The 43,256-nt window shown below is 67.3% G+C and carries 41 protein-coding genes, 1 tRNA gene, 1 pseudogene and 3 other annotated features (1 of these 46 only partly in view); of the genes and pseudogenes, 27 read left to right on the top strand and 16 right to left on the bottom strand.

Annotated features, from left to right (window positions below; all coding sequences use genetic code 11):
• Positions 1 to 40 precede the first annotated feature (40 nt).
• The 3 genes from FHD67_RS21170 to FHD67_RS07285 all read right to left on the bottom strand — a co-directional run bounded on the left by FHD67_RS21170 (position 41) and on the right by FHD67_RS07285 (position 3,617).
• Positions 41 to 898: a DUF429 domain-containing protein gene (locus FHD67_RS21170; RefSeq protein WP_139598317.1), complete on the bottom strand. Its 858-nt coding sequence runs from the start codon at positions 896 to 898 to the stop codon at positions 41 to 43.
• 719 nt (positions 899 to 1,617) lie between these two features.
• The gene (locus FHD67_RS07290) at positions 1,618 to 2,649 is read right to left on the bottom strand and encodes a polysaccharide pyruvyl transferase family protein (protein ID WP_052715231.1); all 1,032 of its coding nucleotides are present in this window, start codon (positions 2,647 to 2,649) and stop codon (positions 1,618 to 1,620) included.
• 59 nt (positions 2,650 to 2,708) lie between these two features.
• On the bottom strand, positions 2,709 to 3,617 hold the full coding sequence (locus FHD67_RS07285; RefSeq protein ID WP_176695075.1) for a glycosyltransferase family 8 protein: 909 nt from the start codon (positions 3,615 to 3,617) through the stop codon (positions 2,709 to 2,711).
• A 256-nt stretch (positions 3,618 to 3,873) separates the two neighbouring features.
• Positions 3,874 to 3,929 (bottom strand) — a sequence feature (sul1 is cis-regulatory element that is thought to sense ions involved in sulfur or methionine metabolism; They are found in Alphaproteobacteria).
• Between the two features lie 207 nt (positions 3,930 to 4,136).
• Here FHD67_RS07285 and FHD67_RS07280 point away from each other — a divergent pair.
• Positions 4,137 to 5,345 carry an MFS transporter gene (locus tag FHD67_RS07280; RefSeq protein WP_139598314.1) on the top strand — a complete coding sequence of 403 codons (1,209 nt, stop codon included), beginning with the start codon at positions 4,137 to 4,139 and terminating at the stop codon, positions 5,343 to 5,345.
• Positions 5,346 to 5,714: 369 nt separating this feature from the next.
• Here FHD67_RS07280 and FHD67_RS20880 read toward each other — a convergent pair.
• Positions 5,715 to 6,506: pseudogene (locus FHD67_RS20880) on the bottom strand (D-alanyl-D-alanine carboxypeptidase family protein); the annotation flags it as partial.
• A 284-nt stretch (positions 6,507 to 6,790) separates the two neighbouring features.
• Positions 6,791 to 6,849, top strand: a sequence feature (sul1 is cis-regulatory element that is thought to sense ions involved in sulfur or methionine metabolism; They are found in Alphaproteobacteria).
• Positions 6,850 to 6,921: 72 nt separating this feature from the next.
• Between FHD67_RS20880 and FHD67_RS07270 the strand changes: the two are divergent.
• The 5 genes from FHD67_RS07270 (at position 6,922) to FHD67_RS07250 (ending at position 10,719) form a co-directional block, all read left to right on the top strand.
• Positions 6,922 to 7,482 carry an NYN domain-containing protein gene (locus FHD67_RS07270; RefSeq protein WP_176695074.1) on the top strand — a complete coding sequence of 187 codons (561 nt, stop codon included), beginning with the start codon at positions 6,922 to 6,924 and terminating at the stop codon, positions 7,480 to 7,482.
• A gap of 51 nt (positions 7,483 to 7,533) precedes the next feature.
• Positions 7,534 to 7,589 (top strand) — a sequence feature (sul1 is cis-regulatory element that is thought to sense ions involved in sulfur or methionine metabolism; They are found in Alphaproteobacteria).
• 74 nt (positions 7,590 to 7,663) lie between these two features.
• A complete protein-coding gene (locus FHD67_RS07265; RefSeq protein WP_139598311.1) occupies positions 7,664 to 9,160 on the top strand; it encodes a SulP family inorganic anion transporter in 1,497 nt (498 codons plus the stop codon).
• 14 nt (positions 9,161 to 9,174) lie between these two features.
• Positions 9,175 to 10,029: a universal stress protein gene (locus FHD67_RS07260; RefSeq protein WP_139598310.1), complete on the top strand. Its 855-nt coding sequence runs from the start codon at positions 9,175 to 9,177 to the stop codon at positions 10,027 to 10,029.
• An 85-nt stretch (positions 10,030 to 10,114) separates the two neighbouring features.
• On the top strand, positions 10,115 to 10,453 hold the full coding sequence (locus tag FHD67_RS07255; RefSeq protein WP_139598309.1) for a TraR/DksA family transcriptional regulator: 339 nt from the start codon (positions 10,115 to 10,117) through the stop codon (positions 10,451 to 10,453).
• On the top strand, positions 10,450 to 10,719 hold the full coding sequence (locus tag FHD67_RS07250; protein ID WP_139598308.1) for a hypothetical protein: 270 nt from the start codon (positions 10,450 to 10,452) through the stop codon (positions 10,717 to 10,719). Before FHD67_RS07255 ends, FHD67_RS07250 begins: the two co-directional genes overlap by 4 nt.
• Before the next feature lie 356 nt (positions 10,720 to 11,075).
• Here the strand turns inward: FHD67_RS07250 and FHD67_RS07245 are convergent, their stop codons facing one another.
• The 4 genes from FHD67_RS07245 to leuB form a co-directional block, all read right to left on the bottom strand.
• Complete coding sequence (locus FHD67_RS07245) at positions 11,076 to 12,161, bottom strand: catalase family protein (protein WP_139598307.1); 1,086 nt, start codon at positions 12,159 to 12,161, stop codon at positions 11,076 to 11,078.
• A gap of 266 nt (positions 12,162 to 12,427) precedes the next feature.
• Positions 12,428 to 12,504: transfer RNA gene (locus FHD67_RS07240), tRNA-Pro, on the bottom strand.
• Positions 12,505 to 12,553: 49 nt separating this feature from the next.
• Positions 12,554 to 13,504: a DMT family transporter gene (locus FHD67_RS07235; RefSeq protein WP_084693835.1), complete on the bottom strand. Its 951-nt coding sequence runs from the start codon at positions 13,502 to 13,504 to the stop codon at positions 12,554 to 12,556.
• Positions 13,505 to 13,510: 6 nt separating this feature from the next.
• Positions 13,511 to 14,632, bottom strand: coding sequence for a 3-isopropylmalate dehydrogenase (leuB, locus tag FHD67_RS07230; RefSeq protein ID WP_139598306.1), 1,122 nt, complete (start codon positions 14,630 to 14,632; stop codon positions 13,511 to 13,513).
• Between the two features lie 172 nt (positions 14,633 to 14,804).
• Here leuB and FHD67_RS07225 point away from each other — a divergent pair, with 172 nt between their 5' ends.
• From FHD67_RS07225 to FHD67_RS07195, 7 genes are all read left to right on the top strand, one after another.
• Positions 14,805 to 15,308 carry a hypothetical protein gene (locus tag FHD67_RS07225; protein WP_139598305.1) on the top strand — a complete coding sequence of 168 codons (504 nt, stop codon included), beginning with the start codon at positions 14,805 to 14,807 and terminating at the stop codon, positions 15,306 to 15,308.
• Between the two features lie 88 nt (positions 15,309 to 15,396).
• The gene (locus FHD67_RS07220; protein WP_139598304.1) at positions 15,397 to 16,584 is read left to right on the top strand and encodes an MFS transporter; all 1,188 of its coding nucleotides are present in this window, start codon (positions 15,397 to 15,399) and stop codon (positions 16,582 to 16,584) included.
• Positions 16,577 to 17,605, top strand: coding sequence for a glycosyltransferase family 4 protein (locus tag FHD67_RS07215; RefSeq protein ID WP_139598303.1), 1,029 nt, complete (start codon positions 16,577 to 16,579; stop codon positions 17,603 to 17,605). The genes FHD67_RS07220 and FHD67_RS07215 overlap by 8 nt, the downstream gene beginning before the upstream one ends.
• The gene (locus tag FHD67_RS07210) at positions 17,602 to 18,219 is read left to right on the top strand and encodes a glycosyltransferase family 29 protein (RefSeq protein ID WP_139598302.1); all 618 of its coding nucleotides are present in this window, start codon (positions 17,602 to 17,604) and stop codon (positions 18,217 to 18,219) included. The genes FHD67_RS07215 and FHD67_RS07210 overlap by 4 nt, the downstream gene beginning before the upstream one ends.
• An 84-nt stretch (positions 18,220 to 18,303) precedes the next feature.
• Entirely contained in the window at positions 18,304 to 20,262 is a 1,959-nt protein-coding gene (locus tag FHD67_RS07205; protein WP_139598301.1) for a M28 family peptidase, read from the top strand.
• 189 nt (positions 20,263 to 20,451) lie between these two features.
• The gene (locus tag FHD67_RS07200; RefSeq protein WP_045981957.1) at positions 20,452 to 21,474 is read left to right on the top strand and encodes an aspartate-semialdehyde dehydrogenase; all 1,023 of its coding nucleotides are present in this window, start codon (positions 20,452 to 20,454) and stop codon (positions 21,472 to 21,474) included.
• Between the two features lie 3 nt (positions 21,475 to 21,477).
• Positions 21,478 to 22,077, top strand: a complete 600-nt coding sequence (locus tag FHD67_RS07195) for a DedA family protein (RefSeq protein WP_045981956.1) — start codon at positions 21,478 to 21,480, stop codon at positions 22,075 to 22,077.
• A gap of 22 nt (positions 22,078 to 22,099) precedes the next feature.
• On the opposite strand, the gene FHD67_RS07190 is transcribed toward FHD67_RS07195, so the two are convergent.
• On the bottom strand, positions 22,100 to 22,747 hold the full coding sequence (locus tag FHD67_RS07190) for a carbonic anhydrase (RefSeq protein WP_046000489.1): 648 nt from the start codon (positions 22,745 to 22,747) through the stop codon (positions 22,100 to 22,102).
• Between the two features lie 140 nt (positions 22,748 to 22,887).
• Between FHD67_RS07190 and FHD67_RS07185 the strand changes: the two genes are divergently transcribed.
• Genes FHD67_RS07185 through FHD67_RS07175 form a run of 3 tightly spaced genes read left to right on the top strand, consistent with a single transcriptional unit; the run spans position 22,888 to position 25,517 of the window.
• A complete protein-coding gene (locus FHD67_RS07185) occupies positions 22,888 to 23,265 on the top strand; it encodes a hypothetical protein (protein ID WP_139598300.1) in 378 nt (125 codons plus the stop codon).
• A gap of 57 nt (positions 23,266 to 23,322) precedes the next feature.
• A complete protein-coding gene (locus FHD67_RS07180) occupies positions 23,323 to 24,693 on the top strand; it encodes a leucyl aminopeptidase family protein (protein WP_046000490.1) in 1,371 nt (456 codons plus the stop codon).
• Positions 24,693 to 25,517, top strand: coding sequence for a C40 family peptidase (locus FHD67_RS07175; protein WP_046000491.1), 825 nt, complete (start codon positions 24,693 to 24,695; stop codon positions 25,515 to 25,517). Before FHD67_RS07180 ends, FHD67_RS07175 begins: the two co-directional genes overlap by 1 nt.
• On the opposite strand, the gene truB is transcribed toward FHD67_RS07175, so the two are convergent.
• The 3 genes from truB to rbfA are packed head-to-tail and all read right to left on the bottom strand — an operon-like array spanning position 25,507 to position 27,619.
• Positions 25,507 to 26,400: a tRNA pseudouridine(55) synthase TruB gene (gene truB / locus FHD67_RS07170; protein WP_046000492.1), complete on the bottom strand. Its 894-nt coding sequence runs from the start codon at positions 26,398 to 26,400 to the stop codon at positions 25,507 to 25,509. The genes FHD67_RS07175 and truB overlap by 11 nt on opposite strands.
• 60 nt (positions 26,401 to 26,460) lie before the next feature.
• Entirely contained in the window at positions 26,461 to 27,210 is a 750-nt protein-coding gene (locus tag FHD67_RS07165; RefSeq protein WP_045981950.1) for a phosphodiester glycosidase family protein, read from the bottom strand.
• A complete protein-coding gene (gene rbfA, locus FHD67_RS07160; RefSeq protein WP_139598299.1) occupies positions 27,200 to 27,619 on the bottom strand; it encodes a 30S ribosome-binding factor RbfA in 420 nt (139 codons plus the stop codon). Before rbfA ends, FHD67_RS07165 begins: the two co-directional genes overlap by 11 nt.
• 72 nt (positions 27,620 to 27,691) lie before the next feature.
• On the opposite strand from rbfA, the gene dapB reads away from it, so the two are divergent.
• Entirely contained in the window at positions 27,692 to 28,531 is an 840-nt protein-coding gene (gene dapB, locus FHD67_RS07155) for a 4-hydroxy-tetrahydrodipicolinate reductase (RefSeq protein WP_046000493.1), read from the top strand.
• Here dapB and FHD67_RS07150 read toward each other — a convergent pair.
• Positions 28,522 to 29,121, bottom strand: a complete 600-nt coding sequence (locus tag FHD67_RS07150; protein ID WP_046000494.1) for an SH3 domain-containing protein — start codon at positions 29,119 to 29,121, stop codon at positions 28,522 to 28,524. The two genes, dapB and FHD67_RS07150, sit on opposite strands and share 10 nt — an antisense overlap.
• Positions 29,122 to 29,220: 99 nt before the next feature.
• Here FHD67_RS07150 and tsaE point away from each other — a divergent pair, with 99 nt between their 5' ends.
• The 5 genes from tsaE to trxA all read left to right on the top strand — a co-directional run bounded on the left by tsaE (position 29,221) and on the right by trxA (position 37,957).
• A complete protein-coding gene (gene tsaE, locus FHD67_RS07145) occupies positions 29,221 to 30,597 on the top strand; it encodes a tRNA (adenosine(37)-N6)-threonylcarbamoyltransferase complex ATPase subunit type 1 TsaE (protein WP_046000495.1) in 1,377 nt (458 codons plus the stop codon).
• Positions 30,585 to 31,250: a nucleotidyltransferase family protein gene (locus tag FHD67_RS07140; protein WP_232303321.1), complete on the top strand. Its 666-nt coding sequence runs from the start codon at positions 30,585 to 30,587 to the stop codon at positions 31,248 to 31,250. Before tsaE ends, FHD67_RS07140 begins: the two co-directional genes overlap by 13 nt.
• Complete coding sequence (gene addB / locus FHD67_RS07135) at positions 31,243 to 34,191, top strand: double-strand break repair protein AddB (RefSeq protein WP_046000496.1); 2,949 nt, start codon at positions 31,243 to 31,245, stop codon at positions 34,189 to 34,191. The genes FHD67_RS07140 and addB overlap by 8 nt, the downstream gene beginning before the upstream one ends.
• Entirely contained in the window at positions 34,184 to 37,555 is a 3,372-nt protein-coding gene (gene addA, locus FHD67_RS07130; RefSeq protein WP_246071255.1) for a double-strand break repair helicase AddA, read from the top strand. The genes addB and addA overlap by 8 nt, the downstream gene beginning before the upstream one ends.
• Positions 37,556 to 37,636: 81 nt before the next feature.
• Entirely contained in the window at positions 37,637 to 37,957 is a 321-nt protein-coding gene (gene trxA, locus FHD67_RS07125; RefSeq protein ID WP_046000498.1) for a thioredoxin, read from the top strand.
• 33 nt (positions 37,958 to 37,990) lie between these two features.
• On the opposite strand, the gene FHD67_RS07120 is transcribed toward trxA, so the two are convergent.
• Positions 37,991 to 38,890 carry a hypothetical protein gene (locus tag FHD67_RS07120; RefSeq protein WP_139598297.1) on the bottom strand — a complete coding sequence of 300 codons (900 nt, stop codon included), beginning with the start codon at positions 38,888 to 38,890 and terminating at the stop codon, positions 37,991 to 37,993.
• Positions 38,891 to 38,989: 99 nt separating this feature from the next.
• Here FHD67_RS07120 and hslV point away from each other — a divergent pair, with 99 nt between their 5' ends.
• The 3 genes from hslV to FHD67_RS07105 all read left to right on the top strand — a co-directional run bounded on the left by hslV (position 38,990) and on the right by FHD67_RS07105 (position 41,157).
• Positions 38,990 to 39,544 (top strand): ATP-dependent protease subunit HslV, encoded by a 555-nt coding sequence (hslV, locus tag FHD67_RS07115; protein ID WP_046000500.1) that lies wholly within the window; start codon positions 38,990 to 38,992, stop codon positions 39,542 to 39,544.
• Between the two features lie 63 nt (positions 39,545 to 39,607).
• Positions 39,608 to 40,915, top strand: coding sequence for an ATP-dependent protease ATPase subunit HslU (hslU, locus tag FHD67_RS07110; protein ID WP_139598296.1), 1,308 nt, complete (start codon positions 39,608 to 39,610; stop codon positions 40,913 to 40,915).
• 62 nt (positions 40,916 to 40,977) lie between these two features.
• The gene (locus tag FHD67_RS07105; protein ID WP_045981940.1) at positions 40,978 to 41,157 is read left to right on the top strand and encodes a PLDc N-terminal domain-containing protein; all 180 of its coding nucleotides are present in this window, start codon (positions 40,978 to 40,980) and stop codon (positions 41,155 to 41,157) included.
• Between the two features lie 51 nt (positions 41,158 to 41,208).
• Here the strand turns inward: FHD67_RS07105 and FHD67_RS07100 are convergent, their stop codons facing one another.
• Positions 41,209 to 41,820 carry a Smr/MutS family protein gene (locus FHD67_RS07100; protein ID WP_046000501.1) on the bottom strand — a complete coding sequence of 204 codons (612 nt, stop codon included), beginning with the start codon at positions 41,818 to 41,820 and terminating at the stop codon, positions 41,209 to 41,211.
• Positions 41,820 to 42,482 carry a Tim44/TimA family putative adaptor protein gene (locus FHD67_RS07095; protein WP_046000502.1) on the bottom strand — a complete coding sequence of 221 codons (663 nt, stop codon included), beginning with the start codon at positions 42,480 to 42,482 and terminating at the stop codon, positions 41,820 to 41,822. Before FHD67_RS07095 ends, FHD67_RS07100 begins: the two co-directional genes overlap by 1 nt.
• Positions 42,483 to 42,593: 111 nt before the next feature.
• Here FHD67_RS07095 and FHD67_RS07090 point away from each other — a divergent pair, with 111 nt between their 5' ends.
• Both FHD67_RS07090 and secB read left to right on the top strand, forming a co-directional pair.
• Complete coding sequence (locus FHD67_RS07090) at positions 42,594 to 43,133, top strand: FxsA family protein (protein ID WP_139598295.1); 540 nt, start codon at positions 42,594 to 42,596, stop codon at positions 43,131 to 43,133.
• 57 nt (positions 43,134 to 43,190) lie between these two features.
• A protein-coding gene (gene secB / locus FHD67_RS07085; protein WP_045981936.1) for a protein-export chaperone SecB crosses the window boundary here: on the top strand, positions 43,191 to 43,256 show its start. Its footprint extends 450 nt past the window's final position; 66 of the gene's 516 nt are visible here — the first part of the coding sequence; the start codon lies at positions 43,191 to 43,193; the stop codon falls past the right edge of the window.

Genomic DNA, 43,256 nt, shown 5'->3' with positions numbered 1-43,256 from the left:
CATAACACCCGCACAGAAACTGAAAATGGCTGCGTGAGTTCTACGACCAAACCCCGTTAAAACGGGGAGGATTACCCGCAGGAGGACGATCGGAAATGTGCGGATCGGCGATCCATCCTTCCAATGGGTCTACGACATCCGGCGCGCCAAACCTCGCATCACGCTGCCGCCAAGCCCAAGCAGCCTGAACGGCGCAGAGGAGAGCGTCGAGATGGTCGGCGCCCGGATCGTCGCACAGGTTATCGGGGGCGATGACGTCGAAGCCGTATCGCGCTGGCGCCGCGTCACGAAGAGCATGAAGCAAACTATGGCGAGCCTGCCGCTGATCGGAATTTTGCTTGCTGCGCGTATCGTTCTTGTAGCTACGGCGACCGATAAATTGGCGGGCCAGAACGCCAGGATAGGCCTCAACGACGACACGCTGCGCATCACCGGCATGGAGGTGAGGGATGGTCACGCCTGAAGCAAGAAGACGGGGAGCACCCTCGAAGAACATCAGACCGACAGGCACGCCGTAAAGCTTCTGTGGACTGATCGAGCTCGCCTGCTTGTCGGTTGCACGACGATGCTCTTTATCGCCCGCAGCCCTGTTCTCTTTGTACGCTTCCAATGCTCCGCGAAAGCCGTCGCGGCCAAGCTGGCTCGCGTGTCGAACATATCCCTCCCAGGTCGATGGCCAGCCGGCAGTCTCGACAAAGCGGCGGGCCTGACCGAAAGGAAAATCAACTCCTGCAATCCACGGCCCGGGTTGCGCCAAAGCTGCGTTGAACGCGTCAAAGTCAGACCACTCCTCAAGGGACTGCGTGAGCAGATGATCTCCCTCTAGTGTGCACCGAAGACAAGTAATCGGCTTGCGCCGAGAGGGGCTGCTTGTGAAATCAATGCCGAGAATGTTCATGCAGAGACAGTAGCATGGACGTGTGCCAAAATCGAACTTCCTCTATCGGGCAGACGGTCAAAATCATCCTGTAACGCGAAAAACAGCCTGTGATCGTTCGGTTTGGAATACCCCACTCTGCGTAAAAGGCTAGTTTGAATAGAGCGATGCCTGCAGGTCTTGGAATGCGCCCCGCAAACGCATTCATACTTTAGGGACCACCAGAGGCGTTCGATGAAGATGTTGTCGATGCACCGGCCGTTGCCATCCATCAAGACCCGGGTGCCGACCTGCGGCCGGCCGGCGATCTGACACACGGGGCCGGAGCGGTGAAATTGGGAGGGACCCGCGCGCCCCGCGCGTGGGAGGAACCGGATTTCTCCGTGGAGGCTGACGCGCAGCGGCACCAGAGCCCGTGTTCGGATCGCCGGCCGGATGGCAGGCGGAAAAAAGAAATGAAAGATCGTCAGCGGTGCCAGAGCGAAGCGGAGGCGCGGCTGTCTCCTGGATCAGCGATCGCGGTGCCCGCGATCACCATATCTCTGAAAAGCAGCCTCTCGACTGCCAGGCAGCATCGACGCGAAGAGCCCATAGCTGTCGGTCATGACTGCCGCAGCGAATGCAGGTGCAGCACAGGTTGTCGACCGATAGTCGCCGTTCAGACAAAGCTGAGCAGAAACTACCGAGGCAAACCGGCTATAGTTCTTGATGAAGGGCCAACCTGCCAGACAAGTGACTTCTCACCTGACACTCCGCGCCCGTCTGCGCCGCTTCCACGCCTTGAACCGATTTCGCAGGGCGCGCACTCGCCCGACCTTCGGTATCAGGTCATCGCGCAGACCGGGATCGGGACGAGCCTCAAGCGCTGCAGCAAATTCATCGTCGAAGCCGTCCAATGACGCGATGGCCCTGTCGCGCACGAGCCGTGCGTCTGCCCGTCCAGTTTCCGACAGGCACCACTCGAGCGTCGATTGCAGTTCTGTATCGGTGACCTGATCCGGATCGAATACCGCGTGCCACCCCAGCTTATGCGCTTGGCTGGTCACCTTGTCGCCGGCGGAAACAGGATCGATCGCGATGGTCGGGATACCGTTTTTGAGGGCCAGCACCATGCCGTGCAGCCGTGTGGTCAGCATGACGTCCAGCCGACTGCAGATGGATTCGAACTGCGCCGCGTTCGACAGGCCGAACCGGTTCGTGGCAGCCGGAACGGACGTGTCCATCTCGATGACCGCCACGCCCGATTTCTCGATAAGTCGGCGGAGTTTTCCCTCGGCCAATGCGCCCCGGTGGCGATCGCCATACTCTCGCTGGAACCCGGTCAGGCACAGGCCGACAACGGCAACGCGAGCCGGCGCCTCGCGGAAACTCAGGTCGGCGCGGACGGTTCTGTCGCTGTCCCGCTCCAGCAGGACCTCGAACGGGTTGAAGGCCGATAATGGTTCGACCATCGTCAGGTTCACGCCAACATGCACGCAGTGCTTGAAGCGACCGAAGATGCTTTCGTGTTGCACGGCCATTGCCGGGGTAAACGGACCACATATGACGAAGAGGTGTGTGTAACGCGCGGGGTCAAGGGTAAAGCGGTTCAGCCAGGTGCTGTCGACCGACTGCCGAGCGTCAGTATAGGGCGTGACGTCATAGGCCATCCCCAATGCCTGCAACTGACGTTCCGTCTGTCGCAGGACCTCCACGTCGCCGACGGTCGAGAAATGTCCGACCAGAAGCGCGCGTTGGTTCGATTCGACCTTAGTCTGATGGTGCTCGGACATGTCACGAGAACTCCCGGAATAATCTGCTCCTGCAGGGTGGCGACCCATTCCAACAGTCATCAGTGTGGCTTCAGGTGGGGATACTGCCGCACGAAGCGTCGCATGGCACGCCGATAAAGCAGCGTTGCACGGCCGCGCGAGGACCAGACGTCCCATCGACGGTCGCGCCACGGTTTTTTCGGGCCATGATAATGCAGAATGACAGGGCGACCCGGGACCGCTCCTTCAATGGCCAATCCGGATCGGGTGATAAGATCCCGGTGCCGGCGGATGCGCCCCCAAGAGGCGTTCCACGCCGGATCGAGTTGCAGCAAATCGGTCGCGAACAGGGCATTCAGGTGATCCTGATCTCCATGCGTGCAGGCTGATGCCGCAATGACGTCTTCCATCCGTGCCAACAAAGCGGGATGCGCCCGCAGCGCATCGCAATTCAGGAGAAGGATGCCCGCATTGAAATAGTCCTCGACACGCGCCGGATCCATGAACTGCCGTATCTCCATCAGCCGTGCAGCCCGGTCCGCCGTCGTTTTCTCCGGCTCGGAAAGCCAATGCGTGATGTGATAATCACGAACCGCGCCAGCATAGGCGTCTTTCAGATCAACCTGGAACAAGGGGCCAACATCGCCCGTGACCAGCGTATCGCCGTCGATATAGAGGACATAGCCGTCGATCAGCCGCGGGATGAACAGGCGGCCCATCGTGGCCGCAGAGATGTAATCCGTCGGTCCGTGTGCACCTTCCAGGTATCCGTCGCCGATATCCTTGCAGACCAGAGTAAGACCCGTGTGTCCGGCAGTGACCGCCTCGACATTCGCCCAGTCTTCAGGCGTGAGGCCATCGCCCCAGAGGTGCAGTTCGGCAGGTCCCTGGAGGTGCTGCAGCAGGCTCCAGATGGACACGAGGGTTGGTTTCAGAAAGGTGCGGTCGGTGACGTAGACGATTTTGACCATGCGTGGCGTACCAGGCAAGCAAGGCTCCTTTTTGTTCATAGAATGTATGATGTATCTGCGGCAGCCGCCACGACGGGTGGGATCACTGCGCGTTTCAGATCGGTCTGCGGACGGCACCAGACCGCAAGTGGCCATAGCCGCCGGGGCATATCGCTACGGACCTTAAGAACCCGCCGGTTCTGGCACTCGGCTATTGAGATCATACGCGGTCCAATGCCCTGCACCGAAGGGTCTCGATAGAGACGGTCCGACTGTTATACAGGGTTTATCAGAGGATGATCCGGCGGATGAGCGGCCGGAAGAGCCACCCGGGATTGCACCGGGTCCTTGCGTCTGGCTCCTTCATAGACGGAAAAATGCCAGAAGATCAACTGTGCTGGATGACGGGCCGATAGGCTGCGGCATCATCCCGGACGTCCCTAACGGATCGACCCTGCCGCCAGTAAGGATCGCATGGCCAATTGCATTCGCAAGACAGGCCGTGACAGAGGCCATTCTTACAGGTCATGCAATTCCGACAAAGAAGGCAGAGGCAGAATGATCCAGTTTGTGCGCGACAATGCGCGGTGGTTGGCTGCGGGCTTTCTTCTGACCTTCACGTCGGCGTTCGGGCAGACGTGGTTCATCTCGCTGTTTGCAAACTTCATCAAGGATCGTCACGGTCTGACGGATGGCAGTTGGGGCGGCCTCTACACCGTTGCCACCTTGTCGGCGGCGGCGCTGATGTTCTGGCGCGGTTCACTGGCTGATACGGTGCCCCTGTCGCGGCTGGCCCCGGCCGTTACGCTGATGTTCGCCGGCGCCGCCGTCGCTCTTGCCTGGGCTCCATCGGTCGCGGTTCTGGTCGTCGCCCTCTTCCTGCTGCGGTTCTGCGGGCAGGGAATGTTCAGCCACATGGCGATGACGGCGATGGGGCGCTGGTTCGAGGCCCGCCGCGGCCAGGCCGTGTCCCTGACGAACCTGGGCCACCCTGCCGGAGAAATCTTCGTTCCCCTCCTGGTGGTGATGCTGATCGGCGGCATCGGCTGGCGCAGCACTTGGTTGGTCGTCGCCGGCGTCCTGTGCCTGATCGTGATCCCCTTGCTGCTTTTGCTGCTGACCGAGGGACGGAACCCAGTGGGACATCAGGCCCAGATTGCCCGACCCGGCCTCATGGGCCGCCAATGGCGCCGCCGGGATGCCGCGCGGCACTGGCTGCTTCCGGCTCTGCTGCCGGTGTTGCTGACACCCGGCTTCATTTCGACGGTCATCTTTTTCCACCAGGCGCATATCGCGGACGTTAAGGGGTGGACCCTGCCGGAAATGGCCCCAGGCTTTACCGCGTTCGGTGTAGCCACTGTCATCGCCGCGTTCACCTCGGGTTGGCTAGCAGACCGGTTCGGTCCTCTGCGCCTATTGCCGCTTTTGGTGGTGCCCATGGGGCTTGGCGTCGCCCTGATCGGGCCTGCCGATGAGGTGTGGGTCTGGTATGTGGCTCTTGGGGTGGTGGGCATCACCCAAGGCATGGCCAGTTCGCTCTGGGGGGTGCTGTTTCCGGTGCTCTATGGCACTGCGCATCTGGGCGCGATCCGGTCTATGGCCACCACGATCATGGTCATCTCGACTGCCATCGGGCCCGGCATCACAGGCGTCCTGATCGATGCGGGCATCGATTTTCCAACCCAAAGCCTGTTTTTGGGGCTTTGGTGCGGAGCCATCACGTTGCTCTGCCTGGGGATCAGCAGAAAACTCAAAGCGGATTTCTGACGATCCCTGCGATCAGCCGTCGCCGTCATTCGCCGATGCGAGGACCGCGCTCTGCGCCCGCGGGTTCGCACCCGGGCGGGACGATGCGACCAAGGCCAACGCCGAAGGTCGCCCCTTTGCCTGCATATTTGCAGCGGAGGTTGTATTCGCTGCGACCGTTCCGACATCTGCGCGGTTGTCAGGTCGCGGACTGCTGCCCAGGGTCAGCCACTCAGGGCGAGACTTCGCATCTTTTTCAGGCGCGCCTGCGAGACCGGCCGGACGGGCAATCGGCGCTCGGGATGCCTGAAGGACCATCCGGTGCGGCTCAGGCCGGGTCGCGGCAGAGCTGGCGGTCACCTGTGCGCGGCGTGAGACAGTCCGAACCAGGGGAGCTTGCGGAGGGGTTTCACGCACACGATCGGGAATGCGGGGAAAGTTGTCGTCCAGCAGCTTGGCAACAGTCTGATTGCGCTGCGCAGTGGAGGTTCCGCCGAAGACGGTCGCGATCAACCGCTTGTTTCCGCGTCTGGCCGAGGCGGTCAGATTGAAGCCAGCTGCGCGGGTGTATCCGGTCTTGATCCCGTCGGCCCCGTCATAGGCATCCAGGAAACGCCGATTGGTGGCCAAGACCCGCGCAATGCCTGCATCGGCAGAGCGGCGCGAGAACAGATTGTAGTATTGCGGAAAATCGTAGAACAGGTGTCGCCCCAGAATGCTCATGTCATGGGCGGTGGAGTAATGCCCCTCGCTGGTCAGGCCGTGTGCGTTGCGGAACTGGGTGTTGTTCATGCCGAGCGCGCGCGCCATCTGGGTCATCTGCCGGGTAAACGCCTCCTCCGACCCGGCCAGGTTCTCACCGATCGCTGTTGCGACGTCATTAGCCGATTTGACCGCTGCCGCGCGGATCAGATACCGCAACTCGATCTCCTGGCCGGGGCGCAGACCCAGCTTGGACGGCGGCTCGTTCGCGGCATTTCTGGAAATCTTGAACTTGCTGTCCAGCCGGACATCGCCGCGTTCGACGGCGCTGAACGTCATGTAGAGCGTCATCATCTTGGTCAAGGACGCGGGGTGCAGCCTGGTGTCTGCATTCTGCTGATAGATCGCCTCGCCTGTGCGCGCGTCCATCACATAGGCCGCGAACGGGGCCGCATTGGCCTGCGTGACCATCAGCGCCATGACGACTAGGGCCTGGCGCCACGGACGGAACGTGGATCCGAATTTCATCACTGTCATTGTCTTTCTGCTCGACGCGGACATGTCGTTTCTCGCATGCCCGTCGTTCTTCTTTTGACGCGAGCATACGGAAGCCTGTCGATAAATCGACCCAAAATTCTGGCAAGCGGGCGCAGGAAGGTCGGGACCGGGATCGCGTCAGGCACATCGAACAACCGGCGGCCCGGCCCTGTGTTGGCAAAACACGTGGTTGTGAAACCCGGTGCGATATGGCATTAGAAATGCGAATCGGATCCCGTCGACTGCGATGGGATGGCTTCTCCGGGCGCCTATCCCCCGGCAACCTGACCGAGCTACACGTCCTTCACTGCGCCAACCGCGACACGCGGGGCTTGCTCGGGCGAGTTACAAGAACCCCATGAACATAGACACGCCAGTTCTGGCGCGCACAACGCTGTTGATCGATGGCAGCCATGTCGATCGTCTGAAGACCAAGTTTGGTCGACTGATCGATTTCCAGAAGCTGGTCGGGCATTTCAGCGCGGACGGAACGACTGTCTCGGCGCATTACTATCGGGACAGCCGTGACAGCGCCGAACAGACCCGGACCGCCCGGTTTTTCGAATGGCTGGAGCGCCACGACATCGAACGTCACGGCACCGATGATTTTAACGAGCCGTGGTATGTCCGCGAACGCTACGGCTCCAACCTGGTGGCCCTGGCGTCCGATGCCCTGATGGCTGCGGAAAAAGGTAACAGTCTGGTGATGCTGGCGGGGGATGCAAAGTTGGTCCCGCTTCTGGAACGTCTGGCAGCGCTGGATGTGCCCGTAACGCTGATCTCCAGCCTTTCGGTCCCTGACAGCATCGCACCTCCGCCCCCGCTGGTGGCGCTGGCAGATAGATTCATCGACTTGGCTGATGATGACCGGTTCTTTCTGCCTGAGGACGGGCAGGAGGATACGCGCCACGAGCCATGAGGTCGGGGATGAGCCGATCGCATGATCGGCTCATCCTCACATCAGCAAGCGCAAGGACCCGGTGAGAGCCCGGGTGGCTCTTCCGGCCGCCAATCCGCCGGATAATCCTTTGATGAACCCTGCCGACGGTTTGGATCGCCCGACAGAAAAGGGCCCTCCATGACAGGATATTGGACCATTCATGATTTCTCTTTCCGAATACAAGAACCAGTGGTTCGGCAACATCCGCGGCGATGTGCTGGCGGGGGTGGTGGTGGCTTTGGCCCTGATCCCCGAAGCCATCGCCTTCTCCATCATCGCGGGCGTTGACCCCAAGGTGGGGCTCTATGCCAGCTTCTCGATCGCGGTGCTGATTGCCTTCGTTGGCGGCCGTCCCGGCATGATCTCTGCCGCGACCGCGGCCACGGCGGTCCTGATGATCACGCTGGTGCGCGATCATGGGCTGGAATACCTGCTTGCAGCAACCGTGCTGGCGGGCCTTCTGCAGATCGGCGCCGGCCTGCTGAAGCTGGGCCGCTTCATGCGCTATGTCTCGAAGTCGGTGATGACCGGGTTCGTGAACGCGCTGGCGATCCTGATCTTCATGGCGCAGCTTCCGGAACTGGACCTCGCCGTTCCCGGCATCACCTGGCTAACCTATGCGCTGGTCGCAGCCGGGTTGGCGATCATCTATCTGCTACCACGCATCACCACGGCGATCCCATCGCCGCTGGCGACCATCGTGGTTCTGACTGCGCTGGTCTGGCTCATGGGCTGGGACGTGCGCACCGTGGGCGACATGGGCGCACTGCCCGACACGCTGCCGGTGTTCCTGATCCCCAATATCCCGCTGAACCTTGAGACAGTGATGATCATCCTGCCCTATTCCATCGCGGTCGCCATCGTCGGCCTGTTGGAAAGCCTGATGACACAGAACATCGTCGATGATCTGACCGACACTCGCTCGAACCGCAATCAGGAATGCGTGGGACAGGGTATCGCCAATACCGCGACCGGCTTCATTGGCGGCATGGCTGGCTGTGCGATGATCGGTCAGTCGATTATAAACGTCAAATCCGGCGGGCGGGGACGGTTGTCGTCCTTTACCGCGGGGGTGGCCCTGCTGATCATGGTGGTGGGCCTCGGTGGCCTTGTCGCGATCATTCCGATGGCAGCCCTGGTCGCGATCATGATCATGGTCTCTATCGGCACGTTCAGCTGGTCATCGATCGGCAACCTCAAGACCTATCCACGCTCGTCTTCGGTGGTGATGATCGCCACCGTATTCACAGTGGTTTATACCCACAACCTGGCCATCGGCGTCCTGGTTGGCGTGATGCTGTCCGGCATCTTCTTTGCCGCCAAGATCGCCCAGTTGTTCCGGATCTCCAAGTCGCTGTCGACGGATGGCCGTGAGCGGACTTATATCGTCGAGGGTCAGCTGTTCTACGGCTCGTCCGAAGACTTTGCTGAGGCCTTCGACTTCAAGGAAGCGGTGGAAAAGGTCGTTATCGACGTCAGCCGCGCGCATATCTGGGACATCAGCTCGATCCAGGCCTTGGACATGGCGATCCTTAAGTTCCGCCGTGAAGGCGCAGATGTCGAGCTGATCGGCATGAACGAAGCGTCCGAGACACTGGTCGACAAGCTTGCCATCCATGACAAGCCCGGCGCGCTCGACAAGCTGATGGCCCATTGAGGGAGGAGATGACGATGACCAACAAGATACTCGCACTGCTGGACGGCTCGGCCTATTCGGAGAGCGTCTGCCATCATACCGCCTGGATCGCCGGACGGCTGAACGCCACTGTGGATGTCATGCACGTGATGGGCCGCCGCGAGAGCGGCAGTGCCCAGAACCTGTCCGGGGCGCTGACCCTTGGTGCGCGGTCTGCGCTGCTGGACGAACTGGCAGCCGCGGATGAAAGCCGTGCCCGGCTGGCACAGGCCAAGGGCCGGGCGATCCTGGAAGACGCACAGAAGATCTTCGAAGCCGACGGTGTGGGCCCGGTCGTTCCGCATCTGCGCAAGGGCGACCTGCTGGAGGCGGTGCAGGAGGTGGAACCCGACCTGCGCGCCATCGTCATCGGCAAGCGCGGCGAAGGTGCGGATTTTGCAGCCGGTCACCTGGGGTCGAACCTGGAGCGGATCGTGCGCGCTTCCAAGGTGCCGGTCTTTGTCGCCTCACGGGCGTTCAAGCCCATCGGCAAGGTGCTGGTCGCTTATGACGGCAGCCCGTCTGCCATGAAGGCCATCGATCGCATGTCGAAAAGTGCGGTCTTTGAAGGTCTGGAGATCACGCTCCTCCATGTCGACAATGGCAGCGGCCCGATCGGTGCGCGCATTGACGATGCCGTCCGCGCTCTGGGCGCGGCCGGCCTGACCGCGACGGCACGCACCGTCCAGGGCGAGCCGGACGAAGCGCTCCAAGCCATCGTGGCCTCGGAAGGTTTCGATCTTCTGGTGATGGGTGCCTACGGCCACAGCCGTATCCGCAACCTCATCATCGGCTCGACCACCACGGCCATGGTGCAGGCGGTCAAGATCCCCGTCCTGCTCTATCGCTGACACTACTTCCCTGAACAGCGCCTGCGTCCGGCTAGTCGGACGCAGGCACCCCGACGGATAAACCCCGAGTCATAAGGAGAGGCGATTGGGCCCCCAGGATGTTGCGGCCTATTTTGCGCCGCTTCTGAGATTGGAACTAGCAGAGTTGCAGCAGGCGTCGGCTGACACGGCGGCCAGCCGCAAGCCGGTCGAGCTGGACCAGCAGAGCGTAGGCCGCCTGTCGCGAATGGACGCGATGCAGAACCAGGCCATGGCGGCGGCGATCGAGACCCGGCGCCGTGGCCGTATTCGATCCCTCAACGCCGCCTTGGCCCGGATCGAAAGCGGCGAGTTCGGGTTCTGCGAAAGCTGTGGTGGGTCCGTCCCGTTCGAGCGCCTGGCACTCGATCCGACCTACAGCCGATGCGTCGGCTGCCGGGCATGACTGAACCGACGAAATTTTCCGAGTCCACCAGTTTTCATGAGAAAAGCATCATGATCATCAACATTGCTGTCGGCCCGATCAGCCGAAAGACCATGAACGATCTGCATGAATATATGCGCTCGTTCTCGCCCAAACCGCACATGGCCTTCTGGGCCGACGATCAGGCCTATCTGGAGCTGACCTCACTCGAAGCGCTCGAGCTTCTCAAGGCGCAATTTCCTGAAATCGAACTGCATATACTTGATCGACAATATTCGCCGTCTTAAACAAGTGGCTCCGAAGTTACGCCAGTCCTTTTGTCTCATACCAACATCGGATGGTATCCGCTCCGTTGGTCTTACAGTTTGGCTCTTCTACGAAGCCCCAATTGGCTCGTAACTTCAGCCAACCTACTCTGTTACGAGAGTCCGCTTTCATCCAGCCGAGCCTTTTCTTCAGGACCTAGGCTGCAGGTGCAGCGAACGGCAGCTTGGTCCGCAGAGCTGCCCCTCAACCGCTGCCGTCATCCGTCTGCTCTGCGGACGAAGCTGCCATTTGTTACGTGGCAGCAAGATATCCGAACCCGCAGTTCAAATGACTACTAGGGGGGCTGCGTTGGTGCCACTGCAGCAGACACATGGTGTCAGCCCGGCAGATCCAACGCTTGAGGTTCGTGGATCGGGCAGCCATTGAACTGACTGCGGAAGTCGCTCGACATCTTGTAAGTTTCGCGACGAACCCGATTGACTGATCCCAAGGGACGGTGCGCTTCCAGACCGGTCCACACGGAAAAGCGCAGATTTTCGTCCACAATCTGAGCGCGGGCCTCACTCCACCCGGACTGGGGATTGGCGTGCAGACGCGCCACGGTAAAGAAGGGGCTGTCTTCTTCGTCCCAAGGGACCGAAGGGTCCTCGACTGGCATTGCCTCCGCGTCGCGGCATAGCTGCACGCGCAACTCCCATTCACAGGCGCCAGCCTCCGCCGCGACTGCGACAGCCTCTCGCAGTGCATCACGGCGGCCCTTCGTATCGATGATTTCCTCAGTGTGACGGGTCAGCGTTTCCGACACCGGGACCAGCGAAAATTTTGCGACATGATGGCCATGACGGAATGCTGTCTGAGAGTAGTAGGTCTCACCCAACGGGTGGACATTCGGTGCTCCCCCCATGGTCTGCAGAGTGGCACTCCCTCCCCCAACGGCCTCTAGCGCCCTCTCAGCGCCGCGCAGCACCGCAGACAGCGCCTTCTTTGCCCATTCTGCGCGGTCGGTCGTCTTGGCCAAAAGCTTCAGACTTTTCAGAAAGGCTTTCGCATTCGGCGCGGTGAAGACGGGACCATTCACCATCACGAAGTCCTGTGAGTTCCCTTCAGCGCCACTTAGCCTCGCCCCCTCAACTCCCATCACTTTCAGTGCAAGCCCCCGTGGAACGGAGATGCTGTCCGACAAGATATCTCCCGGATTAGTCGAGATACGCAGCACTGCCTGATAGACCCCCGGCACCGCGAACATCCCCTGCGCAAATTCCGGCGGGAGATCAGGCAGGACCGTCAGTTCCGCCTTGAGGATCCCGTGGCTTTTGGCGTGAACCGAGCGCACCGCGTGTCCATAATGCTCAGAGGTGGTCTCCATGATGTCCAGGAGAGTGGCCTTCAGGCTTTGGATCGTATCGGCTTCATCATCGGGGATCGTCTCAAGGTCGGGCGAGTAATGGATCGGCGGCTTCATGACGTCCCTCGGCTGCGCAAACGTGGCTTCGGGCTAAACGGTGAACTGCAAACCGTGGTTCCTTGGCCCACTCCAGCTGCCCAGATCGAAAGTCCGGTTTGGGCTCCTTGCGCATATGCCCTGGCGCTGCCCTAGCGGCGGCTTTGGGCTCTTCGCGTCGATGCTGCTCCGACCGCTGACCGTCCGCTTTCGACAAGCTGGCAAGCCCAAAAGGCACACTGCCTAACAGAAAAGGCAGAACTATGTGCCACAGAACATCGGGGAAATGGTCGGAGCGAGAGGATTCGAACCTCCGACCCCCTGCTCCCGAAGCAGGTGCGCTACCAGGCTGCGCTACGCTCCGACCGTAGGACGGGCAGGTAGCGCGACGATCCGGAGAATGCAAGCCCCCATCAGCGACGGGGCGCCCACAATCTTTGCAGGATCGTCGATTTCGGCGCCGTCACCGTCTCTGCGCGCAGGCGGGCGCTGGTGGCGGGGCGATTGGCGCTGACGCCGCGGCCTTCGCGCCAGACGATGTAGATGCCCGAGGCGATGATTACTCCCGCGCCCAGCAGGGTGGCGGGGTCGACGCCCTCTCCGAACAGGAACCAGCCATAGCCGGTCGCCCACAGGATCTGCGAATACTGCATGGGCGCCACGATCGCGGCCTCTCCGGTGCGATAGGCCATGATGACTAGGAACCCGCCCATCAAGCCAAGCCCCGCGATGATGCCGGTCATCGCCAGATGCACCAGCTCCATCGGCTGATAGCTGACTGACAGCGCCGCGCCGGTCGCGAAGAAGTTGCCCAGCATCGGCCACATCATCAGCACCATCGGGCGTTCGGCCCGGCCAAGGCGGCGGATGATCACCGCGGCCAACGCGCTGGCCGTGGCGCCGGCCATCGCGGCGATGTGGCCCAGCTGGATCTCCTGCCCGCCCGGGCGCAGCACGATCAGCACGCCGGTCAGGCCGACGATGACGGCGGCCCAGCGGTGCCAGCCGACCCTCTCGCCCAGAAGCGGGATCGACAGGATGGTAATCAGCAGGGGCGTCGTGAACAGGATCGCATAGACCTGCGTCAGCGGCAGGGTCGAGAAGGCGAAGAACCCCGCCATCCCCGCCACCACCGCGCACAGCGTGCGCAGGATCACCCAGCCCGGATTGGCCGGGCGCAGCGTGCCGGGCTGGGGGTCGCGCATCAGCACGATGCTGACCAGCGGGAACGACAGCAGCGATGCGAAGAACAGGATCTGCATCGCCGGATAGATGGCACCCAGCGACTTGATCACCACGTCATGCGTGGCATAGAGGCCCATCGCCGCAAGCTGCAGCAATGCGCCCCTGACATTGGCGGTCAGGGCCAATCAGGCCTCCAGCGCGGCGACGATGGCATCGCCCATCTGCGCCGTGCTGATCGGGGTGCCGCCGTCGGGCCCCATCAGGTCGGCAGTGCGCAGGCCGTCGGCCAGCACACGCTCGACCGCGGCTTCCAGCGCGTCGGCCGCGGCACCCTCGCCGAAGGAATAGCGCAGGGCCATGGCGAAGGAGAGGATGCAGGCGATCGGGTTGGCCTTGCCCTGCCCCGCGATGTCGGGTGCCGATCCGTGGACCGGTTCGTACAGCGCCTTGGGTCGCCCGTTCGCCATGACCGCGCCCAGCGACGCGGAGGGCAGCATGCCCAGCGAGCCGGTCAGCATCGCCGCCGCATCCGACAGCAGGTCGCCGAACAGGTTGTCGGTCACGATCACGTCGAACTGGCGCGGCGCGCGCACCAGCTGCATCGCGCCGTTGTCGGCATACATGTGCGACAGGGCCACGTCGGGGTATTCGTTGTCATGCACCCACTGGACCTCCTCGCGCCAAAGGATGCCCGATTCCATCACGTTGGCCTTTTCCATCGAACAGACCTTGTTGCCGCGGGCGCGGGCCAGCTCGAAGGCGGACCGGGCGACGCGGCGGATCTCTCCGCTGGTGTAACGCTGGGTGTTGATGCCGACGCGGCCACCCTCGTTGTCGGGATTGTTGTCGTCGGAATGGATGCCGCGCGGTTCGCCGAAATAGACGCCCGAGGTCAGCTCGCGCACGATCAGGATGTCCAGGCCAGCCACCACTTCGCGCTTCAGGCTGCTGAAGTCGGCCAGCGCGTCAAAGCATTGCGCCGGACGCAGGTTGGCGAACAGGTCCATCTCCTTGCGCAGGCGCAGCAGGCCGCGTTCGGGTTTAACGCTGAAATCCAGAACGTCGTATTTCGGGCCGCCGACCGCACCCAGCAGGACCGCATCCACCGCCTGGGCCTTGGCCATCGTCGCATCCGCCAGGGGCACGCCATGCACATCATAGGCCGCGCCGCCCACCAGGTCATGGGTCACGTCGAAGGTCATGTCGCGGTTCGCCTGGAACCAGTCGATGACCTTGACCACCTCGGCCATGACTTCGGGGCCGATCCCGTCGCCGGGCAGGATGAGAAGCGAATAGCGGTCGGACATGATCCCTCCTTCAGGTGCCAGCCGCGACAGCGCAGGCTGCGGCTTCGGGTTAGACGCCGCCCGCCCTAGGGTCAAGCGCGGCGGGGAACGGGCGCTCACGACAGTTTGCCTTGCGCCCGGGGGGCTGCTGGTCGACCCTGTCGCCCGACCAGCCCTGTGAATGAGGAATGCGATGACCCGCTGGACTGTCCTGATGATCGCCGCCGCGGCGGCGCTGACGCAACCCGCCCTGGCGCAGACCTCGGACGGGGTGCCGGGCGACCGGGTCGTGGTACCGCTGCCGGACGTATCGGGGCTGTCCGACGACGAGGCGCAGGCGCTGGCGCGCGACGTGGCGCAGATGACCGTGATCACCGCAGAATGCCCCGAACACGATGTCAGCGGTCCGGAATTTCAGCTGATGGCCGGCACCACGGATGCGCTGACCGAACGGCTGGGGCTGGACCCGGTCAGCTATGACCGCGACTATGTCCGCCCGGCCTTTGCCGTGGTCGAGGAGGCCGATGCCTGCGACCGGCTTGGCCCGCAGGTTCCCGAACTGATCGCCCGGCTGGAGGGGATGGGCGGCAGCACCCAGCCCGTGACGCCGGGCCTGGCCGAGGCCGCCGCCGCCAAGGCTGCCGCCGCGGGCACCAGCGACACGACCCCCGACGCGGAAGCCGCCCCCGCCGAATAACGCCCCGCCGCCCCCGGCGTGATTTGCACGTCTTGCAGCTTCCGCGTCCTTGGCCCAGCGTGGCGCCGGGGAACGGAGGAACGAATTCATGCTCAAGGCCGGATTGGTCAGCCTGGTGCTGGCCTATATGCTGTCGCAATTCTATCGGGCCTTTCTGGCCGTGCTGGCCCCGGTGCTGCAGGATCAGGTCGGCGCCGGCCCCGGCGATCTGGCCCTGTCATCGGGGCTGTGGTTCATTGCCTTCGCGCTGATGCAGCTGCCGGTGGGGGCGGCGCTGGACCGGTTCGGACCGAGCCGCACGGTGGCGTGGCTGATGGCGGTGGGCGGGGCCGGAGGCGCGGTGATCTTTGCGATGGCAGACGCGCCGTGGCACCTGCATCTGGCGATGACCGCATTGGGCATCGGTTGCTCTCCGGCGCTGATGGGGCCGTATTTCATCTTCGCGCGCGAATACCCGCCCGCGTCCTTCGGGATGCTGGCCGGGGTGCTGGTGGGGTTCGGATCGCTGGGCAACATCCTGGGTGCCTCGCCCCTGGTCTGGGTGATCGAGGCCGCGGGGTGGCGCCAGACCCTGTGGGGTCTTGCGGCCGTGACGCTGATGGTGGCCGCGCTGGTCCTGGCGGCGGTGCGCGACCCGGCGCGGCTGGGCGCGGGGCATCCGCAGGGCTCGATCGGTCAGATCCTGCGCCTGCGCGCGCTGTGGTTCATCGTGCCGCTGTTCGGCGTGAACTATGCGGTGACGGCGGCGATCCGCGGATTGTGGGCCGCCCCCTGGCTGGAGCAGGTGCATGGCGCCGACGCGACCCAGATCGGCCGCGTCACGCTGGCGATGGGCCTGGCCATGGTCGCGGGCAGCTTTGCCGTCGGACCCGCCGCCCGCTTGGCCGGCAGCGCGCGCCGTGCGACGATGCTGTTTTCCGCGGTGATGATCGTCACGCTGGCGGTGATGTGGCAGGCCCCCGCCCTGCCCCTGCCCGCGGTGACCGCGTTGCTGGTCGTGCTGGGGTTCTTCGGGTCGGCCTATCCTTTGCTGATGGCGCATGGACGATCGTTCCTCCCACCACATCTGGTGGGTCGCGGGATGACCTTCCTCAACATGATCTCCATCGGTGGGGTCGGGGTGATGCAGTTCGCGTCGCGCCCGGTCTATGCCGCGGCACAGGGTGCCTATGCGCCCGCGCAGGCCTTCGCTATGCTGTGGCTGTTCTTCCTGATCCCGCTGGCGATCGGGTTCCTGCTGTATTTCCTGACGCCCGAGGCCGCCGCCCATGACTGACCCGCTGATCGTCGCACCGAACCTGAAACGTCGCCTGTCCGGGGTGACGGCGACGGTGGTGCGACTGATCCCGGTCCAGGCGCGGATGATCGACATCCGCGCGACCGGCCCCGGCCTGCCTGCGGATGTCCCGCACATTCCCCTGATGCGCGCGGCCACCCTGCCCCGCGACCGATGGCGGGTCTGGCACGCGCGCCGCAACACCGAGATGGCGCTGGGCCTGATCCTGCGTCGCCTGCTGCGACGCCGGTACCGCCTGCTGTTCACGTCCGCCGCGCAGCGCAGGCACACCGGCTTCACCCGCTGGCTGATCCGGCAACAGGACGCGCTGATCGCGACCTCGCCCCAGGCGGCCAGCTATCTGGAACGCCCCGCGACCGTGATCCTGCACGGGGTCGACACGGACGTGTTCCACCCTGCCCCGGACCGTGCTGCTTTGCGCGCGCGGCTGGGCATGGACCCGGACGCGGTGCTGATCGGCTGCTTCGGCCGCATCCGTGCGCAGAAGGGCGTCGATCTGCTGGTGCAGGCGGGGTTGGAACTGCTGCCCTCGCGCCCGCGGGTGCAGATCATCTTCACCGGCCGCATCACCCCTGACAACCGCGCTTTTGCCGATGACCTGCAGGCGCGCATCAAGGCGGCCGGGCTGGACGGTCGCATCCGCTTCCTGGGCGAACTGCCGTGGGACCAGGTGATCGCGCATTACCAGGCGCTGGATCTCTTTGCCGCCCCTGCCCGCTGGGAGGGCTTCGGCCTGACGCCGCTGGAGGCCGCCGCCTGCGCCGTCCCCACCGTCGCCGCCCGCGTCGGCGCCTACGAGGCGCTGATCCGCGACGGCCAGACCGGCAGCCTGGTCCCGAAAGACGACGCCCCCGCCCTGACCGCCGCGCTTGCCCGCTGGCTGGACGACGACGCAGGCCGCGCCGCGGCGGGTCAGGCCGCCCGCGCCCATGTCACCGCGAACCACGCCATCGAGGGCGAGGCGCGGGCCATCGTCGACGTCTATCGGTCGCTGCTGTGAACCGGCTGGCCTTTGCCACGGCGCGCCTGATGCGCCGCGACGCGCCCCTGGCCGCGCTGTCGGTCCCGCAATCCGCGCTGCTGGCCGACCTATCGGGCCGCCATGTCGCGCTGATCGGCAATGCCCGCGCGCTGGCCGATCAGGCCCACGGGGCACGGATCGATGCCGCCGACAGGGTCGTCCGCATCAACCGCGCGCCGATGCCCAGCCCTGCCAGCCACGGCACGCGCACCGACTGGCTGGGACTGGCCACGCGCCTGCCGGACGCGGACCGTGCGCGCCTGAACCCCGGCCGTATCCTGTGGATGTCGCCCAAACGCAAGCGGCTGGACTGGGACAGCGCGTCCAGCCCCGGCTTCTACCTGCACCCCCTGGCGGATATCGACATGCTGGCAGGGCGGCTGGGTGCGCCCCCCACGACGGGTGCGATGCTGATCGATCTTTGCCTGCGCAGCGAACTGGCATCGCTGACGCTCTATGGTTTCGACTTCTTCGCCAGCCTGTCGCTGTCGGGACGGCGCAATGCCGCGCAGGTGCCGCATGATTTCGCAGCCGAGGGCGCGTGGGTCGCCGATCTGTTGCGCCAGGACCACCGTCTGACGCTGATCCGCTGAGGCGGCCTTGCACGCGCTGCGCGCTGTGCAATCCTGTGGGCTTCCCCCGCGCGGGGGACACCAAAAAGCAGGCAGGGAAACCCCATGAGAACCATCAAGGCCGCCTTGGCCTCCACGGCGCTGATCTGCGCCACCCCGGCATTGGCGCAGGATTTCGGCGCCTATGGCTATGATACGATGCGCGATTTGGCGCTGAATTATCCGGGCCGCTTCACAGGCGCGCCGGACAGCGGTACGACCTTCTTCAACGCGGCCCAATACATGCGCGACCGCCTGTCCTTCGGCGGCAACGCGGTCGTGCGTCAGGACTTCACCGCCACCAGCCGGTCTGGCGCCACGTTGGGCCCGTCGCAAAACCTGGTCGTGTCGATGCCCGGCGCCAGCGACCGCTTCATCGTGGTGGGGGCGCATTTCGACAGCGCCGGAACATCGCCCGACCTGCAGGGGGTCGACGACAATGCCTCGGGCGCGGGGGTTCTGACCGAACTGGCGGCGCACATGACCGGGCTGTCCACCGATGTCGGCCTGGAGTTCGTGGCCTTCGGCGCCGAGGAGGTCGGCCTGCAGGGGGCGGCCCATTACGTCGACACCCTTGGCGGTCGCCGCGACGACATGGCCGGGATGATCAACATCGACAGCCTGATCACAGGCGATTTCATGTATGCCCATGCCGGGACCGAATACCTGGAGAACCCGGCGCTGCTGTCGCTGTGGACCCGCGCGCACGCCATCGCGGACGAGCTTGGCATCGACTTGCGCAGCAACCCCGGACGGAACCCGGACTATCCGATCAACACCGGCTGCTGTTCCGACGCCGCCGTGTTCGAAGGCTACGGCATCCCGATCCTGTGGCTGGAGGCGACGAACTGGGACCTGGGCGATCTGGACGGCTATACCCAGACCGACAATCCGCTGATCCCCGGCGGTTCGACCTGGCATGACCCGACCGAGGACAACTGGGCGTTCCTGCTGGCGGCCTTGGGCCCTGAACGGTTCGAACAGCGCATGCGCGACTATGCCCGCATCCTGACCCGCCTGCTGGTCGAGGAGACGGGCGCCGACTTGGTGGCGTCGTCCCAGGACGCGGCCCTGTCGGCGGCCCAGATCGCCGATCTGGCCACCCGACAGCAGGCTGACCTGACCGCCCTGTCGCTGCGCGCGACGCGTGACCGCCTGGGCGCGGATGCGCCCTTTGGCCAGATCACGCCCTCGATCGCGGTGCAGGGCCTGGCCACGCCGGACAGCAGCGCGACCTTTGGGCGCGACGGCGGGGCGGCGCTGATGGCGCGGGCGGGCGCGTCGTACCAGGTGGCCCCCGGCCTGTCTTTGGGCGGCCAGCTGGCCTATGCACGCACCGGCGACGACCTGCGCAGCGGCGACGACCTGGAATCGACCGGCTATCAGCTGTCGCTGGACGCGGCCTATGCGATGAACGACGACTGGGTGATCGGCGCAATCAGCTGGGGCAAGTCGGACCTTGAGGGCACGCGCGATTTCGTGCTGCGCTCGGGCCTGGGCGCGACCATCGTCGAACGGGATTTCGACTTGTCGACCAACGCCTATACCCTGGGCGCGCGGGTCCAGGCCGGGCGCGACTATGCGCTGGCATCGGGCGTGACCTATGGTCCGGTGGTGGGGCTGGATTACAGCCGCACCCGGATCGGCGGGTTTTCGGAAGGGTCGGGCGACCGCCGCGCGGTCACCTATGCCGGCCAGGCCATCGAAAGCCTGGAGGTCCAGCTGGGCGGCCGCGTCGGCACCGATCTGGCCGTGGCTGGGCGCGACGTGACGCTGTCGGCGCAAGGGACGCTGATCCACGACCTGGCCGAAGGCGCGCCCTCGCGCATCCGCGTGACCGACAGCACCGGCAACGACCGCCGCGTGACGCTGGATGGACAGGACCGCAACTTTGCCCGCATCGGCCTGTCGGCCCAGACGGCCCTGTCCGACCAGGCCGATGCCTGGGTGACGCTGGACAGCCGCATCGGCCATGACGCCGGATCGCAGGCGACCGTCGGCGCGGGCTTGGGCCTGCGGTTCTGAAAACCGCTTGTGCGCGTCCGGTCAGCCGGGCGCGCACAAGCCGCCACTGCGGCGTTTCGCGGCAATCGCCGGGGCCGCCCGACCTGTTGCCGGAACCCCGCGGCCGGGTGCGGACCTGCAACGCGCGCTGGCGTTGCGCGGCCGTTTGCGGTAAATGCCCCCGACCGCAGAAAAAGGAGCTCCCCCGAAATGGGTTACAAAGTCGTCGTCGCCGGCGCCACGGGCAATGTGGGCCGCGAAATGCTGAACATCCTGGACGAACGCCAGTTCCCCGTGGACGAGATCGCCGTGCTGGCGTCCCGCCGCAGCCAGGGCACCGAGGTCAGCTTTGGCGACAAGACTTTGAAGATCAAGGACATCGAGCAGTTCGACTGGACCGGCTGGGACATCGCACTGTTTGCCATCGGATCGGATGCGACCAAGATCCACGCCCCCAAGGCCGCGGCCGCGGGCTGCGTGGTGATCGATAACTCCTCGCTCTATCGCTACGACGCCGACGTGCCGCTGATCGTGCCCGAGGTGAACCCCGACGCGATCCAGGGCTATGCGAAAAAGAACATCATCGCGAACCCCAACTGCTCGACCGCGCAGATGGTCGTCGCGCTCAAGCCCCTGCATGACCGCGCCCGCATCAAGCGCGTCGTCGTCTCGACCTACCAGTCGGTCAGCGGCGCGGGCAAGGAGGGCATGGACGAACTGTGGGACCAGACCAAGGGCATGTACGTGCCGGGTCAGGAAAAGGAACCCAAGAAGTTCCAGAAGCAGATCGCCTTTAACGTGATCCCCCAGATCGACGTCTTCATGGAAGACGGCGCGACCAAGGAAGAATGGAAGATGGTCGCCGAGACCAAGAAGATCATGGACAAGTCGATCAAGGTCACCGCGACCTGCGTCCGCGTCCCCGTCTTCGTCGGCCATTCGGAATCGATCAACATCGAGTTCGAGGATTTCCTGGACGAGGACGAGGCCCGCGACATCCTGCGCGAGGCGCCCGGCGTCATGGTGATCGACAAGCGCGAACCCGGCGGCTACATCACCCCCGTCGAATGCGTGGGGGAATACGCCACCTATGTCAGCCGCATCCGCCAGGACGGCACGGTCGAGAACGGCCTGAACCTGTGGTGCGTCAGCGACAACCTGCGCAAGGGTGCGGCGCTGAACGCGGTGCAGATCGCCGAACTGCTGGGCAACCGCATCCTGAAGAAAGGCTGATCCTTGTTCGAATGGATCACCGGCCTGCTGGAAAGCGGAGGGGCCTGGGCAATCTTTGCCCTGATGCTGCTGGAAAACATCTTTCCGCCGATCCCGTCGGAACTGATCATGCCGCTGGCGGGGTTCAACGCCGCCCGCGGCGGCACGCCCCTGTGGCTGGCGATCCTGGCGGGCGGGGTCGGATCGACCCTGGGCGCGTGGTTCTGGTACGTGATCGGGGTGGCCTACGGCCCGGCGCGGATGCGCCGCGTCGTGGTCCGCTATGGCCGCTGGCTGACGCTGACGCCCAACGAGCTGACCTCGGCCGAGGGCTGGTTCGCCCGGCATGGCGGGGCCGCGGTCTTCTTCGGCCGCTTCCTGCCCACGATCCGCACGCTGATCTCGGTCCCCGCGGGGCTGGCGCAGATGCCGGTGGGGCGGTTCCTGCTGTTCACCGCCATCGGCAGCTTCATCTGGACGGGCGGGCTGGCCATCGCCGGCTATGTCCTTGAAAACGGCTATGAGGCCGTCAGCCACCTGATCGATCCGCTGTCCACGGCGATCGTTCTGGGCTTTGTCGCGCTGTATGTCTGGCGGGTCATCCGCTGGCGGCCCGACGCCTGAAGACGCGCCGGGCGGGCGGGTGTCAGATCGACACCCACCGCCTGCCGCCGTCATCGGCCTGCAAAAGCGTGCCTTCGCTGATGTCGTGCAGCAGACCGTGCAGCGACATTTCTCCGGACTCGACCGCCGCGCGGACGAAGGGGAAGGTCATCAGGTTCTCCAGCGACACCAGCACGGCCTCGCGCTCCAGCGCGTTGACCTGTTCGGCCTCGGGCAGGTCCTTCACGCGGTCATAGCCGGGGCGCAGGATGTCCATCCAGCGGCCGACGAAGCTGGTCTTCTCCTCCAGCTCGGGCGCGGCGCCCGAACACATCGCGTGGCATCCCTTGACGCCGCCGCAATTGGTGTGGCCCACCACGATCAGATGCGCGACCTTCAGCGCCGTGACGGCGTATTCGACCGCCGCCGAGGTGCCGTGCTGCAACCCGTCGGGCGCATAGGCCGGCACCAGGTTGGCAATGTTGCGGTGAATGAAGAACTCGCCCGAATCGGCGCCGAAGATGCTGGTCACGTGCACGCGGCTGTCGCAGCAGGAGATGACCATCGCGCGCGGGCGCTGTCCTTCGGTCGCCAGCCGGCGGAACCAGGCCGCGTTCTCGGCATAGGACGTCGCCTTCCAGCCGTGGAAACGCTTGACCAGATATTGCGGCAACGGAGACAGGTCGTTCATCTGGCACCTCGCTTTCTGACAGGGGTGATAGGCCGGGATTGAGACAAATTCGAGCCTTTTCTTGATCCCGCCTCAAGGCTTTCTTCACCGCTTGCCCCGCATGGTCGGCGCGTGCGGGGACAGATCCCCTGGAGGTGCGGATGGCACAAATTTCGGCTTTGGCCATATCAGAGGCGGTCCGCGTGGACAGCCGCCGCGTCGCGGAAATCGTGGCCGAGCTGGGCGAGACATCGGCCCAGCATGTCATCGGCCTGGCGCTGGAACAGCTGGCGGCGGCGCTGACGGCGGTGGACAGTGCGCTGGACGACGCGGACCTGGCACAGGCGGCGGCGCATGCCGAACGCATGTCGCGCCTGGCCTGGCAGATCGGCCTGCTGTCGCTGGCCGGCGTCGCGATGGACCTGGGCAGCACCGCCGAACGCGGCGACGTGCCGGCGCTGGCCGCGATCCGCGCGCGCCTGCTGCGGGTGGGCAACCGGTCGCTGACGGCGATCTGGGACCGGACGGCTCTGGCCTGAGGTTGCAGTCGGGGCGCGGTGCTGTAGGCTGTGCGCCGAACTGCCAAGGACCTGCCCATGACCCCCGAATTCGCGCCCGCCTCTGATGCCACCCTGCCGCTATGGCTGGTCTGGACCGGCGACCCCCTGCCCCAGGATGCGGGCGACTGGCCCCAGGCCTGCGGGTTCGCGGCCAAGGCGGGACAGCTGTGCCTGCTGCCCGATGCGTCGGGCGGGCTGCGCGGCGCGATCATGGGCCTGGGAGAGCGGGCGCAGGCCGGCCGCGACCGGTTCCACCTGGCCCGCGCCCATGCCCTGCCCAAGGGCGACTGGCATCTGGCCGGCATCCCGCAGGGTCTGGACCCCGATCAGCTGGCGCTTGGCTGGCTGCTGGGCCAGTACCGGTTCACCCGCTACAAGGGCGCGCCGGTCCAGGGGCCGCGGCTGGTCTGCCCGGAAGGCGTGGACGCCGACCGCCTGCTGGCCATCGCCGCGGGCGAATTCCTGACCCGCGACCTGATCAACACCCCTGCCAGCGATCTGGGCCCCGACAAGCTGGAGGCCGCCGCGCGCGGTCTTGCCAACGATCTGGGCGCGCGGGTCGAGGTGATCTGCGGCGGCCAGCTGCTGAAGCAGAACTTTCCCCTGATCCACGCGGTCGGCCGCGCCGCCGCCTGCGAGCCGCGGCTGATCGACATCCGCCTTGGCGATGCGGGACCGATGCTGACTATCGTCGGCAAGGGCGTGTGCTTTGACACCGGCGGGCTGAACCTGAAACCCGGCGCCTCGATGGGGCTGATGAAGAAGGACATGGGCGGGGCCGCGACCGCGCTTGGCCTGCTCAAGATGCTGGCGCGCAGCGGCGCGGCATCGGTCCTGCGCCTGCGGGTGCTGATCCCGGCGGTCGAGAACAGCGTCGCGGGCAACGCCTTCCGCCCCGGCGACGTGCTGGCCAGCCGCAAGGGCCTGTCGGTCGAGGTGAACAACACCGACGCCGAGGGTCGCCTGGTGCTGGCTGACGCCCTGACCTATGCGGCCGAGGAAAGCCCCGACCTGATGATCTCTCTGGCGACGCTGACGGGGGCGGCGCGGGTGGCGCTTGGTCCCGACCTGCCCCCGCTTTACTGCGACGACGACGCGACCGCGACCGCGATCCAGGCCGCCGGGATGCAGGTCGGCGACCCGGTCTGGCGGATGCCCTTCTGGGACGCGTATGAATCGCTGATCGAACCCGGCATCGCCGATCTGGACAACGCCCCCGCGGGCGGAATGGCCGGGTCGATCACCGCCGCCCTGTTCCTGCGCCGCTTTGCCGAGGGCGCGGGACGCTATGCGCATTTCGACATCTATGGCTGGCAGCCCACCGCCGCGCCGGGCCGCCCCAAGGGCGGCGTCGGGCAGGGCGCGCGCGCGATCCTTGCCGCGCTGCCGCAGATTTTGGCGCGCTGATGGACCGCCGTCTGACGCCCGCCACCGACCGCGTGGCCCTGGACAGCCTGCGCGGCGTCCTGGACCGGCCGTCCTTCGTGCCGGGACAGCCCGCACGGGTGATCATTCCGGTGGTCGATCTGCTGGACGCCCCCGAAGGCCGCCGCGACCGGCAGCTGAACTTCGGGGCCGACGTGACGGTGATCGACCGCGAGGCGGGGATGAGCTTTGTGCGCGCGGCGCTGGACGGCTATTGCGGCTGGATCGCCGACACCGCGCTGAGCGGCAGCCTGCCGCCCATCACCCACCGCGTCACCGCGCCGGCCACCCATGTCTATCTGGAACCCGACATGAAGCGGCCCGAGCGGTTTTCGCTGTCCCTGGGCGCGCGGGTGTCGGTTACCCAGATCCAGGGCCGCTTTGCCACGCTGGCGACCGGCGGCCATGTCCCGGTCCAGCATCTGGCCGACGGCCCGGCCGGCGACCCGGTTCCGGTCGCGGAAAGCCTGCTGGGCACACCCTATCTATGGGGGGGAAACAGCCGGGCGGGGATCGATTGTTCTGGGCTGGTGCAGGCCGCGCTGACCGCCTGCGACATCGCCTGCCCCGGCGACAGCGACCTGCAGCGCGCGACGTTCGCGCCGACCGACACGATCGCGCGGGGCGATCTGCTGTTCTGGCCGGGCCATGTGGCGATGGCCGTGTCGGCGGATCTGATGATCCACGCCACCGCCTGGACCATGTGCGTCACGTTCGAGCCGATCCGCGACGCCATCGCCCGCATCGACGCGGCGGGCGAGGGGCCCTTTCTGGGCGCCCACCGCCCCGGTGGCATCACAGGTTGAACACCCGGTCGGGTTGGACCATGCCGCCCTGATAACGACCGATGCAGACCGGCCCCCTGGCGTCCTGGACCCAGACCAGCTCGCCCCATTCGGCGCCGCCGGTCACCTCTCCGGGATTGCCGTTGCGGATGCGGATGCCGCCTTCGGTCGTGGCGCGCAGCATGGGCAGGTCGGCCAGGCCCGTCTCCAACGGCAGGATCTGCGTCTCCAGCCAGTCCTGCGCGTCACGGTCGACGCGATCGAAGGCCACCCCGGCGCTGGCCTCGAAGGGGCCGGACCAGGTGCGGCGCAGATGCGCGACATGGCCCAGACAGCCCAAGGCCCGGCCCAGGTCGCGCGCGATCGAGCGGACATAGCCGCCCTTGCCGCAGACCATCTCAAGGCGGGCGGTGTCGGCCCTGGCCTCCAGCAGGGTCAGGCTGTCGACCCACAGCGGGCGCGCGGCCAGCTCCATCTCGACCCCCTCGCGGGCCAGGTCATAGGCGCGCTCGCCCTCGACCATGACGGCGGAGAAGGCGGGCGGGACCTGCATGATGTCACCGGTAAAGCCCGCCAGCGCCGCCTCGACCTGCGCCGCGGTGGGGCGGTCGTCGCTGGTACGGACCACGCTGCCGGACGCGTCGTCGGTGGTCGTCTCGGACCCCCAGTTCACCACGAAGTCATAGCATTTCAGCGCGTCAGTGACGATCGGCACGGTCTTGGTGGCCTCGCCCAGGGCGACGGCCAGGACGCCGGTCGCGTCGGGGTCCAGCGTGCCGGCATGACCGGCCTTCTTGGCGTCCAGCGCCCAACGCACCTTGGCCACGACCGCGGTCGAATTGACGCCCGCGGGCTTGTCCACGATCAGCCAGCCGTTGATGTCCCGGCCCTTCTTGCGCGCCATGATCACTCCTGAAAAAACAAGGGCCGGGGGATAGACCCGCGGCGGGCAGGGGTCAACCGGTCACTCGACCAGGCCGATGATCGGCCCCATGCTGCGCCCGAAATCGGCCCTGTTCACCGACGGCGCATAGAGCCGCGAGATCGAGCCGTCGAAGTAAAGCGCATCGCGCACGCCCAGCCCGTCGCGGAAGAACCGCCCGAATTCGTGGAACGTGACCGGCCTGTTCGAGATCGCGAACCACGCGGTCTGCCCGTCGGGCGACACGCCGACCCCGTTGCGGATATAGCGGCTGTCGCTGTCGGCCAGGAACCGCGGATGCAGATCGCCGTCGATGACCAGCATCGGCCCGGACTGGCTGGCCAGTCGGCAGTCGGGGCGCGTCTCGGCAAAGCTGACGCTTTCGATGACCTGAAAGGGCTGCGCGCCGCCGGTGCAGAAGACGCCGTTGGGCAGCATCCCGAAATTGTCGCGGCTGGCGCCGGTGACGATGGGCGACAGTTCGACCCCGTCGACGACCAGCAGACCCACCGGACGGTAATCGGCATGGAACATGCCCGCATTCATGGCAAACGACAGCGTCTGACCCGCGTCCAGCGTGCGGCGGACATTGGCAAAATTGCGCAAGGGCGCGCCGTCGGGGCCGTCTTGGAACAGCCGCAGGGCGGGTTCCTGCGCGGCCTCGACCTGGCACAGCACATAGCCCTGGCCATCATGGTCCACGCGTTCGCATTGCGCGGCCCCCGACGGCAGCGCCATCGCGACCAGCATTCCGACCGCCACCGCCGCCAGACGCGGCAGATCAGGCGTCATCGTCGTCCCGGTCCGGGGCGGCGACGTCGCGGCGCACGCGCTCGTCCTCGAACAGGCGGCGGGTGTCGTCCATGCGGTCGAAGGTCTCGTCCAGCTGGAACCGCAGCTCGGGCGCGAGTTTCAGCGTCATGGCCTTGGCGACCAGATGGCGCAGTTCCGGCGTGTTGCGGCGCAGCGCGGCCAGCGCCTCGGGCGCGTCGCGGCCTCCCAGCGGCAGCACATAGGCCGTCGCCACCTTGAGGTCGGTCGACATCGACACCTCGGCCACGGTGATGGAATGACGGTTCAGGTCGGGGTCGTGCACGTCCGCGCGCGCAAGCACGTCGGCGAGGGTGCGACGGATCAGTTCGCCCACGCGCAGCTGGCGCTGCTTGGGGCCCTGACCTTGGGAATTGCGGTTCTGTGCCATGCGTCCCGATGTAGGGGGTCGCGGCGTGGGCCGCAACCTTGTATCACGCCCCAAAGCCAACAGGGGTGGACCATGAGCGATTTGCAGAACACCGATCAGCCGCAGCGGCCGGGCGTCGTGGTGACCGGGGCATCGGGCCGGATGGGCCGGATGCTGATCCGCCTGATCCTGGACAGCGACCACCTGCGGCTGGTCGGCGCGCTGGACCGCGCGGGCCACGACTGGATCGGGCAGGACATCGGCACCGCGATGGGGGGCGCGCCGGCCGGCGTCACGGTCAGCGACGACGCGGTGACGGCCATCGCCCAGGCGCAGGCGGTGATCGACTTCACCAGCCCCGATGCCACGGTGGCATTCGCGGAACTGACCGCCCAGGCGCGCGCCGTCCACGTCGTCGGCACCACCGGGCTGGAGCAGCGGCACCTGGACGCGCTGGCGGCCGCCGCCCGCCACGCGCCGATCATCCGTGCCGGCAACATGAGCCTGGGCGTGAACCTGCTGGTCGGGCTGACCCGCAAGGTCGCGGCCGCCTTGGGCACCGACTGGGACATCGAGGTGGTCGAAAGCCATCACCGCCACAAGGTCGACGCCCCGTCGGGCACCGCCCTGATGCTGGGAGAAGCCGCGGCCCAGGGACGCGGCGCCGCGCTGGACGACCTGCGCGTGCCCGCCCGCGACGGCATCACCGGGGCCCGGCCTGCGGGCAGCATCGGTTTCGCGGCCATCCGCGGCGGCGACGTGGTGGGCGAACATGACGTGATCTTTGCCGCCGACGGTGAACGGATCGTCCTTCGCCATCTGGCCACCGACCGCGCGATCTTTGCCCGGGGCGCAATCCGCGCGGCGGTCTGGGGTCAGGACAAGGGGCCGGGTCAGTACGACATGATGGACGTGCTGGGCCTTCAGGGCTGAATCGAGCAGCACCCCGACAGCATCCGCGGCGTATCGCCGTGGATCACCACATGCGCGCGCATTCCGAACAGGCGGTCGGACATGCCGTCGGAACACAGCTGCGGGATGGCGGTCAGGGTCAGCCCATCGGCCACCACCGCGCGGGTCGGGTCGCGGAAGATGCCGGTGGACAGGACCGCCCGGACGGGGCGCGTGTCTTCTGGCATGTCGGGACCGCCCAGCACCACGCTGTCACCCTGCGGGATGAAGGCCCAGAACGGCTCGGTGCCAAAGCACTGGAACGCCGCGGGCAGGGCGCCGTCCTGCCAGACGTCGACGCGGTAATCCAGATAGCGGTCGGACACCCAGCCCGACCCCTCTCCGGTGTTGACGCGCGACCAGCCGGCGCGCTGCTCGACCACCTCGACGTGGGTCGCGTCAAAGGCCAGCGTGCCGATGATCGGCGCGGAGGCATCCGGCTCGGCCCGGATGTTCAGCACGTCGTCGGCCGCGACCCGCGCCACGTCGAACAGGGTGGGCAGGATGTATTCCTGGGTGGCCAGTGCCGGCCCCGACAGGGCCAGCGTCAGGACAAGGGCGGTGCGCAGCATGGGGCCTCCGGTCGGTTTCGCCGCCAGCCTAGCTCATTCGCGCGCGCCGTCCATCCACGCCCTGTTTCCCCCGCCCGCGCGACAGGCTAGAACCGGGGCATGAACACGCGCCTGATCGCCACCGAGACCCTGACCGCAGCCCTGGCCCGGATGCTGGCCGCCCAGATCGCGCCCCCGGCGGCGATCCTGCTGGACGGTCCGGTGGGCGCGGGCAAGACGCATTTCGCCCGCGCCTTCATCCGCGCCCGCCAGGGCGATGCGGCCGAGGACGTGCCCAGCCCCACCTTCACACTGGTCCAGACCTATGACGACCCGATGGGCACGCAGATCTGGCATGCCGACCTGTACCGCCTGACCGACCCGTCCGAGTTGACCGAACTGGGCCTGGACGAGGCGATGGAGGACGCGATCTGCCTGATCGAATGGCCCGACCGGCTGGACCACGTCCCGCCCGGCGCCATCACCATCGCGATCGGCGCAGACCCGGACCCCGACCTGCGCCGCATCGACATGGCGTTCCCCGGCGCGGACCGTCTGGCGGCGCGGGCGACATTCGTCGTCGCGGCGGGGCATGGCGACGCGCGGGTGCTGCCCCTGGCGGGCGATGCCTCGGCCAGGCGGTATTTCCGGCTGCCGGGGGTGGGCGTGCTGATGGACGACCCGTCGGGGTCCGTGGGGCCGTTCCTGACGATGACCGACTGGCTGCGCGGCCACGGGTTCGGCGCACCCAGGGTTCTGGCGCAGGACGCCGATCAGGGGTTCCTGCTGCTGGAGGATCTGGGCGACGATCTGGTGGCCCGCGTGCTGGCCGACAGGCCCGATCTGGGTCAGCAGATCCATGACCGCATCACCGACCTGCTAGTCGACCTGCACCGCCAGCGGGTCCCCACTTTCGTGGCGCCGCTGGACGGTGCGGCGATGGGCGATCTGGCGGCGCTGTTCGTCGATTATTATCCGGGGGCCGACCTGCCGGACCTGGCTACGCTGATCGCCGATCTGCACGACCGCCTGTGCGGCGATCTGCCCCCCGCCATCAGCCTGCGCGATTTCCATGCCGAGAACCTGGTCTGGCGCGGCGACGCGCCCCTGGGCCTGCTGGACTATCAGGACGCGGTGGCCGCGCATCCGGCCTATGACCTGGTATCCGCCCTGCAGGACGCGCGCCGCGACGTGGACCCGACCACGGAACAGGCACAGATCGCCCGCTATCTGGCCGCGACCGGCTTGGCCGAGGCCCCATTCCGCGCGGCCTATGCCTTGATCGGCGCACAGCGGGCGCTGCGCATCCTGGGTGTCTTTGCCCGGCTGGCGATCCGGGACGGCAAGCCGCGCTATCTGGCCTTCATGCCGCGGGTCTGGGCGCATCTGCAGCGCGACCTGGCGCATCCGGCGCTGGCGCCTCTGCGCGCCATGCTGGCGAACGTGCCCGCCCCCGACGCCGCCCTGCGCGAAAGGATCGCCCGATGCCGTCCCTGATGATCTTTGCCGCGGGCCTGGGCACGCGGATGCGTCCGCTGACCGACGACCGGCCGAAACCGTTGATCCAGGTTGCGGGCCGCACCCTGCTGGACCGCGCGGTGGACCTGGGCCGCGACGCGGGCGCCGCACCCATCGTGGTCAACACGCATTACCTGGGCGATCAGATCGAACGGCACCTGGCCGGTCAGGAGGTCGCGATCAGCGCCGAGCCGGACCTGATCCTGGACACCGGCGGCGGGCTGCGCCAGGCGCTGCCCCTGCTGGGACCGGGGCCGGTGATGACGCTGAACCCCGACGTGGTCTGGACCGGGCCGAACGTCCTGTCGGCGCTGATGGCGGCGTGGGACGACCGCATGGACGCGCTGCTGGCGCTGGTGCCGCTGGCGCAGGCCACGGCGCGGCAGGGGGCGGGCGATTTCAGCCTGGATGGCGGACGCCTGCGCCGGCGGGGCGACTATGTCTATGCGGGCGCCCAGATCATCCGCACCGACCGGCTGGCCGAAATCGGCGATGCAGTGTTTTCGCTGAACCGCCTGTGGGATCTGATGATCGCGGGCGGGCGCGCGCATGGGCTGATCCATCCCGGCGGCTGGTGCGACGTGGGCTATCCCGCCGCCATCCCCCTGGCCGAGGCGCTGCTGGATGGCTGAGATGCGCGGTCTTTACGCGCTGCCCCCCGGCGTGGATTTTGCCGACGCCTTCGTGCGGGGCCTGCTGGAGCGGATGGCGGACCAGCCGCCCGAGGCGCTGGCCGGGGTCACCGTCTTCGTCAACGCCGCGTCCACGCGCGGGGCGCTGTATCGGGCCTTCGACAGGGCGGGGCCGCTGCTGCTGCCGCAGATCCGGTCGATCACCGGGGTCGATCCGGGGCCCCTGGTCATGCCGGACCCGCCGGTGCCGCCCTTGGCGCGGCGGCTGGAACTGGCGCGGCTGATCGCGCAGATGCTGGCCCTGCGTCCCGATCTGGGGGCGGGTCATTCGATCCCGGTGCTGGCGCAGTCCCTGTCCCAGCTGATGGTCGAGATGCAGACCGAAGGCCGCGACCTGTCCGACCTGGAGGCGATCGACACCGGCGATCATGCCAGGCACTGGCAGAACGCGCTGGCCTTCCTGCGCATCGCGGCCCAGTTCCACTTGGGCGACCCGTCCCAGGACCGCCCTGCCCGCCAGCGCGCTGCGGCCGAGGCCGCCGCCCGCGACTGGCCGCAGGGCATCGATCTGCCGCAGGGCCCGGTAATCGTCGCAGGGTCGACCGGATCGCACGGGGCGACGCGGTTGTACATGCAGGCGGTCGCGGCGCTGCCCAATGGCGCGGTGGTGCTGCCCGGTTTCGATTTCGACCAGCCCGCCCCGGTCTGGGACGGGCTGGAGCGTGCCGACGATCATCCGCAGGCGCGGTTCGCGCCGCTGATCGCGGAGGCGGGCTATCCGCAGCGCTGGACCGCGGTGCGGCCGCCATCGGACGGGCGCAACCGGCTGATCTCTCTGGCGCTGCGGCCCGCGCCGGTCACCGACCAGTGGATTGCCGAGGGCCCTGCCCTGCCCGACCTGATCGCCGCCACCGCGGATCTGACCCTGATCGAGGCCGACCAGCCCGGCCAGGAGGCCGAGACCATCGCCCTGATCATGCGCGACGCGGCCGAACGCGGCGGCGAACAGGTCACGCTGATCGCGGCCGACAGCGGCCTGATCCGGCGCGTCACCGCGGCGCTGGACCGTTGGCACATCCGCCCCGACGACAGTGCGGGCCGGCCCCTGCCGCTGACCGCGCCGGGCCTGTTCCTGCGCCAGGTGGCCGCGCTGTTCGGTCAGCCGCTGACCATCGACCGGCTGCTGATCCTGCTGAAGCATCCGCTGACCGCGACCGGATCGACCGCGATCGGGCGCAACGACATGCTGCGCGAGACGCGCGAGCTGGAACTGCAGCTGCGCCGGAACGGCCCGGCCTTTCCCGATGCCGCCGCGCTGGCCGATTGGGCGACCAAGGGCGACGGCACGCGCAAGATCTGGGCGGAATGGCTGGCCGCGATGCTGTCGCGCATCACCGCCGTGGCTCGCGACCGGGCACCGCGGCCCCTGCCCCATCGGCTGGCCGACCTGCTGGACCTGGCCCAGGCCCTGGCGGCGGGACCGGATGGCGATGCGGAACGCTCTCAGCTGTGGCAGGACAAGGCCGGGCAGATGGCCCGCGCGGTGCTGGACCATCTGGTGGAACACGCGGCGCTTGGCCCCGACATCGGCCCGGGCGACTTCAGCGCGCTGCTGGTCACCGAACTGCAGGCCAAGGCGGTGCGCGACGATGTCGAGGCGCATCACTGCCTGCGCATCCACGGCCCGCGCGAGGCGCGCCTGCACGGCCACGGCACCGTGATCCTGTCCGGCCTGAACGAAGGGGGCTGGCCGCAGGCCCTGTCGCCCGACCCCTGGCTGTCGCGCCAGATGCGTGCCGCCGCGGGCCTGCCCTTGCCCGAACGCCAGATCGGGCTGGCGGCGCACGACTTTCAGCAGGCCGTCGCCGCCGACCGGGTCTATCTGACCCGCGCGAAACGCGATGCCGAGGCGGAGACCATCCCGTCGCGCTGGCTGAACCGGATGCTGAACCTGATGGGCGGGCTGCCGGATCGCGGCGGTCCAGAGGCGCTGGCCCGGATGCGGGCGCGCGGCGCGGAATGGCTGGCCCTGGCGCAGGCCGTGGCGCGGCCCCCCGCCCCGGTACCCCCGGCGGCGCGCCCCTCGCCCATCCCGCCGCTGCCCCTGTTCCCGGACCTGCCGGTGACGGACGTGTCGCTGCTGATCCGCGACCCCTATGCGGTCTATGCCAAGCGCGTGCTGGGCCTGCGCGCGCTGCCGCCGCTGCGCCCGCAGCCCGACGCGTCGCTGCGCGGCCAGACCCTGCATGCCATCGTCGAGGCGCTGCTGCACAGCCGTCCCACCCCCGACACCCCGCCCGAGGTTCTCAGGGACCGGTTCCTGGCGCTGACCGACCGGGTGCTGGCGGACGAGGTGCCCTGGCCCGCCGCCCGCGCCTTCTGGTCGGCGCGCATCGCGCGGATCGCCGACCGCATCGTCGCGGACGAGCTGACCCGCCTGGCCGAGGGGCGGCCGATGGTCGTGGAGCATCGCGGCAAGGTGCCCGTGGCGGACCTGGGCATCACCCTGACCGCCAAGCCCGACCGGATCGACCTGCTGACCGACAACCGCGTCGTGGTCTATGACTACAAGTCCGGCACGCCGCCGACCGACGCGATGATCCGCCATTTCGACAAGCAGCTGATGCTGGAGGCCGCGATGGCGCGCCGCGGCGGGTTCGACGCGCTTGGCCCTGTGGACGTGGCGGGCCTGCGCTACATCCAGCTGGGCGGAGAGGGCAAGACCCACCCGCGCGAGCATGACGACCTGATCGAGGCCGAGACCTGGGACGGCTTCGTCCGCCTGCTGCGGTCCTATGTGACCGGAGAGGCCGGGTTCACCGCGATGCGTGCGCCCCAAAGCACGTCCTATGCGGGCGATTACGATCACCTGGCGCGGTACGGCGAATGGGCGCTGACCGATGCCGCGGCGCCGCGAAAGGTGGGCGATCATCATGGATGAGGCGACGCTGAACCAGATCGCGGCGGCCGATCCGCTGCGCTCGACCTGGCTGACGGCCAATGCCGGGTCGGGCAAGACCCGCGTGCTGACCGACCGGGTCGCGCGGCTGCTGTTGGCGGGGACGCCGCCCGAACGCATCCTGTGCCTGACCTATACCAAGGCCGCCGCGACCGAGATGCAGAACCGCCTGCTGGCGCGGCTTGGCACCTGGGCGATGCTGCCCGAATCCGCCCTGCGTGCCGAACTGGCCCAGCTGGGCGAGGGGGGTGACCCCGACCTGCCCGCCGCGCGGCGCCTGTTCGCCCGCGCGATCGAGACGCCGGGCGGCCTCAAGGTGCAGACGATCCACAGCTTTTGCGCTGCCGTCCTGCGCCGCTTTCCGCTGGAAGCCGGGGTGCCGATGGGGTTCGCGGAACTGGACGACCGCAGCGCCCGCGCCATGCGCGCCGAGATCATCGAGGCGATGGCCGAGGAATCCCACCCCGCCATCGCGGACCTGACCCGCCTTCAGGGGGGCGACGACCTGGACGGGTTCCTGGCCGGGCTGTCCCTGGCCGATTACGCGGACGCCCCCGACGCGGCGGCGATCTGGGCCGCGCTGGACCTGCCCCCCGGCCTGACGGCGGACAGCCTGCTGGCCGGGGTCTTCACCGGCGGCGAAGGTGATCTGGCCGATGCGATGATTCCGCCGCTGCGGGGCAGTTCCGCCAATGACGTCAAGCTGGCCGAGGCGCTGGCGCAGGTGAACTGGCGCGATCCCGGCATGGACGACCTGTCCCGCCTGTTCGGGTGCCTGCTGTTCGGCGGCAGCGCCAAGGTGCCGTTCGGCGCCAAGACCGGCAAGATCCCGACCAAGGCCATGGCCACCGGCCCCTGCGCCCCCTTCATGGACGATCTGGACGCCCTGATGGAGCGGGTCGAACTGGCCCGCCCGCAGGCGCTGGCCCTGGCGGCGGCGGAACGCACGCTGGCGCTGCACCGGTTCGGGCATGCCTTCGCGGCGCGCATGAACGCGGCCAAGGCGGCGCAGGGCTGGCTGGATTTCGACGACCTGATCGGCCGCACCGCCGCGCTGCTGGAGGAATCCAGCATGGCGCAATGGGTGCTGTGGCGTCTGGACGGCGGCATCGACCATATCCTGGTCGACGAGGCGCAGGACACAAGCCCTGGCCAGTGGCGGGTGATCCGCCGCCTGACCGACGAATTCACCAGCGGCGCCGGCGCACATGACCGGCCCCGCACGCTGTTCGTGGTGGGCGATCCGAAACAGTCGATCTATTCGTTCCAGGGTGCCGACATCACCGTGTTCGAGGCGATGCGCGACCGCTTCGCCGCCGATTTCCAGGCCGTGCAGGCGCCCATGCAGCAGCGCGGGTTGGCCCACAGCTTTCGGTCGTCGCCCGCCGTGCTGGCGCTGGTCGACGCGGTGTTCCAGGGAGAGGCCGCGACGGGCCTGGGCGATCCGCCACGGCACGTGGCCTTCAAGGCGGCCCTGCCCGGCCGCGTGGACATCTGGCCCGCGCTGCCCAAGCCCGACAAGACCGACCCCGAGGACTGGACCCGCCCGGTCGATGCGCCGTCCGAAAACGACGCCGACACGCAGCTGGCCCGCCATGTCGCGATCCAGATCCGTGCGATGCTGGGCAGTCCCATCATCGACGCGAAATCGGGCCAGCCGCGGCCCCTGCATGCGGGCGACATCCAGATCCTGGTCCAGCGGCGCGGCACGCTGTTCGCGGCGCTGATCGCGGCGCTGAAATCGGCGGGCCTGCCGGTGGCGGGGGCCGACCGCCTGCGCCTGGCGGGCGAGCTGGCCGTGCGCGACATCATCGCCACCCTGTCGGTGCTGGCCACGCCCGAGGACGACCTGTCGCTGGCGGCCGCGCTGCGCTCTCCGCTGTTCGGGCTGTCCGAAGACGACCTGTACCGCCTGGCCCATGGCCGACGGTCGCGCGAATACCTGTGGATGCGCCTGCGCGAATCGTCCCACGTGGACGCACAGGCGGTGCTGAACGACCTGGCCGGACAGGCCGACTATCTGCGCCCGCACGACCTGATCGCCCGGCTGCTGACCCGCCATGGCGGCCGCGCCGCCCTGTTGGCCCGCCTTGGTCCCGAGGCCGTGGACGGCATCGACGAGCTGATGTCCCAGGCCCTGGCCTATGAGCAGGTGGAAACCCCGTCCCTGACCGGCTTTCTGGTCTGGCTGGCCCAGGACGAGGTCGAGGTGAAGCGACAGTTGCCCGGTGGCGCGGGCGGTCTGATCCGGGTGATGACGGTGCACGGGTCGAAGGGCCTGGAAAGCCCCGTGGTGATCCTGCCCGAAACCCAGGTCCGCAAGCCCAACAACCGCCAGGCGCTGGTGCGTCTGGACGACATGCCGGTCTGGCGCGGCGCCGCGCCCGAACGCTGCGACGCGGTCGCGATGGCCGTCGCCGAATGGCAGCGGCGGCAGGAGGAGGAGCGGCGGCGCCTGCTGTATGTCGCGATGACGCGGGCCGAAAGCTGGCTGATCGTGGCCGCAGCTGGCGACACGGGCGAGGGGCTGGACAGCTGGCACGCGATGGTCGCCGAAGGCGCGGGCCGCACCGCGCTGACGCGTCAGGACCTGCCGATCGAAGGCGTCGGCACCGGGCTGCGCCTGTCCTGGGGCGACTGGCCGGCAGAGGCCGAAAGCCCAGCCCCCGATGCGGCCGTGCCGGTCGCGGCGCCGGACTGGGCGCTGCGGATGGCCCCGCCCGCGCCTGACTTCGTAGGCCCGGTGACGGCCAGCGGGCTGGGCGGCGCCAAGGTGCTGGCCGGAACCAGCGCGGGCGACCGCGACGCCGCGATGCTGCGCGGCACGCGGCTGCACCTGCTGCTGGAGCATCTGCCCGCCCATCCCGCATCCGGCTGGCCGCGCATCGCCCGTGCGATCCTGTCGGGGGCCGAAGGCGGCCTGCCCGACGCCCCCGACATGGCCGACCTGCTGGACGAGGCCCACGCGGTCCTGTCCGCGCCGGCCCTGACGCAGGTTCTGCAGCCCGGAGAGGGCGCCCGCATCCTGTCCGAGGTCGCGCTGACCGCGCCCGTCGCAGGCCTGGGGACGCTGAACGGGGTGATCGACCGGCTGGTGGTGACCGACGCGCTGATCACGGCCGTCGACTACAAGACCAATGCCGACGTGCCACAGGATGCCGATGCCGTGCCGGAGGGCATCCTGCGGCAGATGGCGGCCTATCGCACGGCGCTGCGGGGCATCTGGCCGGACCGCCCGATCCGCATGGCGGTGCTGTGGACGGCGACGCGCAGCCTGATGACGCTGCCCGATGCGCTGCTGGACCGGGTGATGGCGGGGTTGGTCAAGGCGACCCCTGCCCCTTGACCCGTCCCCATGCGGCCCATACCTGTTGGACAGAACCCGACCTGCCGGCCCGTCCGGCCCATCCCCAAAAGGAGCCCGAACATGGCCACCGTGCATGTGAACGACGCTGAATTCGACGCCGAAGTGCGTCAGGCCGACACCCCCGTGATCGTCGATTTCTGGGCCGAATGGTGCGGTCCGTGCAAGCAGATCGGCCCCGCCCTGGAAGAGCTGTCCGACGAATACGCGGGCAAGGTCAAGATCGTGAAGATCAACGTCGACGAGAACCCCGAACAGGCCGCGGCCCTGGGCGTGCGCGGCATCCCCGCGCTGTTCATGTTCAAGGGCGGAGAGGTTGTGTCGAACCGCATGGGCGCCGCTCCCAAGGCCGCGCTGAAAAGCTGGATCGACGAATCCGTCTGATTCTGACTGATTTGTGCGAAAGGCGGCGGCCCCTCAGACGGGCCAGCCGCCTTTTTTCATGGCCGCCAGCAGGCGGTCGTCGGCATCGGGCGCCATCATGTCCAGGCTGGTGCGGCGCAGGAACCAGTCCAGGAACTTCGCGGTCGGGGGTGCGTGGTCCGCCGCCATCGCCACGGCGCGGTCGGCGCCCAGGTGCCCCGCGTCCAGCGTGACGTGATGATAATCCGACAAGGCAAACAGCACGACCGGCTTGCCCAGGATCAGCCCGTCGAAGCCCACCCCGCTGTTCTGGGTCACGACGAAGGCGCAGTCGCGCAGGCGCGCGCCCGTGTCGCCGCCAATGGTCAGGTTCGGATGATCGCGGGCCAGGCGGTCCAAGGCCGCGCGGTCGGCATCGTCATAGACCTCCTTGGGGTGCAGGGTCGCGATGCAGGGCCGGCCCGTGCGGGCGGCGGCGCGGATCATCTGGACGGGGCTGGCCGACTGAAAGCTGCGCTGGCGGCGGATGTGGCCCTGCAGCGGGATCAGGATGTGATCGCCTCGCACCGGCTCCGGTCCCGGCAGCACGCGGTCGCGCAGGCGGCGGGCAAAGTTGTGCGCGGCACCGTCCTCGATCCGGGCGGGATCGAACGCGGCCTGCGCGATAGGCCAGCGCCAGCGTTCGGCCACCCGCTCCAGCCGCCAGTAGGGATAGTGATAGGCGAGGCGAAAGGTCAGCGCGCGGTCATGGGTCGGACGTTCCATGTTGAACAGCGCATGGCCGGGGCGGTCGGGCGCCTGCGCGCGCGCATCGGGGCCGGACCGCTCGATGCGGATCTGCCAGCCCCGGGGTTCCAGCAGCGCGCGGATGCGGTTCAGGATGCCCAGCTTGCCCGCCTGCGCGGTCTGCAGGACGGGCGGATGCAGATATACGGTCAGCAGCAGATCGCTCATGGCGCGACGCTAGGGGGGGACCGGACGGTTTTCAACGGGTTGCAAGCCGGGCGGGGCGTCCATATCTGCTGCCCCAACGCAGACAGAACGGAGCGCGCAATGGCTGATGACAAGTTTCCCGGCTGGCATGGCACCACGATCCTGGCGGTCCGCCGGGGCGGCAAGGTGGTCGTCGCGGGCGATGGGCAGGTCAGCGTCGGTCCGACCGTGATGAAGGGCAGCGCGCGCAAGGTGCGCCGCCTGACCCCCGGCGGGCGCGACGTGGTCGTGGGCTTTGCCGGATCGACCGCCGATGCCTTCACCCTGCTGGAACGGCTGGAGAAGAAGCTGGAGGCCGCGCCCGGTCAGCTGCAGCGCGCCTGCGTGGATCTGGCCAAGGATTGGCGCATGGACAAGTACCTGCGCAACCTGGAGGCCATGCTGATCGTGACCGACGGGACCGACCTGCTGGTGGTGACCGGTGCGGGCGACGTGCTGGAGCCCGAACATGATGTGGCGGCCATCGGGTCGGGCGGAAACTTTGCCCTGGCCGCGGCGCGGGGCCTGCTGGAGAGCGATCTGGATGCCGAGGCGATCGCGCGCAAGGCAATGCAGATCGCGGCCGACATCTGCGTCTATACCAACGGGCGTCTGACGGTCGAAACCATCGGTTGATGGGTATTTGGACAAAGAAGAAGGGGCGCGCGGTGCACGGCGCCGGACCCCGTGGAGAACGACATGAGTGACCTGACCCCCCGCGAGATCGTGTCCGAACTGGACCGGTTCATCATTGGGCAGAGCGATGCAAAGCGCGCTGTCGCCGTGGCCCTGCGCAACCGCTGGCGCCGCAAGCAGCTGGGCGACGACCTGCGCGACGAGGTGTATCCCAAGAACATCCTGATGATCGGACCGACCGGCGTCGGCAAGACCGAGATCAGCCGCCGCCTGGCCAAGCTGGCCAATGCGCCCTTCATCAAGGTGGAAGCGACCAAGTTCACCGAAGTGGGCTATGTCGGTCGCGATGTCGAACAGATCATCCGCGACCTGACGGACGCCGCCATGATCGACACGCGCGAGCGGATGCGCGAGGCGGTCAAGGCCCGTGCCCACAAGGCCGCCGAGGAGCGTGTCGTCGAGGCGCTGGCCGGCAAGGACGCCCGTGACGGCACCCGCCAGATGTTCCGCGACAAGCTGAAGCGCGGAGAGCTGGACGACACGGTGATCGAGCTGGAGGTGCAGGATAATTCCAACCCGCTTGGCGGGATGGAGGTGCCGGGCCAGCCGGGCCAGCCCTTGGGCGGGATGATGGATCTGTCGGGGCTGATGAAGGTCTTCGGCGGCCGCAAGGTGCGCCGCAAGGTGACGGTGGCGGAGAGCTATGAGCTGCTGATTGCCGAGGAGGCCGACAAGCTGTTGGACGACGACGCGGTCAAGGCGACCGCGCTGGAGGCCGTGCAGCAGAACGGCATCGTCTTCATCGACGAGATCGACAAGGTCTGCGCCCGTGCCGAGGCGCGCGGTGGCGATGTCAGCCGCGAGGGCGTCCAGCGCGACCTGCTGCCGCTGATCGAGGGCACGACGGTCAGCACGAAATACGGCGCGGTCAAGACGGACCATATCCTGTTCATCGCCTCGGGTGCGTTCCATGTGGCCAAGCCGTCGGACCTGCTGCCCGAGTTGCAGGGCCGCCTGCCGATCCGGGTCGAACTGCGCGCCCTGACCGAGGAGGATTTCATCCGCATCCTGACCGAGACCGACAACGCCCTGACGCGCCAGTACACCGCGCTGATGCAGACCGAGGGCGTGACCGTCGATTTCACCCAGGACGGCATCGCGTCCCTGGCCCGCATCGCGGCCGAGGTGAACGCATCCGTGGAGAACATCGGGGCACGCCGGTTGTACACCGTGATCGAGCGGGTGTTCGAGGAGCTGTCCTTCACCGCCCCGGACCGCAGCGGCCAGTCGGTCAGCGTCGATGCCGATTTCGTGGAACGCCATCTGGGCGATCTGTCGCGGTCGACCGACCTGTCGCGCTACGTGCTGTGAACGGGGGAACCTGCGGCCAGCCTGTGGTGTTGGCTGGCTGAACACAACAGGGGACGGATCACATGGGTTGGCTTTTCAGCGTCATCATCTTTGCACTGGATGTCTGGGCGATCGCGCAGATCATCAACACCAATGCCAGCAACAAGTCCAAGATCCTGTGGATCCTGCTGATCGTGATCCTGCCGGTGGTCGGCCTGATCATCTGGTACTTTGCCGGACCCAAGTCCAACGTCAGGCTTTGACGCGACCACACTGACCTGACGCCAGCGCCCCCCGATTTCGGGGGGCGTCCTTCATTGCGGCCTGCGCAGATAGACGTAATAGGCGCCGTCGCCGCCATGACGGAAATGCGCGGCCGTCACCTGCTGGACCACCGCCGCCAGGGGAGGGCTGTGCAGCCAATAGGGCACTTGATGGCGCAGCGCGCCGGGCCGCGTCGGCAGCGGGCCGTGATCGCCCCGCCCCTTGCCCGTGATGACCAGCACCAGCCGCAGCCCTGACGCATGGCAGGACAGGATGAACCGCAGCAGTTCCGGTCCCGCCGCGGCCAGCGTCAGCCCGTGCAGGTCCAGGCGGGCCTCGGGGCGCAGCTTGCCCTGGCTCATCTTGCGATGGGTGCGGGCATCCATCCGCAGCCCGGCTTGGGCCAGCCGTTCGGCCGGGGTCTGAGGGCGCGCGACGACGGGGGTGGCGGGCTTGGCCGCCTGACCGATGCGGAACCGGGGCATCGCCTGCGGCTGCGGCGGTGCGGCGGCCGGGGCGACCGCGGGCGGTGCGACGAATGCGGAAAAGGCCGCCAGATCGGCGGCCTGTCCTTTGCGCTTGGGGTCAAGCGGCTCTGCGGTTCGGGCGACGCGGGACCACAGGTCCCGGTCTTCGGGCGTCAGGCCCCTGCGCCGGCGCATCAGCTTGTCGCGACAAGCTGCCAGTTCGGATCGTCCTGGCCCATGCGGCGCGCAAAGGTCCAGGTGTCCTTCTGCTTGCGCGAAGCCTTGGGATCGCCATCGATCACCGTGCCGTCGGCGTCGCGGGTCGCGGCGATCAGCTCTCCGACGAATCGGATCGAGATCTCGGCCAGACCGGTCGCGGGGTCGAACTCGGCCGCGGCCAGCTTGGTGTCGCGGGTACCCAGATAGGTCGCCTCGACCGTCTGGCCGTTGGCCACGCGCTGGTCGATCACCGACTGGAACGCCTCTGCCACGGGATCGGACAGGAACGGGCGCACCTCGGTCAGATCGCCCCGTTCGAAGGCCATCAGGATCATCTCATAGGCGCTGCGGGCACCGCCCAGGAAATCGCGCAGCCCGAACGACGGTTCGACCCGTTTCATCGCGGCCAACGCCTTGGCCGCGGCACCGCCGGCCTCGGCATGGTCCAGGATGTCGTGATCGACCTCGTCGGCAGACCCCTCGATCACCTCGAAACGGGCGGGCGTGGTGCTGGCCGTCGGCTGGTCGACCTGCGGCGGCTCAAAGCCGTCACGCGTCCCCAGCACGTTTTTCAGCCGTAGGATCAGGAAGATCGCGATCCCGGCAAGGACGATCAGCTGAAGAAGCGGGTTGGACATGCAGGCAACCTCTGGGTCATAACGGGTCGTTGGTATCGGGCGGTCTGTGCATTATGTAGGGAGTGCCTTGGCGCAAGTCCAGTTTCCGCGCCGGCAGGAAGGGGAATTCACATGCGGCTGATCGCCATGTTTCTGGTGGTGCCGATCATCGAGATCGCGCTGTTCATCCAGGTCGGGGGCCTGATCGGCCTGTGGCCCACGCTGGCGCTGGTGCTGCTGTCGGCGGTGGCCGGCGTCGCCATCATGCGCAGCCAGGGTGCGCGGGCCGGCATGCAGATCCAGCGCAGCCTGGCCGAGATGCGCGATCCGTCACGCCCGCTGGCGCATGGCGCGATGATCATCGCCGCGGGCCTGCTGCTGCTGCTGCCGGGGTTCTTCAGCGATGCCTTGGGTCTGCTGCTGTTGATCCCCGCGGTCCGGACGATGCTGATGGCGCAGCTTGCGCGCCGCGTGCGGGCATCACGGGTCCAGATGCATGCTGCGACGATGCGCCGCGACCCGCATCGCCCGCCCTATGACAAGGGCGTGATCGACGGCGAATTCGTCGTGGCAGACGAGGACGACCGCCGTCCGCCCGTCGATCTGCCGCTGGACACCGACGACACGGGCCCTTCGCGGCCGGGACGCGGGTCGGGCTGGACCCGGCATTGAGGGCAGGCGGCCGGCCTGCTACAAGCTGGGACAAATCCGCATCACAAAGGTAGGACCATGGCCGAAGAAACCCCGCAGAACGGCGCACAGCCCGCAGCAGCGGCACAGCCGCGCATGCAGATC

It is taken from the genome of Paracoccus haeundaensis (assembly GCF_006239215.1).
In the GTDB taxonomy this organism is placed as follows: domain Bacteria; phylum Pseudomonadota; class Alphaproteobacteria; order Rhodobacterales; family Rhodobacteraceae; genus Paracoccus; species Paracoccus marcusii.
The sequence above is the reverse complement of the archived record's forward strand: the minus strand, read 5'-3'. Positions and strand labels throughout refer to the sequence as shown.

What these genes read in the sequence shown, in the direction of transcription:
- FHD67_RS07205 (WP_139598301.1), top strand. Translation starts at nt 18,304, where the DNA reads ATGAGAACCATCAAGGCCGCCTTGGCCTCCACGGCGCTGATCTGCGCC.
- FHD67_RS07220 (WP_139598304.1), top strand. Translation starts at nt 15,397, where the DNA reads ATGCTCAAGGCCGGATTGGTCAGCCTGGTGCTGGCCTATATGCTGTCG.
- hslV (WP_046000500.1), top strand. Translation starts at nt 38,990, where the DNA reads ATGGCTGATGACAAGTTTCCCGGCTGGCATGGCACCACGATCCTGGCG.
- FHD67_RS07250 (WP_139598308.1), top strand. Translation starts at nt 10,450, where the DNA reads ATGACTGAACCGACGAAATTTTCCGAGTCCACCAGTTTTCATGAGAAA.
- trxA (WP_046000498.1), top strand. Translation starts at nt 37,637, where the DNA reads ATGGCCACCGTGCATGTGAACGACGCTGAATTCGACGCCGAAGTGCGT.
- FHD67_RS07100 (WP_046000501.1), bottom strand. Translation starts at nt 41,820, where the DNA reads ATGCGCCGGCGCAGGGGCCTGACGCCCGAAGACCGGGACCTGTGGTCC.
- FHD67_RS07185 (WP_139598300.1), top strand. Translation starts at nt 22,888, where the DNA reads ATGGCACAAATTTCGGCTTTGGCCATATCAGAGGCGGTCCGCGTGGAC.
- rbfA (WP_139598299.1), bottom strand. Translation starts at nt 27,619, where the DNA reads ATGGCACAGAACCGCAATTCCCAAGGTCAGGGCCCCAAGCAGCGCCAG.
- FHD67_RS07270 (WP_176695074.1), top strand. Translation starts at nt 6,922, where the DNA reads ATGAACATAGACACGCCAGTTCTGGCGCGCACAACGCTGTTGATCGAT.
- FHD67_RS07165 (WP_045981950.1), bottom strand. Translation starts at nt 27,210, where the DNA reads ATGACGCCTGATCTGCCGCGTCTGGCGGCGGTGGCGGTCGGAATGCTG.
- FHD67_RS07175 (WP_046000491.1), top strand. Translation starts at nt 24,693, where the DNA reads ATGGACCGCCGTCTGACGCCCGCCACCGACCGCGTGGCCCTGGACAGC.
- FHD67_RS07095 (WP_046000502.1), bottom strand. Translation starts at nt 42,482, where the DNA reads ATGTCCAACCCGCTTCTTCAGCTGATCGTCCTTGCCGGGATCGCGATC.
- FHD67_RS07105 (WP_045981940.1), top strand. Translation starts at nt 40,978, where the DNA reads ATGGGTTGGCTTTTCAGCGTCATCATCTTTGCACTGGATGTCTGGGCG.
- FHD67_RS07225 (WP_139598305.1), top strand. Translation starts at nt 14,805, where the DNA reads ATGACCCGCTGGACTGTCCTGATGATCGCCGCCGCGGCGGCGCTGACG.
- FHD67_RS07215 (WP_139598303.1), top strand. Translation starts at nt 16,577, where the DNA reads ATGACTGACCCGCTGATCGTCGCACCGAACCTGAAACGTCGCCTGTCC.
- addA (WP_246071255.1), top strand. Translation starts at nt 34,184, where the DNA reads ATGGATGAGGCGACGCTGAACCAGATCGCGGCGGCCGATCCGCTGCGC.
- FHD67_RS07120 (WP_139598297.1), bottom strand. Translation starts at nt 38,890, where the DNA reads ATGAGCGATCTGCTGCTGACCGTATATCTGCATCCGCCCGTCCTGCAG.
- truB (WP_046000492.1), bottom strand. Translation starts at nt 26,400, where the DNA reads ATGGCGCGCAAGAAGGGCCGGGACATCAACGGCTGGCTGATCGTGGAC.
- hslU (WP_139598296.1), top strand. Translation starts at nt 39,608, where the DNA reads ATGAGTGACCTGACCCCCCGCGAGATCGTGTCCGAACTGGACCGGTTC.
- FHD67_RS07200 (WP_045981957.1), top strand. Translation starts at nt 20,452, where the DNA reads ATGGGTTACAAAGTCGTCGTCGCCGGCGCCACGGGCAATGTGGGCCGC.
- FHD67_RS07090 (WP_139598295.1), top strand. Translation starts at nt 42,594, where the DNA reads ATGCGGCTGATCGCCATGTTTCTGGTGGTGCCGATCATCGAGATCGCG.
- leuB (WP_139598306.1), bottom strand. Translation starts at nt 14,632, where the DNA reads ATGTCCGACCGCTATTCGCTTCTCATCCTGCCCGGCGACGGGATCGGC.
- FHD67_RS07280 (WP_139598314.1), top strand. Translation starts at nt 4,137, where the DNA reads ATGATCCAGTTTGTGCGCGACAATGCGCGGTGGTTGGCTGCGGGCTTT.
- FHD67_RS07190 (WP_046000489.1), bottom strand. Translation starts at nt 22,747, where the DNA reads ATGAACGACCTGTCTCCGTTGCCGCAATATCTGGTCAAGCGTTTCCAC.
- FHD67_RS07245 (WP_139598307.1), bottom strand. Translation starts at nt 12,161, where the DNA reads ATGAAGCCGCCGATCCATTACTCGCCCGACCTTGAGACGATCCCCGAT.
- tsaE (WP_046000495.1), top strand. Translation starts at nt 29,221, where the DNA reads ATGAACACGCGCCTGATCGCCACCGAGACCCTGACCGCAGCCCTGGCC.
- FHD67_RS07260 (WP_139598310.1), top strand. Translation starts at nt 9,175, where the DNA reads ATGACCAACAAGATACTCGCACTGCTGGACGGCTCGGCCTATTCGGAG.
- FHD67_RS07290 (WP_052715231.1), bottom strand. Translation starts at nt 2,649, where the DNA reads ATGTCCGAGCACCATCAGACTAAGGTCGAATCGAACCAACGCGCGCTT.
- FHD67_RS07150 (WP_046000494.1), bottom strand. Translation starts at nt 29,121, where the DNA reads ATGCTGCGCACCGCCCTTGTCCTGACGCTGGCCCTGTCGGGGCCGGCA.
- FHD67_RS21170 (WP_139598317.1), bottom strand. Translation starts at nt 898, where the DNA reads ATGAACATTCTCGGCATTGATTTCACAAGCAGCCCCTCTCGGCGCAAG.
- dapB (WP_046000493.1), top strand. Translation starts at nt 27,692, where the DNA reads ATGAGCGATTTGCAGAACACCGATCAGCCGCAGCGGCCGGGCGTCGTG.
- addB (WP_046000496.1), top strand. Translation starts at nt 31,243, where the DNA reads ATGGCTGAGATGCGCGGTCTTTACGCGCTGCCCCCCGGCGTGGATTTT.
- FHD67_RS07140 (WP_232303321.1), top strand. Translation starts at nt 30,585, where the DNA reads ATGCCGTCCCTGATGATCTTTGCCGCGGGCCTGGGCACGCGGATGCGT.
- FHD67_RS07265 (WP_139598311.1), top strand. Translation starts at nt 7,664, where the DNA reads ATGATTTCTCTTTCCGAATACAAGAACCAGTGGTTCGGCAACATCCGC.
- FHD67_RS07180 (WP_046000490.1), top strand. Translation starts at nt 23,323, where the DNA reads ATGACCCCCGAATTCGCGCCCGCCTCTGATGCCACCCTGCCGCTATGG.